This window comes from Pseudorhodobacter ferrugineus DSM 5888 (genome assembly GCF_000420745.1).
Lineage (GTDB): Bacteria > Pseudomonadota > Alphaproteobacteria > Rhodobacterales > Rhodobacteraceae > Pseudorhodobacter > Pseudorhodobacter ferrugineus.
The window spans coordinates 1-57,057 of record NZ_ATVN01000006.1 but is presented as its reverse complement, the minus strand read 5'-3'; the positions used below and the strand labels follow the sequence as shown (position 1 = coordinate 57,057).

Annotated in this window: 53 protein-coding genes and 2 pseudogenes (1 of these 55 only partly in view); 29 read left to right on the top strand and 26 right to left on the bottom strand. The window is 58.7% G+C overall.

Annotated elements, in window-relative coordinates; all coding sequences use genetic code 11:
- Window positions 1-684, top strand: the 3' portion of a protein-coding gene (locus G560_RS0107065; protein WP_022703615.1) for an MBL fold metallo-hydrolase. Its footprint begins 159 nt before the window's first position; only the last 684 of its 843 coding nucleotides appear in the window; its start codon lies off the left edge, out of view; it ends in the stop codon at window positions 682-684.
- Window positions 685-729: 45 nt separating this feature from the next.
- Entirely contained in the window at window positions 730-1,806 is a 1,077-nt protein-coding gene (gene zapE / locus G560_RS0107060; RefSeq protein WP_022703614.1) for a cell division protein ZapE, read from the top strand.
- A 60-nt stretch (window positions 1,807-1,866) separates the two neighbouring features.
- Here the strand turns inward: zapE and serB are convergent, their stop codons facing one another.
- Complete coding sequence (serB, locus tag G560_RS0107055; RefSeq protein ID WP_022703613.1) at window positions 1,867-2,739, bottom strand: phosphoserine phosphatase SerB; 873 nt, start codon at window positions 2,737-2,739, stop codon at window positions 1,867-1,869.
- A gap of 153 nt (window positions 2,740-2,892) precedes the next feature.
- Here serB and G560_RS0107050 point away from each other — a divergent pair, with 153 nt between their 5' ends.
- From G560_RS0107050 to G560_RS0107025, 6 genes are all read left to right on the top strand, one after another.
- Complete coding sequence (locus tag G560_RS0107050) at window positions 2,893-4,035, top strand: phosphoserine transaminase (protein WP_022703612.1); 1,143 nt, start codon at window positions 2,893-2,895, stop codon at window positions 4,033-4,035.
- Between the two features lie 85 nt (window positions 4,036-4,120).
- Window positions 4,121-5,716: a phosphoglycerate dehydrogenase gene (gene serA / locus G560_RS0107045; RefSeq protein ID WP_028913821.1), complete on the top strand. Its 1,596-nt coding sequence runs from the start codon at window positions 4,121-4,123 to the stop codon at window positions 5,714-5,716.
- Window positions 5,717-5,800: 84 nt separating this feature from the next.
- Window positions 5,801-6,556, top strand: a complete 756-nt coding sequence (locus tag G560_RS0107040; protein ID WP_022703610.1) for a metallophosphoesterase — start codon at window positions 5,801-5,803, stop codon at window positions 6,554-6,556.
- A gap of 93 nt (window positions 6,557-6,649) precedes the next feature.
- Window positions 6,650-8,026: an MATE family efflux transporter gene (locus G560_RS0107035; RefSeq protein ID WP_022703609.1), complete on the top strand. Its 1,377-nt coding sequence runs from the start codon at window positions 6,650-6,652 to the stop codon at window positions 8,024-8,026.
- A gap of 348 nt (window positions 8,027-8,374) precedes the next feature.
- Window positions 8,375-8,668, top strand: coding sequence for a Dabb family protein (locus G560_RS0107030; RefSeq protein ID WP_022703608.1), 294 nt, complete (start codon window positions 8,375-8,377; stop codon window positions 8,666-8,668).
- Window positions 8,669-8,670: 2 nt separating this feature from the next.
- Window positions 8,671-9,807 carry an aminodeoxychorismate synthase component I gene (locus tag G560_RS0107025; protein ID WP_022703607.1) on the top strand — a complete coding sequence of 379 codons (1,137 nt, stop codon included), beginning with the start codon at window positions 8,671-8,673 and terminating at the stop codon, window positions 9,805-9,807.
- On the opposite strand, the gene G560_RS0107020 is transcribed toward G560_RS0107025, so the two are convergent.
- The 4 genes from G560_RS0107020 to G560_RS0107005 form a co-directional block, all read right to left on the bottom strand.
- Complete coding sequence (locus G560_RS0107020; protein WP_022703606.1) at window positions 9,804-10,979, bottom strand: HlyD family type I secretion periplasmic adaptor subunit; 1,176 nt, start codon at window positions 10,977-10,979, stop codon at window positions 9,804-9,806. The two genes, G560_RS0107025 and G560_RS0107020, sit on opposite strands and share 4 nt — an antisense overlap.
- Window positions 10,979-13,078, bottom strand: a complete 2,100-nt coding sequence (locus G560_RS0107015) for an ATP-binding cassette domain-containing protein (protein WP_081647618.1) — start codon at window positions 13,076-13,078, stop codon at window positions 10,979-10,981. Before G560_RS0107015 ends, G560_RS0107020 begins: the two co-directional genes overlap by 1 nt.
- Window positions 13,079-13,194: 116 nt before the next feature.
- Window positions 13,195-14,571: a TolC family protein gene (locus G560_RS18755; protein ID WP_022703604.1), complete on the bottom strand. Its 1,377-nt coding sequence runs from the start codon at window positions 14,569-14,571 to the stop codon at window positions 13,195-13,197.
- Between the two features lie 14 nt (window positions 14,572-14,585).
- Window positions 14,586-17,789, bottom strand: coding sequence for an Ig-like domain repeat protein (locus G560_RS0107005; protein WP_022703603.1), 3,204 nt, complete (start codon window positions 17,787-17,789; stop codon window positions 14,586-14,588).
- 373 nt (window positions 17,790-18,162) lie between these two features.
- Between G560_RS0107005 and nagA the strand changes: the two genes are divergently transcribed.
- Window positions 18,163-19,284 carry an N-acetylglucosamine-6-phosphate deacetylase gene (gene nagA / locus G560_RS0107000; protein WP_022703602.1) on the top strand — a complete coding sequence of 374 codons (1,122 nt, stop codon included), beginning with the start codon at window positions 18,163-18,165 and terminating at the stop codon, window positions 19,282-19,284.
- A gap of 289 nt (window positions 19,285-19,573) precedes the next feature.
- Here the strand turns inward: nagA and G560_RS0106995 are convergent, their stop codons facing one another.
- The 5 genes from G560_RS0106995 to G560_RS0106975 all read right to left on the bottom strand — a co-directional run bounded on the left by G560_RS0106995 (window position 19,574) and on the right by G560_RS0106975 (window position 23,995).
- Complete coding sequence (locus tag G560_RS0106995; protein ID WP_022703601.1) at window positions 19,574-20,197, bottom strand: queuosine precursor transporter; 624 nt, start codon at window positions 20,195-20,197, stop codon at window positions 19,574-19,576.
- Between the two features lie 84 nt (window positions 20,198-20,281).
- Complete coding sequence (locus G560_RS0106990; RefSeq protein WP_028913820.1) at window positions 20,282-21,178, bottom strand: esterase-like activity of phytase family protein; 897 nt, start codon at window positions 21,176-21,178, stop codon at window positions 20,282-20,284.
- Entirely contained in the window at window positions 21,151-22,053 is a 903-nt protein-coding gene (gene mepA / locus G560_RS0106985; RefSeq protein ID WP_022703599.1) for a penicillin-insensitive murein endopeptidase, read from the bottom strand. Before mepA ends, G560_RS0106990 begins: the two co-directional genes overlap by 28 nt.
- Complete coding sequence (locus tag G560_RS0106980; RefSeq protein ID WP_022703598.1) at window positions 22,053-23,396, bottom strand: MFS transporter; 1,344 nt, start codon at window positions 23,394-23,396, stop codon at window positions 22,053-22,055. The genes mepA and G560_RS0106980 overlap by 1 nt, the downstream gene beginning before the upstream one ends.
- A gap of 65 nt (window positions 23,397-23,461) precedes the next feature.
- The gene (locus G560_RS0106975; RefSeq protein ID WP_022703597.1) at window positions 23,462-23,995 is read right to left on the bottom strand and encodes an acyl-CoA thioesterase; all 534 of its coding nucleotides are present in this window, start codon (window positions 23,993-23,995) and stop codon (window positions 23,462-23,464) included.
- A 128-nt stretch (window positions 23,996-24,123) separates the two neighbouring features.
- Here G560_RS0106975 and G560_RS0106970 point away from each other — a divergent pair, with 128 nt between their 5' ends.
- Genes G560_RS0106970 through yaaA form a run of 3 tightly spaced genes read left to right on the top strand, consistent with a single transcriptional unit; the run spans window position 24,124 to window position 27,256 of the window.
- Complete coding sequence (locus tag G560_RS0106970) at window positions 24,124-24,411, top strand: YggT family protein (protein WP_022703596.1); 288 nt, start codon at window positions 24,124-24,126, stop codon at window positions 24,409-24,411.
- A 6-nt stretch (window positions 24,412-24,417) separates the two neighbouring features.
- Entirely contained in the window at window positions 24,418-26,463 is a 2,046-nt protein-coding gene (recQ, locus tag G560_RS0106965) for a DNA helicase RecQ (protein ID WP_022703595.1), read from the top strand.
- 31 nt (window positions 26,464-26,494) lie between these two features.
- The gene (gene yaaA, locus G560_RS0106960) at window positions 26,495-27,256 is read left to right on the top strand and encodes a peroxide stress protein YaaA (protein ID WP_022703594.1); all 762 of its coding nucleotides are present in this window, start codon (window positions 26,495-26,497) and stop codon (window positions 27,254-27,256) included.
- 78 nt (window positions 27,257-27,334) lie between these two features.
- On the opposite strand, the gene G560_RS0106955 is transcribed toward yaaA, so the two are convergent.
- Complete coding sequence (locus G560_RS0106955) at window positions 27,335-28,177, bottom strand: SDR family oxidoreductase (protein ID WP_022703593.1); 843 nt, start codon at window positions 28,175-28,177, stop codon at window positions 27,335-27,337.
- Between the two features lie 163 nt (window positions 28,178-28,340).
- On the opposite strand from G560_RS0106955, the gene G560_RS0106950 reads away from it, so the two are divergent.
- The 4 genes and pseudogenes from G560_RS0106950 (at window position 28,341) to G560_RS21300 (ending at window position 31,784) form a co-directional block, all read left to right on the top strand.
- Entirely contained in the window at window positions 28,341-29,822 is a 1,482-nt protein-coding gene (locus G560_RS0106950) for an AMP nucleosidase (protein ID WP_022703592.1), read from the top strand.
- 167 nt (window positions 29,823-29,989) lie between these two features.
- Window positions 29,990-30,277, top strand: coding sequence for an HU family DNA-binding protein (locus tag G560_RS0106945; protein ID WP_028913818.1), 288 nt, complete (start codon window positions 29,990-29,992; stop codon window positions 30,275-30,277).
- Between the two features lie 100 nt (window positions 30,278-30,377).
- Window positions 30,378-30,866, top strand: a pseudogene (locus G560_RS21305) (DinB family protein); the annotation flags it as partial.
- Between the two features lie 45 nt (window positions 30,867-30,911).
- Window positions 30,912-31,784, top strand: coding sequence for a DMT family transporter (locus tag G560_RS21300; protein ID WP_028913817.1), 873 nt, complete (start codon window positions 30,912-30,914; stop codon window positions 31,782-31,784).
- 19 nt (window positions 31,785-31,803) lie between these two features.
- Here G560_RS21300 and G560_RS18750 read toward each other — a convergent pair whose 3' ends face one another.
- Window positions 31,804-32,397 (bottom strand): glutathione S-transferase family protein, encoded by a 594-nt coding sequence (locus tag G560_RS18750; protein WP_022703589.1) that lies wholly within the window; start codon window positions 32,395-32,397, stop codon window positions 31,804-31,806.
- Between the two features lie 70 nt (window positions 32,398-32,467).
- Between G560_RS18750 and G560_RS0106930 the strand changes: the two genes are divergently transcribed.
- The gene (locus tag G560_RS0106930; RefSeq protein ID WP_022703588.1) at window positions 32,468-33,190 is read left to right on the top strand and encodes a helix-turn-helix transcriptional regulator; all 723 of its coding nucleotides are present in this window, start codon (window positions 32,468-32,470) and stop codon (window positions 33,188-33,190) included.
- Here the strand turns inward: G560_RS0106930 and hspQ are convergent.
- Entirely contained in the window at window positions 33,187-33,513 is a 327-nt protein-coding gene (hspQ, locus tag G560_RS0106925; RefSeq protein ID WP_028913816.1) for a heat shock protein HspQ, read from the bottom strand. The two genes, G560_RS0106930 and hspQ, sit on opposite strands and share 4 nt — an antisense overlap.
- 83 nt (window positions 33,514-33,596) lie before the next feature.
- On the opposite strand from hspQ, the gene G560_RS0106920 reads away from it, so the two are divergent.
- Both G560_RS0106920 and G560_RS0106915 read left to right on the top strand, forming a co-directional pair.
- Entirely contained in the window at window positions 33,597-34,478 is an 882-nt protein-coding gene (locus G560_RS0106920; RefSeq protein ID WP_022703586.1) for an AEC family transporter, read from the top strand.
- Between the two features lie 75 nt (window positions 34,479-34,553).
- Window positions 34,554-35,135: a transglycosylase SLT domain-containing protein gene (locus G560_RS0106915; RefSeq protein ID WP_022703585.1), complete on the top strand. Its 582-nt coding sequence runs from the start codon at window positions 34,554-34,556 to the stop codon at window positions 35,133-35,135.
- A 72-nt stretch (window positions 35,136-35,207) separates the two neighbouring features.
- Here the strand turns inward: G560_RS0106915 and G560_RS0106910 are convergent, their stop codons facing one another.
- The 4 genes from G560_RS0106910 to G560_RS0106895 all read right to left on the bottom strand — a co-directional run bounded on the left by G560_RS0106910 (window position 35,208) and on the right by G560_RS0106895 (window position 41,839).
- Complete coding sequence (locus tag G560_RS0106910) at window positions 35,208-35,828, bottom strand: LolA family protein (RefSeq protein WP_022703584.1); 621 nt, start codon at window positions 35,826-35,828, stop codon at window positions 35,208-35,210.
- A gap of 218 nt (window positions 35,829-36,046) precedes the next feature.
- Window positions 36,047-39,160 (bottom strand): DNA translocase FtsK, encoded by a 3,114-nt coding sequence (locus tag G560_RS0106905; protein ID WP_022703583.1) that lies wholly within the window; start codon window positions 39,158-39,160, stop codon window positions 36,047-36,049.
- Between the two features lie 3 nt (window positions 39,161-39,163).
- A complete protein-coding gene (locus G560_RS0106900) occupies window positions 39,164-40,351 on the bottom strand; it encodes an aminotransferase class I/II-fold pyridoxal phosphate-dependent enzyme (RefSeq protein WP_022703582.1) in 1,188 nt (395 codons plus the stop codon).
- Between the two features lie 156 nt (window positions 40,352-40,507).
- Window positions 40,508-41,839, bottom strand: a complete 1,332-nt coding sequence (locus tag G560_RS0106895; protein ID WP_022703581.1) for an amidase — start codon at window positions 41,837-41,839, stop codon at window positions 40,508-40,510.
- Between the two features lie 112 nt (window positions 41,840-41,951).
- Here G560_RS0106895 and G560_RS0106890 point away from each other — a divergent pair, with 112 nt between their 5' ends.
- Window positions 41,952-43,178 (top strand): FAD-dependent monooxygenase, encoded by a 1,227-nt coding sequence (locus tag G560_RS0106890; RefSeq protein ID WP_028913814.1) that lies wholly within the window; start codon window positions 41,952-41,954, stop codon window positions 43,176-43,178.
- On the opposite strand, the gene G560_RS21295 is transcribed toward G560_RS0106890, so the two are convergent.
- From G560_RS21295 to G560_RS0106875, 3 genes are all read right to left on the bottom strand, one after another.
- The gene (locus tag G560_RS21295; protein WP_022703579.1) at window positions 43,175-43,351 is read right to left on the bottom strand and encodes a hypothetical protein; all 177 of its coding nucleotides are present in this window, start codon (window positions 43,349-43,351) and stop codon (window positions 43,175-43,177) included. The genes G560_RS0106890 and G560_RS21295 overlap by 4 nt on opposite strands.
- A gap of 109 nt (window positions 43,352-43,460) precedes the next feature.
- Window positions 43,461-44,075: an enoyl-CoA hydratase/isomerase family protein gene (locus G560_RS0106880; protein WP_022703578.1), complete on the bottom strand. Its 615-nt coding sequence runs from the start codon at window positions 44,073-44,075 to the stop codon at window positions 43,461-43,463.
- The gene (locus tag G560_RS0106875; RefSeq protein WP_022703577.1) at window positions 44,072-44,827 is read right to left on the bottom strand and encodes an SDR family oxidoreductase; all 756 of its coding nucleotides are present in this window, start codon (window positions 44,825-44,827) and stop codon (window positions 44,072-44,074) included. Before G560_RS0106875 ends, G560_RS0106880 begins: the two co-directional genes overlap by 4 nt.
- A 189-nt stretch (window positions 44,828-45,016) precedes the next feature.
- Here G560_RS0106875 and G560_RS0106870 point away from each other — a divergent pair, with 189 nt between their 5' ends.
- The 3 genes from G560_RS0106870 to G560_RS0106860 all read left to right on the top strand — a co-directional run bounded on the left by G560_RS0106870 (window position 45,017) and on the right by G560_RS0106860 (window position 48,771).
- Complete coding sequence (locus tag G560_RS0106870) at window positions 45,017-46,537, top strand: DUF2125 domain-containing protein (protein WP_022703576.1); 1,521 nt, start codon at window positions 45,017-45,019, stop codon at window positions 46,535-46,537.
- Window positions 46,538-46,658: 121 nt separating this feature from the next.
- Window positions 46,659-48,002, top strand: a complete 1,344-nt coding sequence (locus G560_RS0106865; RefSeq protein ID WP_022703575.1) for a TldD/PmbA family protein — start codon at window positions 46,659-46,661, stop codon at window positions 48,000-48,002.
- Complete coding sequence (locus tag G560_RS0106860) at window positions 47,995-48,771, top strand: 3'(2'),5'-bisphosphate nucleotidase CysQ (protein ID WP_022703574.1); 777 nt, start codon at window positions 47,995-47,997, stop codon at window positions 48,769-48,771. Before G560_RS0106865 ends, G560_RS0106860 begins: the two co-directional genes overlap by 8 nt.
- Window positions 48,772-48,811: 40 nt before the next feature.
- On the opposite strand, the gene G560_RS0106855 is transcribed toward G560_RS0106860, so the two are convergent.
- Window positions 48,812-49,447: a GDSL-type esterase/lipase family protein gene (locus G560_RS0106855; RefSeq protein ID WP_022703573.1), complete on the bottom strand. Its 636-nt coding sequence runs from the start codon at window positions 49,445-49,447 to the stop codon at window positions 48,812-48,814.
- 121 nt (window positions 49,448-49,568) lie between these two features.
- On the opposite strand from G560_RS0106855, the gene trxA reads away from it, so the two are divergent.
- The 4 genes from trxA (at window position 49,569) to G560_RS0106835 (ending at window position 51,919) form a co-directional block, all read left to right on the top strand.
- Window positions 49,569-50,486, top strand: coding sequence for a thioredoxin (trxA, locus tag G560_RS0106850; RefSeq protein WP_022703572.1), 918 nt, complete (start codon window positions 49,569-49,571; stop codon window positions 50,484-50,486).
- 26 nt (window positions 50,487-50,512) lie between these two features.
- Window positions 50,513-51,166, top strand: coding sequence for an LON peptidase substrate-binding domain-containing protein (locus G560_RS0106845; protein WP_022703571.1), 654 nt, complete (start codon window positions 50,513-50,515; stop codon window positions 51,164-51,166).
- Entirely contained in the window at window positions 51,163-51,375 is a 213-nt protein-coding gene (locus G560_RS18745) for a Trm112 family protein (protein WP_022703570.1), read from the top strand. The genes G560_RS0106845 and G560_RS18745 overlap by 4 nt, the downstream gene beginning before the upstream one ends.
- A 100-nt stretch (window positions 51,376-51,475) precedes the next feature.
- Window positions 51,476-51,919: a TspO/MBR family protein gene (locus G560_RS0106835; RefSeq protein ID WP_022703569.1), complete on the top strand. Its 444-nt coding sequence runs from the start codon at window positions 51,476-51,478 to the stop codon at window positions 51,917-51,919.
- Window positions 51,920-51,946: 27 nt separating this feature from the next.
- Here the strand turns inward: G560_RS0106835 and G560_RS0106830 are convergent, their stop codons facing one another.
- The 3 genes from G560_RS0106830 to G560_RS0106820 all read right to left on the bottom strand — a co-directional run bounded on the left by G560_RS0106830 (window position 51,947) and on the right by G560_RS0106820 (window position 53,525).
- Window positions 51,947-52,216 carry a hypothetical protein gene (locus G560_RS0106830; RefSeq protein WP_022703568.1) on the bottom strand — a complete coding sequence of 90 codons (270 nt, stop codon included), beginning with the start codon at window positions 52,214-52,216 and terminating at the stop codon, window positions 51,947-51,949.
- A 155-nt stretch (window positions 52,217-52,371) separates the two neighbouring features.
- Window positions 52,372-52,647, bottom strand: a complete 276-nt coding sequence (locus tag G560_RS0106825) for an NfeD family protein (protein WP_022703567.1) — start codon at window positions 52,645-52,647, stop codon at window positions 52,372-52,374.
- Window positions 52,644-53,525 carry an SPFH domain-containing protein gene (locus G560_RS0106820; protein ID WP_022703566.1) on the bottom strand — a complete coding sequence of 294 codons (882 nt, stop codon included), beginning with the start codon at window positions 53,523-53,525 and terminating at the stop codon, window positions 52,644-52,646. Before G560_RS0106820 ends, G560_RS0106825 begins: the two co-directional genes overlap by 4 nt.
- Before the next feature lie 69 nt (window positions 53,526-53,594).
- Between G560_RS0106820 and G560_RS18740 the strand changes: the two genes are divergently transcribed.
- Window positions 53,595-54,410, top strand: a complete 816-nt coding sequence (locus tag G560_RS18740) for a ParB/RepB/Spo0J family partition protein (protein ID WP_022703565.1) — start codon at window positions 53,595-53,597, stop codon at window positions 54,408-54,410.
- A 54-nt stretch (window positions 54,411-54,464) separates the two neighbouring features.
- Here the strand turns inward: G560_RS18740 and G560_RS18735 are convergent, their stop codons facing one another.
- Complete coding sequence (locus G560_RS18735) at window positions 54,465-55,556, bottom strand: RelA/SpoT domain-containing protein (protein WP_022703564.1); 1,092 nt, start codon at window positions 55,554-55,556, stop codon at window positions 54,465-54,467.
- Window positions 55,557-55,880: 324 nt separating this feature from the next.
- On the opposite strand from G560_RS18735, the pseudogene G560_RS18730 reads away from it, so the two are divergent.
- A pseudogene (locus G560_RS18730) lies at window positions 55,881-56,723 on the top strand (DNA polymerase IV); the annotation flags it as partial.
- Between the two features lie 72 nt (window positions 56,724-56,795).
- Here G560_RS18730 and G560_RS0106800 read toward each other — a convergent pair.
- A partial coding sequence (locus G560_RS0106800; protein ID WP_022703369.1) for an ATP-binding protein occupies window positions 56,796-57,057 on the bottom strand: 262 nt, incomplete at its 5' end.

Sequence of the window (57,057 nt, the reverse complement as noted above, 5' to 3'; positions counted from 1 at the left end):
AAGACCCTTGATCTGATTTTTATCACCCACTTGCATTCGGACCATATTTTGGAACTTGGCCCCTTGATCCACACCGCTTGGACCACGGGCCTGAAAACCCCCGTTACGGTCTATGGCCCGCCGGGGATAGAGGCGTATTGGGCGGGGTTTATGGCATCGGTTTCCTATGACATTTCCATCCGCGTCTATGATGAGGGGCGCACGCCCTTGGACGAAATCGTCACTGTACAGGCCTATGATGAGGGTTTGGTGATGGATGGGCCAATAAAGGTGCAGGCGTTGCGGGTGCCACATCCGCCGATCAAGGATTGTTTTGCCTTACGCTTTGACGGCAGCAAATCTGTTACCTTCAGTGGCGATACGGCCTATTTTCCACCGCTGGCCAGTTTTGCCCAAGGGTCCGACCTTTTGGTGCATGAGGCGCTGCTTCCTGCAGGCGTAGAGACGATTATTGCCAAAACTGGCCTTGGCGACAAGCTGCGCAATCACCTTTATGCGTCTCATACCAAGGCGGCGGATGTGGGCAGGATTGCCCATGCGGCAGGGGTGGGGCGGCTGGCATTGAACCACCTCGTGCCCGCCGATGACCCGACCATCGGCCCGCAGGATTGGTTGTCGCAGGTGGCCGAGGCGTGGGATGGTCCTGTGGATGTGGGCGTTGACGGGTTGGAGATTGTGCTGTGACGCGCACACTGGCATCGCGGGCAAGGGCGCGCTAAAACCCCCGCTATGCGCCAGACATTGACCCAAATCTATGATGCCAAAATTGCCGAGGGCAGCCTGCGGGCAGACCCCGCACAACATGCTATTTTGCCTGTGTTAGAGACGTTGCGTGTCTGGGCAGAGGCGCAAGGCCCGCGCAAAACCGGCCTGTTGTCTGGCCTGTTTCGCAAGGATGCACCCGCGCCCAAGGGGCTGTACTTGTGGGGCGGCGTGGGGCGCGGCAAGTCGATGGTGATGGACCTGTTCATCGCCGCCACTGACACGACAGCCAAACGGCGCGTGCATTTCCATGCCTTTATGCAAGAGATCCACAAAGGGATGCACGAGGCCCGCAAAAAGGGTGTTGATGACGCGCTGGAACCCGTGGCCGAGGCGATTATCCGCGAGGTTCGGCTGCTGGCCTTTGACGAGATGCAGATCACCGACATCACCGATGCGATGATCGTGGGGCGCCTGTTTGAAAAGCTGTTCGCAGCAGGGGTCGTGGTGGTGACGACCTCGAATCGTATCCCCGAGGATTTGTATAAAAACGGGTTGAACCGCGCGTTGTTTTTGCCTTTTATTGCGCTTTTGCGCGACCGAATGCAGGTTGTGGCGCTGGAAAGCCCGAATGATTACCGCCAGCACCGGCTGGAAGGGGCGCAGGTTTATTTCCACCCCGCTGGCAAGGCGCGCGCGGCGATTGATGCGATTTGGGATGATTTGTCGGGTGGTGGCAGTGAGGCGCTGCGCCTACCCGTGAATGGGCGAGAGGTGGAATTGCCGCGCTTTGCCAACGGTGTGGGCCGTGCCACGTTTTGGGAATTGTGCGGAAAACCCCTTGGCCCGGCGGATTTTCTGGCCATCGCTGGGGCGGTGCGGGTGCTGATACTGGAAGATATCCCCCAGCTTTCGGCCAGCAACTATAATGAGGCAAAGCGTTTTGTGACCCTGATTGACGCGCTGTATGAGGCGCGGGTGCGGCTGATCGCATCGGCGGCGGAAACGCCCGAACGGCTGTATATTGAAGGGTCCGGTAGTTTCGAATTTGAACGCACGGCAAGCCGTTTGCGTGAAATGCAGGCGCATGATTGGGGGCAATAGCGCAGGCGGCAGGTGACAATGCCTGCGGCGCGAGTATTTTTTCAAAGATGAAATCGGGAGTTAGGCGAAATCCGCCACAGCATAGCCCTGAATATACAGCAGTGCCGTCAGGTCGCCGTGGTTGATGCGGATATCACATTGCGCGGCAACACTTGGTTTGGCGTGCAGTGCCACACCTGCACCCGCCAGACCCAGCATCCCCAGATCATTCGCGCCATCCCCCACGGCCATCACATCAGCTGCTGTAATACCCATCCGCGCCGCAATTTCCTGTAACGCCTGCACCTTGGCCTCACGCCCCAAAATCGGGTCGGCCACGGTGCCCGCCAGTTTACCGTTTTCAATATGCAAAAGGTTCGCGCGGTTTTCGTCAAATCCCAGTTCCAGCGCCACACGCCGCGTAAATTCGGTGAATCCTCCAGAAACCAGCGCTGCCCCTGCGCCGTTTGCCTTCATCGTCGCCACCAAAGTTGCACCACCGGGCATAAAGGTGATGCGATTGGCATAGACCTGTTCAATCACCGCCTCGGGTAGCCCTTTCAGCAACGCCACGCGTTCGCGCAGCGCATCTTCAAAATCCAGCTCGCCGTTCATCGCCCGCGCGGTAATGCCCGCGACATGCGCACCCACGCCCGCCTCATCCGCCAATTCGTCGATACATTCCTGTTGGATCATCGTGCTGTCCATATCGGCCAGCAGCAGGCGTTTGCGGCGGTTCTCCGTGGACTGGACAATCAGATCAATCCCCAGCGCCTGCAACCCTTCCCACGCGTCCCAACGATTTGCGGGCATCGCGGGCATCGCAAATTCCGCGGCAATAGCGGGGTTTAGCCAGACTGCGTCGCCCCCGCCCCAAGCATTGCGCAAGGATTCAACGCTGGTGCGGTCCAGAACAGGCGTGGCGGGGTTGGTCAAAAGCGTGGCTGTGAACATGAAAGTTTCCGATAGTGGACAAGCGTGTCGTTTATTCTGGTTGATGCGGCGCTTTACGACAATTTTTCGGCTTGTGCCAGCCCAAGCCGCGGCGTAGATGCGGCAGTGGGACACCCTTCCCCAACGAAGGGCATTTATCTGTGAGGATACCACATGACTGGTACGACCCCGGCCCAACGGCCTGCGAATCCACGTTTTTCGTCCGGCCCCTGCGCCAAAATCCCCAATTATTCCCTCGACATGCTGGCTGACGCGCCTTTGGGCCGTTCGCACCGTGCTGCCGTTGGCAAATCCAAACTGGCCGAGGCGATTGACCTGACCACCGAAATTCTGGGCCTGCCCGAAGGCTACCGTGTGGGCATCGTCCCCGGTTCCGATACGGGCGCTGTTGAAATGGCGATGTGGTCACTGTTGGGCGCACGCGGCGTTGAAATGCTGGCGTGGGAAAGCTTTGGCGAAGGCTGGGTCACAGATGCGGTCAAGCAGTTGAAACTCGATGCCGTGGTGCGTGTGGCGCCCTATGGCGAGATCGTCGATCTGGCACAGGTCGATTTTGACAAAGACGTGGTGTTCACATGGAATGGCACGACCTCGGGCGTGCGCTTGCCCAATGGCGATGCGATTCCCGCAAACCGCGCGGGCCTGACGATTTGCGATGCAACCTCGGCTGCGTTCGCGATGGACTTGCCGTGGGACAAGCTGGATGTGGTCACGTTCTCTTGGCAAAAAGTTCTGGGTGGCGAGGGCGCGCATGGCGTGATCGTTCTGTCGCCCCGCGCCGTGGAACGCCTTGAAACCTATACTCCCGCTTGGCCCCTTCCGAAAATTTTCCGCATGACCTCCAAGGGCAAGCTGATCGAAGGCATCTTCAAGGGCGAAACCATTAATACCCCCTCGATGCTGGCGGTTGAAGATTATCTTGTGTCCTTGAAGTGGGCGCAAACGATCGGCGGGCTGAAAGGTCTGATCGCGCGGGCCGATGCCAACGCTAAGGCGGTGGCCGATTTTGTGGCGGCCCATGACTGGATCGAAAATCTTGCCGTTGATCCGGCAACCGCCTCGACCACCAGCGTTTGCCTGAAATTCGTCGATCCGCAGATTGTGGATGGCGAGGCGTTCGCCAAAGCCGTGGCAAAACGGTTGGAAAAAGCAGGCGTGGCGTTTGATATCGGGGCGTACCGTGATGCCCCTGCCGGTCTGCGGATCTGGTGCGGATCAACGGTGGAAACCTCGGATGTTGCCGCTCTCATGCCGTGGCTCGATTGGGCGTTCAACGCCGAAATCGCCGCCCTGTAAAATTCGCGTGCTGCCAAAATGGCATACGCAAAAAATACGCAAAACATACGTTTTGCAGACACCCATTTTTCAAGGAGCGCGCCAAATGGCCCCCAAAGTCCTCGTATCCGACGAACTGTCTGAAACCGCCGTCCAAATCTTTCGCGACCGTGGCATCGACGTCGATTTCATGCCCAACCTTGGCAAAGACAAGGAAAAACTGGCCGAGATTATCGGCAATTATGACGGCCTCGCCATCCGGTCCGCGACCAAGGTCACAGCCAAGCTTTTGGAAAACACCGACCGCCTGAAGGTCATCGCGCGCGCAGGCATCGGCGTCGATAACGTCGACATTCCGGCCGCGTCGAAAAAGGGCGTTATCGTGATGAACACGCCCTTCGGCAACTCGATCACCACCGCCGAACATGCGATTGCGATGATGTTCGCCGTGGCCCGCCAACTGCCGGAAGCAAACGCCTCAACCCATTCTGGCAAATGGGAAAAATCGCGCTTTATGGGCGTAGAATTGTTCAACAAAACTCTCGGCGTGATCGGTGCGGGCAACATCGGTGGCATCGTCTGCGACCGCGCGCTGGGCCTGCATATGAAGGTCGTGGCTTATGACCCCTTCCTGTCCGAAGAGCGCGCCAAGTCGATGGGCGTCACCAAGGTGGAACTGGACGAACTGCTGACCCGCGCCGATTTTATCACCCTGCATGTGCCCTTGACCGACAAAACCCGCAATATCCTCGACGCGACCAACCTTGCCAAAACCAAAAAAGGCGTGCGGATAATCAACTGCGCCCGCGGCGGTCTGGTAGATGAGGCAGCCTTGGCCGAGGCGCTGAAATCCGGTCATGTTGCAGGCGCCGCGTTCGACGTTTTCGCCGTGGAACCCGCCACCGACAGCCCGCTGTTCAACCTGCCCAACGTGGTTTGCACACCACATCTGGGCGCATCTACCTCCGAGGCACAAGAGAATGTGGCCCTGCAAGTGGCCGAACAAATGTCGGATTACCTGCTGACAGGGGCCGTGCAGAACGCTTTGAACATGCCTTCGGTCACAGCCGAAGAAGCTGCCGTGATGGGCCCATGGGTCAAACTCACCGAACATCTCGGCGCTTTTGTCGGCCAAATGACCGATGAACCGATCAAGGCGATTAACGTGCTTTATGACGGTCATGTCGCCGATATGAACCTCGCCGCCCTGAACTGTGCGACGATTGCAGGCATAATGAAGGCCACCAACCCCGATGTGAACATGGTGTCGGCCCCTGTCGTGGCCAAAGAGCGCGGTATCCAGATCGCCACCACCCGTCAGGAAAAATCCGGCGCTTTTGATGCGTTTATCAAGTTGACCGTGGTAACGGACAAACGCGAACGTTCTATCGCGGGCACCTGTTTTAGCGACGGAAAACCGCGATTTATTCAGATCAAAGGCATCAATATCGACGCCGAGGTGGGCCAGCACATGCTCTACACCACGAACGAAGACGTGCCGGGTATCATCGGCCTTTTGGGCATGACCATGGCCAAAAACGACGTCAACATCGCAAACTTTACCCTTGGCCGGTCCGGCGCGGGTCAGGATGCGATTGCGCTTTTGTACCTCGATCAACCGATCGACCCGAAAGTCGTTGACCTTCTCGAAGGAACCGGCATGTTCCAACAAGTCAAACCTTTGGAATTCAACGTGGCCTAATCACGCTAATTTCATCTTTGTAAAAATACTCCGGGGGGTCCGGGGGGCAGCGCCCTCCGGCCTTTCCACAAAGAAAGACCTGCAATGCGAAGCTATGCCATAGGCGATATTCACGGCCATCTTGACCTTTTGATCGCCGCCCATGCCCGCATAGCTGCCGACAAAACCAGATGTGGCGATACCGATGCTCCGATCATTCATATCGGTGACCTATGCGACCGCGGTCCCGACAGCCGTGGCGTGATCGACTACCTTGCGCAGGGCATTGCAGCAGGTGAAAACTGGATCGTCCTCAAGGGCAATCACGATCGCATGCTCACCCTTTTTTTGGATGACCCACACGCCCAAGACCCTGGCCTGCGCGTCGAATATTCCTACTTACACCCCCGTATCGGCGGCAGTACGACCCTGGCCTCATACGGTGTAGCCAACGCTGGTGATCGCCCCTTGGCCCCGGTTCATGCCGAGGCTGTCGCCGCCGTGCCCGCCGCGCATCGCGCCTTTCTGTCCAGCCGCCCGACCTGTTTCGCATACGGGGATGCGATGTTTGTACATGCCGGTGTTCGCCCCGGCATTGTGGTCACGGACCAAACCGAGGATGATCTGTGCTGGATCCGCGACGGTTTTTTGGACTATCGCGGCGCGTTTCCTTGGTTGGTTGTCCACGGCCATACGGCCCTTGATACGGCTGTGAACTATGGCAACCGCGTGAATATTGACAGTTCTGCCGCGTATGGTGGGCCGTTGACGGCTGTGGCAATTGAAGGGCGCGATGTTTCGGTATTGGGCGATGATGGTCGGGTTGCGCTGTTGCCAACTCCTGATGCGCGGATCCGGTAAATGTTACCGTTTTCATGGCGGGTTCGCTATTGCGCCACTTTGGGCTAGATACCGGGAAATTCGCGACGGAGCGGATTGGAAAGAGAGTCTGTTGTGGCCGATGGCGCAAAGCTTGATCGGGATCTGACGCAAGGGTCTATGGCTGGGCACTTTCGGGCTTTGGCATTGCCTGCGGCCGTAGGGATGTTGTTTTCCACGCTGTATAACGTGGTGGACGTGTATTTTGCTGGCCAGATCTCTACCCAGGCGCAGGCAGGTTTGGCCGTAGGATTTCAAGCATTCTTTATCAATATGGCCGTGGGTTTTGGCCTTGGCGCCGCGATGGGCGCGCTTGTTGGCAAGGCCAAAGGTGCCAAAGATGAAAATCAGGCCCGCAAATTGGCCGTTCAAGGTATGGGGCTGGGGGCGTTGTTGACGGTTATTTTGATGATCATCGCAGTTTGGCTGGGGCCGGCGCTTATTGCGCTGGTGTCGGAGCCGGGCGAGTACCGCGATGCAGGGACCAGCTATTTCATCTGGCTGATCTTGGCCTTGCCGGGGTTCTTGATGGCCTATGCAGGCAATGGGGTTTTGCAGGCACGGGGTGACACCAAATCGATGCAGCGTGCGCTTGTGGTCGCGTTTTTCGCCAATGTCGGACTGAACCCGTTGTTTATTTATGGCATGCCGGGGCTGGTGCAGGGCATGGGGTTCAACGGGATCGCCGCCTCGACCGTGGTCAGTCAGACCGGGGTGATGGTTTATATTCTGTATCGGTTGTTTGGTCGCAAAATCATGAAGGGCCTCTCAATGCCCGAATTTGCTCCGGATTGGGCCACCTATGCTACGATTTTACGGCAGATGCTGCCGACCAGCCTGTCCATAGCGGTGATGTTTTTGACCGGCTTTGTGATCCAGTTTTATCTAAAAGGATTTGGCGGTTCGGCTGTGGCTGCCTACGGGATCGCGTTGCGGGTGGAGCAGATTATGTTGCTGCCTGTATTGGGAATGACGGGGGCTTTGCTGCCGATTGCGGCGCAGAATTTCGGGGCGGGGGAACATGATCGGGTGCGTGCGGCGGTGTTCTTTTGCTGGAAACTGGGGTTCGCGATGATGGCCGTGGCTTGCCCGGTTTTATGGTTTGGTGGGGAATGGGCGATGGGGTTTTTTACCGATGATCCCGAGGTCATTCGGGTGGGGGTGAGTTACCTGCATGTCGATGGATTTGTGTTGCCGTTCTATATGATGCTGTTCTCAATCAACTCGTTTTTGCAGGCGCTGCAAAAGCCGATCTGGACGCTTTGGATCGGGATTTACCGGCAAGGGATCGCGGTGGCTTTGTTTGTCTGGATTTTCGTCCGGGTGCTTGATTTTGATATTTGGGGGGTTTGGTTCGGGGTGGCTTTGGCCGTGATTTCGGGCTGGGTTTTGGCGATGGTAGTGGCCCGAAAAGTAGGGCGTGAGGTGATTGGCGGGTTGTTTGCACGGTAAATGTTCGCGCGCGGACGTTTAGTTATGCATCTGAAATAAAACAATATTTCTATTTTTGTTAACCTAATTTTAACACAATCAGTGAGGGTTTGTACGGGGTCTGGATGACCCTCGACCCAGATGGAGAGGCGCCGGAGGGCCTGCGCGGAATTGTTTATGGTTTTGCCGCGCTTTTCATACCTGCTTTTGTACTGGTCCCGCAAAGGGCGTGCCCTATCTGGATTGCGCGGGGCAGTCGCGGCCAAATAGCGCGGCGTTTCGCGGTGCCTATACTTGTAATGCTGATATAAGGCAGTTACCCAGCTTGCTGCGAGCCCCTTGTTATATAGAGAAATCGGAGAGCTTTTAATGTCGTCCCGCCCCAACATCCGGCATGTCGTATTTTTCAGCGCAAAGAACAAAGATGATGTTTCGCGCATTATTGAGGGATTGTCATTGCTGGCCGAGATTCCGCATGCGGATGTGTTCGAGGTCCGCAACAACACCCGTGATGACGCGTTGTCGGGCGAAGTTGATGTTGTTGTTTATGCTGAGTTTGCAAATCAGGATGCGCTTTCGGCCTATAAATCCCACCCGTTGTATCAGCAATCTATTGATATCGTGCGACCCTTGCGGGATCTGCGGATTGCTGCGGATTTCTGATTATGCAGCCCGGTTCGGCCCAATATCAGGTTATATTTGATACCGGACCACTGGCGGGTGGCACAGCATTTTCGGCGCCGCGTTTCATAATTCGGGCGGATGCTCCTGCCGAGGTGCCTGCCGCGTTCGCCGCGATGGAACAGGCCAAGGCAGACGGGTTCTGGCTGGCAGGCTATGCTAGCTATGAGTTGGGGTATGTGTTTTCGCACAAATTGGCCGACCTTATTCCGGCCGACAGAACCATGCCGCTGCTGCATTTTGGGGTGTTTGACGGGCCAGTCGCATCGCACCCACAAGATCCGTCCGCGCCTGCCACCCTGACTGCGCCCGAGGCGGTTTGGGACCAAGCTGCCTATGATGCGGCCTTTGGCCCGTTGAAAGAGTATATTGCGGCGGGTGATATATATCAGGCCAACCTGACTTTTCCGCTGGTGGCGCGGTATTCGGGGGCGCCTTTGGCACTGTATCAAAAGCTGCGCGACAAGCAGCCGGTGCCGTATGGTGCGTTTGTCGATCTGGGCGGGCCGGTGTTGCTGTCACGGTCGCCCGAGCTGTTCTTTGAGGTGGATGGCACGGGCAAGATTGAGACAAAGCCGATGAAGGGCACCGTGGCGCGTGGCCAGACGGATGCCCAAGATGCCGCCAATATCGAATGGCTGAAGACATCGGAAAAAAATCAAGCGGAAAACCTGATGATTGTGGATTTGATGCGCAATGATATCAGCCGCTTGGCAGAGGTTGGCAGCGTGAAGGTGCCGGACCTGTTCACGATTGAAACCTATGCTACGCTGCACCAGATGACATCGCGGATCGTGGCACAACTGTTGCCAGCGGTGACGGTGCAGGGCATTTTCGCCGCGTTGTTTCCATGCGGGTCGATCACCGGCGCGCCGAAAATCCGTGCGATGCAAATTATCCGATCGCTAGAGTCGCAGGCCCGTGATGCCTATTGCGGATCTATCGGGTGGATCGCACCCGATGGCACAATGCAGTTTAACGTGGCGATCCGAACCTTGGCCTGTCAGGCCGATGGTACGGTGCGGTTGAACGTAGGCGGCGGGATTGTTCATGACAGTATGGCGCAAGACGAATATGCCGAGGCAATTATCAAAGCACGCTATGCCAACCTGACGGATTAACGCTCTCTCAGTGCCTCACGCGATTTATACAGCGGTTTGGTGAGGTAGGTCAGGATCGTTTTGCCGCCGGTTTGCAGTTCTACCTCGGCTTGCATACCGGGGCGTATTTCCATGCGTGCTTGGCGTTCGGTGAGGTGTTTCAGGTCAACGCGCAGGGTGACTTTGTAGTGGGGGTCGCCGTCGGGATTGCGCGAGCGGTCGTCTTTGAACGTGTCGGCAGACACCAGCACGACCTCGCCCTGCAAAGAGCCGTAGATGGTGTAATCATAGGCGGAAAGTTTAATCGTGGCTTCCTGCCCTTGGCGGACCGAGGCGATGTTGGCGGGTTTTACCTTGGCCTCGATGAACATTTCCTCATCCAGCGGTACGATTTGCATGATCTCCTCGCCGGATCGCACGACGCCGCCGATGGTGGTGATGGACAGTTTGTTGACCACGCCGCGCATGGGGGCGGTCAGGATGGTGCGGTTCAGCTGATCAGCCGCACCTTTCAGGTTTTGGCGCAGCGAGGTGAGTTCTTTCAGCGTGTCGGAATATTCCGATGCGCGTTCCAGTTCCATTTGGGTGGTGGTGTCGGAATAGCGGTTTTCGGCATCCCGAAAGCTGCGGCGCGCCTTTGTCACCTCGATCAAAGGGGCGATTTCCTGATTGTACATGTTTTCAAGTAGGTCGAGTTCCTTTTGCGCCTGTATCAGCACCTGTTTGGCACCGTCGCGGCGGGCGATAAAGTCACCCTGACGGGCGGCCAGCAAGGCGCGTTCGGACGACACGATATCGGGCAGGCGTTGGGCAAGATCGGCGGGGGGGTCAAATTCCAGCATGCCGGCCATTTCGGCCTCAAGCCGGCTGCGGCGGATTTCGTGGCCGGCGATTTGGTCGCGCAGATCATCGACCGCCGATTGGTATTGCGTGCCATACAGGCGGGCGAGGGTTTGGCCGGGTTCGACCACATCGCCTTCGGCCACGTTGAGTTCCGCCAGAATGCCGCCTTCGAGGTTTTGGATGATTTGCGGGCGCGAGGAGGAGACGACCTGACCGGGCGCGCGGACGATTTCATCGACCCATGCAAAGGCGGCCCAGACGATAAACACCACGACCACGCCAAAGATGATCCAGATCATGCGGCTGGGCTTTTCGGCCTTTTCGTCCAGCCCGTGATCGAAGGAGGTCATCATTTCGCGCCCCCTGCGTTGGCCTTGTTCAGGTGGGCCAAAACCGCCTCTCGGGGGCCATCAACGGCCAGTTTGCCGTTTTGCAGGATCAGGGTGCGGGTGGTCAGTTGCAGGATGGGCACGCGGTGGGTGGCGATGATCGCTGTGCGCCCTTCAAGCCATGTGGAGAGGCGGCTGACCAGCGTCGCCTCGAGCGTTTGGTCAAGGGCGGCGGTGGGTTCATCCAGCAGCACGATTTGCGGGTTTTGCAGCCACATGCGGGCCCAGCCGATGGATTGGCGCTGGCCTACGGACAGTCCTTCGCCCAGTTCGCGGATTACAAGGTCGAGGCCGCGGGGGTGGTTGCGGATGAACTGACCCATGCCCGCGAAATCAAGCGCGTCAAACAGACGCTCATCGTCGCGTTCCAATTGGCTGAGGTTGAGGTTGTCGCGGATGGTGCCGGAAAATAGCCGGACCTCTTGGCCCAGATAGCCGATGCCACGGCGCAGGTCGCGGGGGTGGATTTGGCTCATGTCGATATTGTCTAGCATGATGCGGCCAGCGGTGGGTTCATACAGGCCCGCCAACACGCGCAGGAAAGTGGATTTGCCGGACCCGTTCGTGCCAAGCACGGCAACGTGCTGGCCTGCGGGGATTTTGCAGGCGTTGATTTCGACCGTGGCAGAGGCGGTTTCGTCATATTTAAATTCAAGGCCGCGCAGTTCATAGGTGCCGGTCAGGCGGTCGCGGCGCAGGTATTTGCGACCCGTATCTTCGGCCTGTTCGGCGTTGGCGATGGCGTTAAGACCGGTAAGTGCGGCCTTGGTGTTGGACCAGCGCGCAAGGGTGGCAGAAAGCTGCGCCAAGGGGCCAAGGGTGCGGCCTGTCAGGATGCCGATGGCGATGATCGTACCCATCGTGAAATCGCCGGAAAACACGAGGTACGCGCCCCCGACGACGGCAAGGATATAGGTCGCTTGCTGCACGCCTTGGGCCCAATAGGTCAGGGCCGAGGACAGGTGGCGCTGTTCCGAGGATTTGACCGCCGAAAGGGTGACAAGTTCCTGCCACATCCGTTTCACACGGTCTTCGCCGCGCTGGGTGGCGACGGTTTCTTGTTCATACACCGCCTCGTACAACAGCCGAGAGGCGCGCATCGACGCACCTTGGGTCGATTGGGTCAGGGCAATCATCTTTTTCTGAAAAAAGAACCCCGGCGCGACCATCAAGATGCCGCCGACCACCAAAATCCAGACCAGATTGCCACCGATGGAGGCGACCAGCAACAGGAAGATCAGGATGAACGGAATATCCGCCATTGTGCCGATGGTGGAAGCGGTGAAAAATTCACGCACCGAGGAAAATTCGCGCATGGCGCTGAAGGTTTGGCTGGGATTGCGCATGCCGGGGGTTTGTTTCATGCCCAACAGCTTGTGCATTAACCGCGATTGCACGGTCAGTTCAATGCGGCGGCCCGTGACATCCATCAGGCCCGAGCGGGCCATTTTGAGGATGCCTTCGAGCAGCACAGCGATGACCGCGCCCAAGGCCAGCACCCACAGGGTTGGTTCGGATTTATGCGGGATCACGCGGTCATAGACCTGCAAGGAAAACAGCGCCACGGCAACGGCCAGCAGGTTCGCCACGGCAGAGCCTGCGGCCACTTCGAACAATTGGCGGCGGTAATGGGGAAATTCACCCCAGAACCAATGGGTCGCCGCCGCCTTGTCGGAATGGCGGGTTTCAAGATCGGCCATCGTGGTACGGGCGCGCAAAATCTTGCCGGTAAAGACTGAGGTAAAATCGGCCAGCGGCACTTCGGCGCGATTGTCGGGGCAGGTAGTGTCATACACCTCGACCGTGTCTTGGGATTGACCCAGCACCAGCACGACCTGATCTGATTTCATCAAGGCCAGCGCGGGCCAGGCGCCTTCGGTATTTTTCGGCGCTTTTTCGACCTTGGCAGTCAGGCCCATACCACGCAGGGCGGCGGCCATTTCATCAAGGCCAAGCTGGCCACTGCCTGCCGCGATCTGGATGTGTTCAAGCAGATCAGCGGCGGCGATGTCAGACCCAAGCAAGCCTGCGTAAACCGAGGCAAGCTGTGCGCGGGTCATGGCGCGGTTGGTGTGGCGTGGTTTATGGGGGCGTTGGGACGGTGTGGGCCGTGCAGACGGGCTGATAGAAGCGTTACTTCTATCGGCGTTTATGTCAAAGGCGACCACACGGTCGTTCACATTTTAACCCCGTCCACCAATACGCCACGAATTTTAGCAATTTGAAGATTTAATAGCGCAATGTCATATTTAAGCGCAACGTTTTCACGCTCCATCGCCGCAAAAGTTTCGAACATTCCGACCAATTCCATCAAAGGGCGGCGACCAAATTTGTATTGCTGCGTGAACATATCCAGATTGGCCTCGGTTTGGGCCAGAACGGTGGCGCCTTGGACTTCGCGTGCTTTCAGCGTGGCAATGTCGCGTTCAATTGCCACCAGCTTGCGCTGAGCATCGTCACGGGCGCTTTCGGTGCGCTGCGTGGCGGCCTGTGTGCTGGCCTTGATGGCCCGAAGGCTGGCACCCGTGCCAAAGCCGATGCCGTTTTCGGTATTGATGTTCAGCCCGCCGGTCATGCCGCCTTTGCCAAGGTTGCCGCTGGCGGACAGCGTGGGCAAAAACCCGGCGCGGGCCATTTTGGCCTCGGCCACCGACCGCCGCCCTTCGCCACTGGACCGTAGGACGGTCAGCGGTTCGGATGGGCCTGTATGCGGGTTCAAGCTGGACAGGCCGGATAGGCCGCTGATCGGAACCTGCATCATCGCATTCAGTTCGGCCATTGCGGTGGTTGCGGTTTCCATATCGGCGGTGCCAGCGGATTGCATTTCGGCAATTTTGGCCTGTATCACCCGTTCTTCGGACCGGTCGGACAGGCCGCCCGATACGCGCAGACCCATGATGCGGCCATAGTCTTGCATGCGGGTCAGGCCACGGGTGGCGACTGCGGCTTGTGCCTGTGCGCGCTGGGCGGTGATGTAATAGCTTAGCCCTTCATAAACACGGGTGTTCATTTCATCCGACAGGCCGACGGCAGCGATTTCAACATCGGCGGCGGCAAAGGCCCGTTCGGCCCCGCGTTTGCCGTTGTCGAACAGCACTTGTTCCACAAGAATGGATGCTGCCAGCGTCCCCAGCGACGTGAGGCTGATCGACGGGCCGATAGACGGGAGCCAGTTTTTCGATTTCGCCTCGGCCTTCAGCCTTGCCACGCGCAATTCGGCAGCGGCGGCGCCCTTGTTTGCGGACAAAACGCCGGTGGCGACCTGCGCATAGGGGCCATTGGCGGGGATAACCGAGCGGCGCGCGATAAGATCATCAATGATTGCAGACCGGTTTTCGCCGCGTTCCGCCTGATCGCTTGCCGCCAAGGACATTTCGTTTGTATCCGCCCCCATCGCGGCGGGGTCAGAGGGGTTGGTGCCGCCGAACATGGACACGCCAGGGCCGTTGTTATCCATGCAGCCTGACAGGAGCGCGATGACCGCACATGCGCCCGCTGCCGCAGCGGAGCGTTTCGCCCCGCCGCGTGCTGTCTTTCCCAAGATGAAGGGCATTTTTCTGCCCCCCCTTAGAAGTTTGGTTTGATGTCGTCGTCCAGATAGATCGAGGCGGCATTGTCGCCCAGATGGTAGAGGAGATATCCACTTGGGGACGACCCTTGATCTGCTGCCAGACTGCCGCCTTGCAGGGTGATCTGATCGTCTGCCCCGCCCTTGACCATCAGTGTGTTGTCCGGACCCGTCATGGCAATTAGCTTTTCTGCGCTGATGGTCATGTTGGTTGGGGCAAGAGTCAGATCCAGCGACGTGAAGTCGAAGTTCTTGAACGCTGCATTGTTCAGATCAACCGAAATGGAACCCGTGTTATTGGTGACCAGCAAGGTTGCCGAGTCGTTGCCCGCCGCATCATGGTGATTGATGACCAGATAGTCGCCTTCTGGCACCGTTGCGTTGTCAAACCGAGCGAAATCGGACCCGAGCGACCCTGTTTTCAGATTCAAAGGTGTATCGCTGCCATTTGCGCCGACACGGTGGAACGAGAAGTTGGTGTCAATCGTTTCATCGAGGAACACACCGCTGAGGCCTTTGGCGCCCGAGGTGGATTTCAGGATGTCGGTGACTTCGGGCGCGTCTGGGGCAACCGTATCAATCTTTACGGTTTCGTCGAAGCTGGTGAAGTTGCCGGCCTTGTCCGTCGCCTCAAAGGTGATTCTCATACTGACGTTATTGCCGCGTGGCAGTTGATTTGCCTCAAAGCGGACGCTCCATGTGCCGCTGTCGTCGATATGCACCTCTTGGAAGGCGCCGCTTGGCAACCTTACGACCATCGTGGACTTGGGTTCACCCGTTCCGGCAAGGTCAAGGCCGCTTGCAACTTCGACCGCGTTCAGGGTGCCATCGCCACCGATCAAGCCGCTGCCACCCCGTGTAAAGGGCGTGACGATACGGTCGATTTCGACGTTTTCGGTATGCGGAGGCGATATGTTGCCAAGTTTGTCTTTGGCAACCGCAGTCAGTTCGACAGTGGTTTCGCCTGCTGGAATGACACCTGCGGGGATTGTCACCCTCCAAGTTCCGGCAGTGGGGTTGACTGTGGCGGGATAGGTGCCAAAGGTGCCAAAGGTGACCATAACCGACTGCGCACCGACCTCGACGGTGCCGCTGACGGTCAGTCCGCTGCGGGCCTCGATGTTGTTCAGGACGCCATCATCGCCGGTGGACATCTCGGTCAGGTCAAAGTTGGTGACTTCGGTGTCGATGGCGATGGTGTGGGTCTTGGTGTCGGTGTTGCCCGCGAGATCCGTGGATTTTACGCTGACCTGAGTGTTCGGGCCGTTTGTAAAGGTGCCGCGGGTGATTTCGCTGCTTTCGAACTTGCTCGACCATACGCCTGCATCATTGGCATAAACCGTGTGAGCCGGTTTGCCCTGAAAGCTGACTTCAACCTTGGCCCCTGCTTCGGCACGGCCGGTAATGGTAACGCCCGCGTTGGCTTCCGTGCTCATGATGATGTTGTCACCACCGGCCTGATTGGCGTCGATGGAAACGGTGGTTTCGCGGTCAACCGTGATGGTGCGTTCGTTTCGGCCCGCGTTGCCATAGGCATCAACCGAGTTGACGATCGCGGTAGAGGTACCAGATGCGGGGATAGACGCGCTGGGGAATTTCACGGTCCAGTCGCCGTTGGCAGACACTTCGGCCGGTACTGTGGTGTTGTTCCATGTTACTGACACTGATTTGGTGCCAGCTTCGGATTTGCCGGTGATCAAGACGTCGGATTTGGCCTCGTCGCCGTTGATAATGCCATCGCCGGCCAGTTTTGGTGTCGTGTCAAAGCTGACATTGGTCGAGGTGTCGATCTTGAGCGTTTGTGTGGTCTCGCTGGGGTTGCCCGCAGCATCAACCGTTCTTGCGGTCAGGGTTACGTTGGTGCCATCGGCGGTAAAGGTGCCAGCGTCATATCTAACTTCCCATTTGCCATCGGTGCCGGTTTTCACTTCTTTCAGGGTGCCGCCCATGGTCACGCTGACCATTGCACCTGCGGTAGAGGAGCCGGTCACGACAACTTGGCCGCCCGATTCAACCAAGTTGATCGTGTCGTCGCCTGCGGTCGTGTTGAACGATAGCGGGTGGGGAATGGTATCAACCCGAATGGACTCTGTGATAACGGTTTTGTTGCCCATCGGGTCAGTTGCGGTGATGATGGCGGGGAAGGTGTTGTCGCCCGCAGGAATTTGCGACTGGGTAAAGGTGACTTCCCATTTGCCATCCCTGATGGTGGTGCTTTGGGTATGACCGTTGACCACAACCGAAACGGTCGCGCCGGATTCGCCTTCGCCTTTGATGGTCACGCCGTCGGCGTATTCTGCAAGGTTTTCAATATCGCCTGCGGCCACGGTGCCTTCGGTCGCCGTTACGACTGGCGGGGTCAGGTCGATAACAAATTCTGGACCGTCCAAGGTTTCAGTTTTGCCGTCTTTGTCTGTGACATTCACCTCGGCTTCAAACTTGCCGTCGCCGGGGAAGTTGCCGCCTTCGAACTTGGTTTCCCATGTGCCATCGTCTTTGATGGTCGTGGTTTGGGTTTTGTCGCCGACTTTGACTTCGACCTTTTCACCCGGTTCGCCCGTGCCTGTTACGGTCACGGCCTTGTCGGGGGTGTTGGTGCTAATATCTTTGCTGTCAAGCGCGTTGTCCACGGCTGGGGGGGTGCGGCTGCCACCACCACCACCGCCGCCGCCACCAATACCGCCGCCAATGACAGCCGCGCCGCCGGCAATTGCTGCAGCCGTACCAAGACCGCCGCCGCCCAAGCCCAACAGCGCAGGCGCGAACATGCCCATGCCCACTTCGTCATCTGCGTAACCTTCGGCCGCTAGCAAGGTGCCGTCATCGGTAAAACGAAGGTCATCGACGTTTGAATATTTGTTCCATGTATCAACGGGGCCGTAATTGGCATACATCGCGCCATCGCCGCCATCGGTCAAAAAGACCTCTGTCACTTCGCCGTTCGAGCTGAGGTATAGCTTGTTATCCTCGCCCGCAGCGGATTCAAAATAGCCGCTCAGGGTAATGCTGCGGTCGTCTGATAGTTTTAGGATAAGGTCCGTGCCCTGCCGTTCATAGGCCACTACACTGGATTGAGGCAGATTAAGGGATACGGATTCGCCGGACCCAATCTGAAGAAACTCGCTGCCGCCGTCACCAGACACCGCGCCGCGTACAACATTGCCCGCAGAAGTGCGGACAGCGAAATCAATCGCTCTAACCATGATACTACTCCGCCTCATTTCCGGGATTGTTTTAGCCCGGCTTTGTTATTGAGCATTTTTGCCCCATTAATGCCTTAATACCTAGTTTCGGACACAATTTCTAGGGGGTTTCCGCGCATTCAGACACAAATAGCTATCTTTCGATAAATGTAGCTCGCATTGGATATGCCGTAGGCGGGATTTTTTAAGGAAATGTGCAATCTAAAGGTGAAAAGGACTGCCTATTGCGCCAAACCGACTTAATTTTTGGGTGAAGATATAGCGTTTAGCGTACAGCGGGCCGTGTCGGCGCTTTGAGTTTAGAAAAACACTGGTGCATCTATGTGACAGTTATGGCTATGCTGTGCCAAGCCAACGGGACCCGAGAGTGTAAATGCCGCAAATTTTTTCAGGAGCGCAGGTTTTTGATGGCAAGCGATTGCTGGCAAATCAGGCGGTTATGGTTGAGAGTGGTATAATCACAAACATTGCGCCGGCTGGAGCGGCGGCCCCAATGTTTCAGGGTGGTATTTTGGCGCCGGCCTTTGTGGATTTGCAGGTAAATGGCGGCGGTGGTATTATGTTGGACGGCACCGCCGATGCCGGACGGATTGCGGCAATTTGTGCGACGCATATTCTGATGGGCTGTGCAGGCGTGTTGCCGACATTGATTACCGATACTGCTGATGCGACCCGTCGGGTGATTGACGCCGCGATAGAGGCGGCGCAAGCTAGTGTGCCCGGTTTTTTGGGGCTGCATCTGGAGGGCCCGCATTTGGACCCGCGGCGCAAGGGTGCCCATGATCCGGACCTTATTCGAATGATGTCTGCGTCTGATTTGACCTTATTGTTGGATGCGGCGCAAAAGCTGCCGGTACTAAAGGTAACGCTGGCCCCATGTTCGGCGTCTTTGGACCAAGTGCGCGCCTTGGTGCAGGCGGGTGTGTTGGTCAGCCTTGGGCATAGCGACTGCAGCTATGACGAGGCGATGGCCTATATCGCTGTGGGTGCGGGCTGTGCGACACATCTTTTCAATGCGATGGCACCTATGTCGGGGCGCAATATGGGGTTGGTGGGGGCGGTGCTGGACACAACCTTGCCCGCCGGTATTATTGCAGATGGGATACATGTGTCACCCGCCGCGCTGCGGATTGCGCTTGCCGCACGGCCCGAGGGTTTGTTTTTGATATCGGATTGCATGGCTTTTGCTGGCACCGATTTGACCGAGATGGTTTTGGGCGGGCGTCGTATTCGGCGCGAGGGCGGGCGGTTGACGCTGGATGATGGCACTTTGGCAGGGGCCGATTTGCGGCTGGACCGCGCGCTTGGTGTGTTGGTGGGACAAATCGGGGTAAACCCTGAGGCAGCGCTGGCGATGGTAACATCTACGCCTGCGGCGTTGATCGGGATGGGCGATACTTTGGGGCATCTGGCCGTCGGGCGGCGCGCCGATATGGTGTATCTTGCTCCCGATTGGCGCGTTGAAAAAAACTGGTGGGGTGGGGTGGCGCTGTAGCGCGGCACTTGCTGCAGGTTTGATTGTGCCCGACTTGGAGAATAACGGTGCCCGAAATAGAGAAAGGGTTGCCTGTTAAGGCAACCCTTTCCGAGTTTTAAGGAGACGGGCCAGTTAGGACGACACGTCCAGCCAGAGGTGTGCTTTACTGGGGGCTGCCCCTAGCAAACACCCCCGCTGATTGTCCCGACACGTTTCTCCACCATCACTCTCGACACTGGACCACCTCCTTTCAAATGGGTTTCTGATAATGTGAAGGTGGCACATATTTTCCGTTTGTCAAAAGTTTTTACACAACATTTGTATGAAACTTTTTCACGATGATGCGAAACGGGATCAGGGCCAGCAAGGCAAGCGCCAGTTTCACGCCCCAATCAGCCAGCGCGAGTGACACCCACAAAGGCGCATTTGGCCCGATACCAAGGACCGGCAGGGTTTCATTCGCCCAAGCAATATCATTGCCGGGTTCAAGCCAAATAAGCCCCGCCGAAAAGGCGATCGTGAAAAAGATCGCCGTATCGGCGCTGGCCCCGACAAGGGTGGATGCCAAAGGCGCGCGCCACCAGCTGCCATGGCGCAGTTTGTCGAAAATAGCTACGTCAAGCAGTTGGGCGGTCAGGAAAGCGGCACCCGACCCAATGGCAATGCGCAAGGTGACCAGTGGGCCGAATTCGCCCATAATTTGCGTGCCGACAAAGGAACAGACCAACCCGACGGCAAAGCCCACCAGCACAACGCGGCGGGCGGCGGCGGCACCGTAAAAGCGGTTCATCAGGTCCGTGACCAAAAACGCCAGCGGATAGGTGAATGCACCCCATGTCAGCCACTGGCCGAACAGATGTTGCACAAGGATGTTAGAGGCCACAACGATGGCCGCCATGGCGATAACGCCGGGGAGGAGGTGTTTGGTCATGTGATTTTTCCGTTTTATCAAGGTAGCGGATACTTGGCCCCCGACATGGGGACGGCGCGCTTTACGCCTGCGCGGGCGGGGTTGTCAACGGATTACGCGGTATTCCACCACTTCGGTGCGCTGTGCCCAAAAGAAGTTATCATCGGCGATCATGGTCATGCGAATGTCGCCCGCCGCATCGCGCCAAACGGAAATGCTTTCAAGGTTGTCATGGGTGGCGGGGGCGGTTTGCAGTTCGACCCGCTGATCTGCAAAGCCTTTGGCCGTTAGGGCAAAGCTGCGCACACGGCTGGAAAAGCCAAAAATGCCGTGAAAGCCGCGTTCCAGCAGGTAAAACCGCCCATCGGGGCCGAAATCGGCACCTACCGCGTCAAAGTCTTTGCTGCGGGGCAAGGTTAGGGTTTGATCCCATTTACCTTTGGCATAGCGGAAAACCGGATAGGGGCCGCTGCCACGCGGGCTTTCTGGCAGGGTGTAAAGGGTGCCTTTGGCGTCAATCGCCAGCGCCTCTAGGGCCCCATTCTTGCGCAAAGTGGCGAATTCGGGTGGGCGGGGCAAATCCTTACCTGGTTTCGATAAGGTGCTAAATGTCATGATGCGGGCCGTGCCAATGCCTTCAAAGCTGACAAAGGCCTGACCGTTCGGGGCAATCGCAAGCCCTTCGGAATCGGCCCGGTTCGCGGGCAAAGGGCGGCCATCGCTATCCTTCAGATCCGCGACGGGGGCGGCGGTGATCTTGGTGATATGGCCCCGACCGTCACGGGTGATTTGCCCGATGGTCCAGCCTGCGCGATCACCGATCACAGTGAAACGACTGCCATCCGCAGACAGTTCCAGCCCTGAAAAGCCGCCGTGATTGGGATCACGGCTGCGCCAGATATAGGATCCGATGAAATTGGACGCGTGCAAAGTGGCGGCGCTGCTGTCAAGCGCCAGAACCGCCAGCATCGCGACTAGCGCGAGGCGAGGACGTTTTTGCATGCGTTTGGCAGATCCGCCATTGTGTATTGCCGCGGGCCGCGTTTGGGCGCGGACGGTTTTTTCGGCTTTTTGGCAGTGGATTTTGGCGGGTTCAGATAGTCTGTGACCCACCAGTTCAGCGTATCATCACAGCCATTGCCACCGTTCGACAGGCTGGACACGGTTGGTTTTTGCGTTTCGCACGCACTTGCCCCCGCAGGGCATTTCAGGCGCACGTGAAAATGGGTGTCATGGCCTGCCACGGGGCGGATTTTTTGCAACCACGCCTTATCCGACGACCGCGCGGTTTTGCACATTTCCAGCTTTACCGCGGCGGCGACGAAAATACGGTCTACGCGGGCATCGGATGCTGCGGCCTTTAGCAAGGCATGGTGGCGCGGTGTCCAGTTTTTCGTGACAGACCGCTGGTCGCCGGACCGCACGGGAATAGAGCTGATGCTTTCGCGTTCGGACCGCGACAGGTTCAAGCGGCTGGGCGGCAACATCCAGATATCGGCGTCCAGCCCGATTTGGTGGCTGGCATGGCCCGAGGTCATCGGCCCGCCGCGCGGTTGCGAAATGTCCCCGATATACAGGCCTTTCCAGCCCACAGATACGGCGGCGCGGCTAAGGTCTTCTAGGTAGTTTATCATCACGGGTTGGCCCCAATTGCGGCCACGCGACAGGCGCATCGCCTGCCATGTGGGGCCGGTTTCGGGCAGTTGCACATGGCCCGCGCCGCAGCCTTTGGCATAGCTGCCAACGGGCATGGCGGCTTGGTCTGACGCGTCTTTTTTGGCGCCGAACAACTGGTTTGCAAGGGATTGGGCAAGGCCCGCATTGGGGGCTGCGAGGGCCGTGATCAGCGGAATCGCAAAGAAAAACGGTTTCAACATCACAGATACCCCACGTTTCGGTCACCTTGCGGTTTTACCCACCATAGCAGAATTAGGCCAATGAGAAACAGCACGATAAGCGGGGATATGCCAAGTTGCTGGCTGCCCGTGATGTCTGTGACCAGCCCTATGGACAAGGGGGCGATAAAGGATGTGGCCTTGCCCGCCAGTGCATAAAGGCCAAAGGATTCGGTAATACGGGCCGGGTCGGTTTGGCGGACCAGCATGGTGCGGCTGGCCGATTGCAGCGCGCCCCCCGCCGCGCCGATCATTGCGCCAAGGATATAAAAGGCGATATCGGGCAGTTTGCTTGTCGCTTCAACCGGAATGCCGAACACCGATGTGCGCGACACCATGACCACGCCGATGGCGACCAAGGTAAGGACGATGACGGACAGGGTTATCACGGGTTTGGGGCCAAAGCGGCTGTCGGCCTTGCCGCCCAGCCATGCAAACAACGCCCCTGTGACGGATGCAAGGATGCCGAACACGCCGACCTGCGTGACCTGCCATTCCAACACGCCTGCCGCATAGATGCCGCCGAACACATACATGCCGTTCAGCGCATCACGGTAGAACATCGATGATCCCAGATAGGCGAACAGGCTGCGCTGTTTGGGCAAGGCGCGCAGGCTGAGTTTCAGCTCGGGGATGGCTGTGCGCGCGGCGGCCATGATGCCCATCGTGGCCTTGCTGGCCGGTTCTTTGACCCACAGGAAAAACGGGATCATGAACACGACATACCAGATCGCCGTCAGTGGGCCGACCGAACGAGTGCCTTCACGGGCCTCGGCATCAAGGCCGAACAGCGGCGAAATGCCGATCAGGGTTTTGCCGGTTTTGCCCTCGGCCAGCAGCAAAAGCATGGTGATCAGGGCGATCAGCCCACCGATATAGCCGAATGCCCAGCCCGAGCCGGAGATTTTGCCAATCTCGGCTTCGGTCCCTAGATCGGGCAGCATGGCATTGGTAAAAATGGTCGCAAATTCCATGCCGACCAAGCCGATGGCAAAGGAAAACATGACCAGATAGAGGTTGAAATTGTCGGGGGCGGCGTACCACAGCCCGCATGCGCCCACGACATACATCACCGAAAACAACCAAATAAATCGCATCCGCCCGCCTGCTTTGTCGGCGACAACCCCCAACAAAGGGGCGAGCAGCGCGATGACCAGACCGGCAAGCCCGATGCCATAGCCCCAAGCGGCCTGTGCGCGGCTGCCATCGCCCAGCAGATCCTTGATATAGGGCGCAAAGATAAAGGTGATCAGCAAGGTGTTATAGGGTTGGCTGGCCCAGTCGAAAAAGTACCAGCCCCAGATGCGTTTCTTTGCCGATGTCATATCCGCCCCCCGCGTTTGCCCCGATCAAGCCCGAAACGGGGTGCTGACGCAAGCACGCAAACGGGTCAGCCTTTCAGCGGTGGCCAGGGGCGCATGGCGTCGGCGTCAATCCAGTCGGCCACCCAATCGGGCAGGGTCGGGGCTTGGGTGTCCTCGCCAAGTGCCTGGAGCACCTCAATCGGTGCGACGATGCCGGATTTGGATGTGATGGCCGAGCGGATCAGCACATGGCTGGTGCAATCGCCGCCCTTCCACATGCTTTGTTCGATATAGAGAAAACGCGCGTCCCAACCGATGCAGCGGCTGCGCATTTCCACACGGTCAAACAGGCGCACGCGTTTGCGGTAGCGGGTGCTGGCGCCGGCCACGGTCAGGCCCCATTGGTTGCGTTTCAGCACCTTATGCAGCCCCACGCGCTGACCCAGCGGGATGCGGCCCAAATCATAGAGCGTCAGGGTGCGGCCGTTGTTCAACTCGCGCCACGGGTCGATGTCTTGCGGCCAGCAGCGGTGGTGGCTGATATGGGTGCCAAGAATGGGCAAGGCAGGGGCATTGCGGAATTTCCACAATTCTTTGAACATGCGCAGATATGGGTACATTACTGGCTCCTTTGCGCGGGGGATGCCGCAGTGCGGCGCTACGGTCAAGCGAAACGCTGCGGAAACGGTTGCCCTTTGGGGGCGGGCGCAGTACCTATCTGCTATCCCTAGTGGTAGGAGCCCCCAGAATGCAGTCTTTGTTCCAGATTTTGATGATGATCCTGCAAGTCGCGCAGTTCATCATCTTTGCCCATATTATCATGAGCTGGCTAATAAATTTTCAGGTGTTGAACCTGCGGCAGCCTTTGGTGGCCCAAATCTGGGACGGTTTGAATCGCACTTTAGAACCTGTTTACAGCCGTGTGCGGGCGTTTTTGCCGGGTGGTTTGGGGCTGGACCTTGCGCCGCTGGTGGTGTTGCTGGTGATCTTTGGTTTGCGGATCATTCTGACCAATAACGTCGAATTTTTCTACTAATCCTTGATGGCCGCGCCCACGGACCTTCTTGCCTCTGTTTTCGGGTTTTCCGAATATCGGCCCGGTCAGGCCGAGATTGTGGATGCCGTTTTGGCTGGTGAAAACTGTTTGGCGATTATGCCAACGGGGGGCGGGAAATCGCTGTGTTTCCAATTGCCCGCGCTGTGCCGTGACGGTGTGACAGTTGTGGTGTCGCCGCTGATTGCATTGATGCGCGATCAGGTCCGCGCGCTTAAGGCGGCGGGGGTAGAGGCGGGGGCGCTGACATCGGGCAATACCGATGACGAGACGGAAGAGGTTTTTGCGGCGCTGGATGAGGGGCGGTTGAAACTGCTGTACCTCGCGCCCGAGCGGCTGGCATCCATGGCCACGGTGCAGATGTTGCGCCGCGTGGGTGTGTCCGCGATTGCGGTGGATGAGGCGCATTGCGTGTCGCAATGGGGCCATGATTTTCGCCCCGATTACCTGCGCATTGGTGAATTGCGCCGCGCCTTGAACGTGCCCTTGGCCGCGTTCACCGCCACGGCGGATGAAGAAACCCGCGCCGAGATTGTGACGCGGTTGTTTGATGGGGTGGCCCCATCGACATTTTTGCGCGGGTTTGACCGGCCCAATATTCATTTGGCGTTTCAAGTAAAGGACAATCCGCGCAAGCAGATTTTGGCCTTTGCAGCGGCGCGCAAGGGGCAGTCGGGCATTGTCTATTGCGGCACGCGCGCGAAAACCGAAACGCTGGCGCAGGCGCTGCGTGAGGCGGGGCATCCGGCCACCGCCTATCATGGCGGGATGGATGCCGAAGACCGCCGCGCAACCGAGGCACGGTTTCAGCGTGAGGATGGGTTGATCGTGGTCGCCACGGTGGCGTTCGGGATGGGCATTGATAAACCCGATATCCGCTGGGTCGCCCATGCCGATTTGCCCAAAAGCATCGAGGGGTATTATCAGGAAATCGGTCGCTCGGGGCGCGATTCTGCCCCTGCCGAAACCCTTACGCTGTACGGCCCTGACGATATTCGCCTGCGCCGTTCCCAGATTGACGAAGGCTTGGCCCCCAATGACCGCAAAGATGCCGACCATGCCCGCCTGAACGCGCTACTGGGCTTGGCCGAGGCTGTGGGCTGTCGGCGTGAGGTGCTGCTGCGGTATTTCGGTGAAGAGTCCAAACCCTGCGGCAACTGCGATATTTGTGACCGCCCCGCGTTGTTGTTTGATGCGACCGATGCGGTGCGCAAGGCGCTGTCGGCCATTTTGCGCACAGGGGAGTCGTTCGGGGCGGGGCATTTGATTGACATCCTGACCGGCAATGCCACGGCCAAGGTGGTGCAGCGCGGGCATGACCAATTGCCGACCTTTGCGGTGGGCAAGGACCTGTCCAAACCCGCGTGGGGCGCGGTGTTTCGCCAGATGATGGGGCGTGATTTGGTGCGGCCCGATACCGAACGATATGGTGCGTTGCGCATGACCGATGCCGCCCGCCCCATTTTGCGCGGCGAGGAAAGCATCACTTTGCGCAAGGATACGATCCAATCGGCCAGCTCTGGCCCCGTGGTCAAAGCGCTTGTGTCGGATGAGGATGCACCGCTGATGTCGGCGCTAAAGGCCAAGCGGCGCGCGCTGGCCGAGGCGGCGCGGGTGCCTGCCTATGTGATTTTCCCCGACCGCACGTTGATTGAAATGGCCGAAAAACGCCCCCGTGATTTGGACGGGATGGCGCGGATCACAGGGATTGGTGCGAAAAAGCTGGAAAGCTATGGCGCGGCGTTTTTGGCGGTGATTACCGGCGAAGGGGCGCAGGCCCTGCACCCCCAGCGCATGCGCCTTGCGGGGCGTGATGCGGGCGCGGTGTTTGACCGATTGGCACAGGTGCATCTGGAGTTGCAGCGCGGGCCGGACGGGATAGACAAGCCCGTGTCTTGTACCCAAACCACCTTGCGCCATATTGCCGAAAAGCGCCCCGCATCGCTGGCCGATCTGGACCGTATTCCCGGCATGGGCGGCCCGCGCACCGATCGTTTCGGGGCCGCGTTTCTGGCCGTGATTGCGGGTGATTGACCTTTTGCCCTTGGACCTTAGATAGATTAGCATGTTGACAGTAATTTCCCCCGCCAAACGGCTTGACGATAAAGCAACTCTGCCCGCAGGGTTTAGCGCAACTGCGCCTATTTTTAGGGCAGATGCCGAGGTGTTGGCCGGTGTGGCGCGCGAGTTGACAGCGAGCAAGCTGCGCAAATTGATGGATATATCCGAACCGTTGGCGCAGTTGAATGTGGAACGGTTTGCGGGTTTTGATGTGGCCGAAACCCGGCCCGCCGCGTTGTTTTTCGCAGGCGATACCTATGCGGGGCTAGAGGCCAAGACGCTGGACGCAGATGCGCTGCGCTGGGCGCAAGACCATTTGCGCATTTTGTCGGGGCTTTACGGTGTTTTGCGCCCATTGGATGCGATCAAGGCCTATCGGTTGGAAATGGGCAGCAAGCTAGAAAACCCGCGTGGGGCGGATTTGTATGCCTATTGGCGGGGACAGGTGGCGGCTGCGTTGAATGAGGCCGTGGCGGCGACAGGAGCGCGCGCGTTGATCAATTGCGCGTCGATCGAATATTTCGGCGCGGTGAATACCAAGGCGCTGACGGTGCCGGTGATTACGCCGGTGTTTTTGGAAGACAAGAATGGTGAGGCCAAGATTGTCAGTTTTTATGCCAAAAAGGCGCGGGGTGCTATGGCGCGGTTTATTGCGGAAAATCGTTTGACGGACCCTGAGGCTTTGCAAGGGTTTGATACGGGCGGCTATGTGTTTGATGCCGCGCGGTCGGCGCTGGATGCGCCTGTGTTTGTGCGGGCTGGTTGAGGGCTGCGCGCAAGCCAAGACAAATCTGCCCAGACACGTTAGGGCAGATGGATATTCGGATCGGAAAGAAAGCGGATTTTACGGATCTTGGTCCAGCAGGGATTTCAACCCTGCGCGGTAGTCAGGGTGCATCAAGTCGACGCCCAATTCGCTTTTGATCCGGTCATTTCGAACGCGTTTGCTTTCGGCATAAAAGCTGCGTGCCATTGGGGTCATGTCGGCATCCGCCCAGTTTTCCGAAGGCGGAATGGGCAGGCCCAGCAGGTGGGCGGCATGTTCGATCACGTCTTCGGGTGGGGCGGGGTCATTGTCGCAGACATTGTAGATTTGGCCGGGGTTGGGGCGCGCGATGCTGGATGCCACGGTTTGCGCGATGTCATCGACATGGATGCGCGAAAACACTTGATTGGGTTTCAGGATGCGGCGGGCGGTGCCTTCGCGCACCTTGGCAAAGGGGCCGCGACCGGGGCCATAGATGCCGGCAAGGCGAAAGATGTGAAGCGGCAGGCCAAGGGCTTGCCAGTGCTGTTCCGCCAGAACGCGCTGCTGACCGCGTTTGGTGCTGGGAGTTAATGGGGTGTCCTCATCTACCCAGCCGCCGCCGTGGTCGCCGTAAACGCCTGTGGTGGAGAGGTAGCCCACCCAGTCCAGTTTCGCCGCCGCGATTTCGGCGGCATGTGCGGCCAGCACCGGATCGCCATTCCCATCGGGCGCGATCGAGGTGAGCAGATGGGTGGCGCGGGCCAGCGCAGGAGCAAGGGGCGTACCGGGCCAAACCAGCGGTTCAACCCCCGTTGCCGCCAGTGCTGCGGCGCTGTCTGCCGTGCGGGTGGTGCCGATGATGTGCCAGCCCAGCGGGACCAGCCGTTTGGCAAGTGCTTGGGCCGAATAGCCGTGACCGAGGGAGAGGAGTGTTGTCATATCCCAGTTATCGGCCGTGCCGTGGGGCGGTGCAACTTGATTTTATGGCTGGCTGTGTCACGGGTTTGTCATGTGCTGTTGCGATGCTTTACTATGAAACAGGGCTTGCGCATTCGCACGGTGTTGCGCTTAATACTGGATCATTTTTGAAAAGAAAAAGCAAATGAACGACGACACGAAACTTCCCGTATTGACCCCGCAGCATCCGGTCAGCGACAGCTTTAACTCGGCCGAGAAAGCGGTGGACAGGTTGCAGGAACTCTATGCCGAGGCGACCGAGTTTTTGGCCCAGCATTTCAGCGCTGCCGTTAGGGGGGGGAAGCCCGCCACGCGGATACGGGCGCATTATCCCGAAATCCGTCTGACAACGACCAGCTTTACCAAAAGCGACAGTCGGTTAAGCTTTGGCCATGTGGCCCAGCCCGGCACCTATTCGACCACGATCACGCGGCCAGATCTTTTTCGCAAATACCTGATCCAGCAGATTGATCTGTTGATGAAAAACCACGGGGTGACGGTGCAAATTGGCCCGTCCGATACGCCCATTCCGGTGCATTTTGCGGTGGCAGGCAACCCTGATGTGTCTATTCCGCAAGAAGGAGTTTTGAATTTCAGCCTGCGCGATGTGTTTGACGTGCCGGATTTGGCGACGACCAACGACGATATCGTCAACGGCACCCGTACCGCCTATGCTGACGGGTCGTTCCCGCTGGCGCCGTTTACTGCGCAGCGGGTGGACTACAGCCTTGCGCGCCTGACCCATTATACCGCGACCGACCCCGATCATTTCCAGAACCATGTGCTGTTCACCAACTATCAGTTCTATGTCGAGGAATTTGAGGGGTTCGCCCGCGAAATGCTGGCCGACCCGGACAGCGGCTATACCGCCTTTGTTGGCACGGGGAATACGATTTTGATCTCGGCAGATGGGGCGATGCCTGTGCCGCTGAAGCTGCCGCAAATGCCGACTTATCATTTGAAACGCGCCGATGGGCAGGGGATTACCTTGGTCAATATCGGGGTGGGGCCAAGCAATGCCAAAACCGCGACCGATCATATTGCCGTGCTGCGCCCGCATGCGTGGATGATGGTGGGGCATTGCGCGGGTCTGCGCAACAGCCAGTCGCTGGGTGACTTTGTGTTGGCCCATGCGTACCTGCGCGAAGACCACGTGTTGGACGATGATTTGCCCGTTTGGGTGCCCATTCCGGCGCTGGCCGAGATTCAGATCGCGCTGGAAAACGCGGTGGCCGAAGTGACGCAATTGCAGGGGTTTGACCTGAAGCGGATCATGCGGACAGGCACGGTTGCCACGATTGACAACCGCAACTGGGAATTGCGCGACCAATCTGGCCCTGTGAAACGCCTGTCTCAGTCGCGGGCAATTGCGCTGGACATGGAAAGTGCGACGATTGCCGCCAACGGATTCCGGTTTCGGGTGCCGTATGGCACCTTGCTGTGCGTATCAGACAAGCCCTTGCACGGCGAGTTGAAGCTGCCTGGCATGGCGTCGGATTTCTATAAAACCCAAGTCGCGCGGCACCTGAAAATCGGTATTCGCGCGATGGAGCGGTTGCGCGAGATGCCGCTGGAGCGGATTCACAGCCGTAAGTTGCGCAGCTTTGAAGAAACTGCATTTTTGTAGTTGGGCCCGCAAACTGCCCGCGACATAGGGAAAACCCACCAATGGGTGCTGATTTACTGGAATTTGCACTTGATTTAGGTGGCAAAAACCTGTGTAGCGGGGTATCCGCCCCAAAGGGCTGCAAAGGCCCTGCATAATGACAGGGCAAGTACATGGAGACAGGACTTATGAACAAGCCAATGACCAAGACGCAGTTGATTGCAGCGCTGGCTGAAGAAATGGGCGCAGACAAGAAAACCGCTGGTGCAGCGCTTGACGCCGTTGCCGCGATTGTGACCCGTGAAGTTGCAAGCGGTGGCGCGATCACGCTGCCAGGCCTCGGCAAAATGGCGTGCCGCGCCCGCCCAGAGCGTCAGGTGCGTAACCCAGCAACGGGCGAAACCATGACCAAAGCAGCCGACAAGCAGGTGAAATTCACTATTGCCAAGGCGCTGAAGGATTCGGTCAACGACTGATCCTAGGATCGGCTTGCCGACCTTTACGGGCTGCCCCAGAAAATGGGGTGGCCTTTTTCTTTGCGCTGGGCTTACCTGATTCAAACATAGCCGAGGGAGCATGACTGTGCCGAACAAAGATTACGCTGTGGCGATGGCCCGCTATAACCTGTGGCAGAACGAAAGCCTTATGGCTGCCGCCAGCGGGTTGGACGCTGCCGCGCGGCAGTTGGATCGGGGGGCGTTCTTTGGGTCCATTGAAAAGACTTTTGCGCATATCCTTTGGGGTGACCGGATTTGGCTGGACCGATTTGCGGGAACCGGCGCGCCTACGGGTGGCATCACGCAATCTGCGGTTATGGAGCAAAGCTGGGATGCGTTTTGCATCGCTCGGGCCGCATTTGATGCGCAAATATTGGCATGGGCACATGGGGTTGATGCCGCGTGGTTTGACGCGGATTTAAGCTGGTATTCTGGCGCAGTTGGGCGCGAGGTGACAAAGCCCAAGCAGGTTTTGGTTTTGCAGCTGTTCAACCATCAAACCCACCACCGCGGGCAAATCCATGCAATGCTGACGGCGGCGGGCGCGCGGCCGGGCGATACGGATATTCCGTTCATGCCCGAACGGTTCGACGCGCTGCAAATGGATACCCGCATGGACATACGCGCGATTTTCATGGGGCTGGCCTTTGCCCTGATGTGGTCATCGGCCTTTACGTCGGCCCGCATGATCGTGGCGGATGCGCCGCCGATGACAGCCCTTGCGCTGCGGTTTTTGGTGTCGGGGCTGATCGGGGTTGGGATTGCCTATGCTTTGGGCCAAACCGCGCGGCTGACCCGTAACCAATGGCGCGCCACGATCCTTTTCGGCATTTGCCAAAACGCGCTGTACCTTGGGTTTAACTTTGTCGCGATGCAGTGGGTCGAGGCGTCGCTGGCCGCCATTGTCGCATCAACCATGCCGTTGGTCGTGGCGCTGGCGGGGTGGTTGATATTCCGCGAACGCCTGCCAGCCTTGGGCTATGCGGGGCTTGTGGCCGGAATGATTGGTGTGGGCATCATCATGGGCCACCGGATTTCGGACGGGGTGGACCTGATGGGCCTTGGGTTCCTTGGTATCGGCGTGCTGGCGCTGGCCTTTGCCACGCTGTCGGTGCGCGGGGCCATGGCGGGGGGCAACCTGCTGATGGTGGTCGGGTTGCAGATGCTGGTGGGGTCGGCGCTGCTGTCTGTGGCGGCGATAAGTTTGGAAAGCTGGGATATAAACTGGACCCCGCGTTTGGGGTGGGCGTTTGCCTATACGACTTTGGTGCCGGGGCTGCTTGCCACTTGGGTTTGGTTCAAGCTGGTTGAACGCATCGGGGCGGTGCGGGCGGCCGCGTTCCATTTCCTGAACCCGTTTTTTGGCGTGGTCGTTGCGTCTGTGTTGCTGGGCGAAAGCCTGACGTTGTGGGATGTGGCGGGTGTTGTCATCATCGCGGGCGGTATTCTGGCGGTGCAACTGGCCCGCGTGCAGCGGGCCAGTTGATTGGGGGCCAGTTAGGGGTTTAGCCAGCGTCCAGCGCCTTGGTGCGCAGGTTGGCGGGGCGGGCCATGCAACGCGCAACCCAATCTTTGATCAGCGGGTCATCTGGCAACATTTCGGCAAACCACGCATAGGGTGAATGCACCAGCAGATCGGCGGCGGTATAGGTATCGCCCATCAGCCATGGCCCCTTTTCCAACGCTGCACGAATACGCGCCACTGCCGCTGCATGATCGCGAAATGTCGAGGCAAGGCCAGGATGGTTCATCTCTAATGCGGCAAACACGATAACGGGTTCCATCACCGACCCGTACCAATACATCCACGTCAGGAATTCGCCACGCTTCGGGTCGCCGGGTTTGGGCGCAAGGCTGTTGGGGAACAGTTCCAGCAAATAGAGCATGATCGCGCCGGTTTCAGAAATCAGGGTGCCATCATGGTCCAGCAGCGGCACCTTGCCCTCGGGGTGCGGGTTTGACGGGTCGCGCGCGCCGGTCCCATCACGGCGGGGGATGTTGACGTGCTTGACGGTGATCTTGTCACCAATCCCCATCTCGTCGATCAAGGTGATGACCCGCGACGAACGGGAGGGGGCGGCGTGGTACAGGGTAAGCATGGGATATCCTTTGCGGTTTGTTATGAGGATGGTATAGCAAAACCATCCTGTCAAAAACTGTCAGTATGCTATGGCCCGTTCCGATCGCTTGTTCCGCTTGCTTGATGCCCTGCGCCGTTTGCCGCAGCCGGTAACAGCCGCGCGTTTGGCCATGGAAACCGAGGTGTCGGAACGCACGCTCTACCGCGACATTGAAACCTTGCGGGCGGGGGGTGCGTTGATAGATGGTGCGGCGGGCTATGGTTACACCCTGACCGAAGACCCCGCTTTGCCGCCGCAAATGTTCACGCGGCTAGAGGTAGAGGCGCTGGTGCTGGGCCTGTCCGAGGTGCGGATGGCGGGCGATCCTGAATTGGCGCAGGCCGCCGAGGCGGCGTTGGCCAAGATCACCGCGACCCTGCCCGAACGGGTACAACGCCAAGCCGTGCATGCGGTGCAGCAAACCTACCGCTTTGAACGCCGCCCGCCTGCGCCTGCCGCATTGGCGCTGATCCGGCAAGCCTGTTGGGATGAGGTGGCGGTTGATATTTCCTATACCGACAAGGCAGGCGCGCAGTCGGTGCGGCGGATCTGGCCTTTGTCGGTGGTGTTCTTGGACCGGACGTTGATGGTGCTGGCGTGGTGTTGCCTGCGCCAAGGGTTCCGCAAGTTTCAGCTGCACCAGATTGCAGATGCCACCCTTACCGACACATCGTTCCGCCCGCGTCGGGTGCCATTGCTAAGGGAGTTTTTGCAAGAGATGCGCCGCGAGGGGCAAGCACGGCGCGGTGCATTGGGCGCGCCTGACCCTTAGTTCAGCTGAAATTGCAACGGGTAGCGCCCGTCTTCAAAGTCGCCAAACAGGTCGGACAGATCGGGATGGTCCACGGGTTCGCCCGTTTCATCCGGCATCAGGTTTTGTTCCGACACATAGGCGACGTAATAGCTTTGGTCGTTTTCGGCCAGCAAGTGATAAAAGGGCTGGTCCTTCTTCGGGCGGCTGTCTTCGGGGATGTTTTCATACCATTCGTCGGTATTGGAGAACATCGCATCAACATCAAACACCACACCCCGAAAGGGATGTTTGCGGTGGCGCAGCACTTGGCCCAAATGATATTTCGCGCGTGTTTTAAGCATTTCACCCATCCTCTGACTGTGGTTACTAATCCCGATGCGGGGGTCTTGTCTACCGGCCAGTCAGAAAATTAAGGAAACAGTCTGTGAACCTTGTCCTTACAGTTCTACAAATCGTTGCGCCCGTTGGCATTTTGGCGGGTATAGGCTTTGCGTGGGTCAAGGCTGGGTTTGAATACCGGATGGAATTTGTGACCCGTTTGGCGATGACGCTGGCGACTCCGTGCCTGATATTTACCGCGCTGATGAAAACGGAGTTGGACCGCTCGGCGCTGGCCGACACATTGTTCGCCGCGATCACCGCCTACGGCCTGCTGACGGCGGTGTTTTGGGGCACCACAAAGGTGTTGGGGCTGGAGCGGCGGACGTATTTGTCGCCGTTGATCTTTGGCAATACCGGTAACCTTGGCCTGCCGCTTGCACTGTTTGCGTTCGGGCAGGCGGGCTTGGGCTATGCAGTGGTGATCTTTGCCGTTGCGGGGGTGTGGGGGTTCACCTTTGGCGTGTGGCTGGTCAGCCAGGGCGGGTCGCCCCTGCGGGTGTTCAAGGAACCCTTGGTCGCGGGTACGCTGTTGGGCGCGTTGTTTTTGTGGCAAGGCTGGCACACGCCCCTTTGGCTGACCAACAGTCTGGACCTGATCGGGCAAATGGCGATCCCGCTGATGCTGATCACGTTGGGCGTGGCGGTCGCGCGGTTGCAGCCGGGCAAGTTGGGGCAGGCGGTTTGGCTGTCGCTGCTGCGGGTGGTGATTTGCGTGTGTATTGGCGTGGCCGTTGGGCAGGTCTTTGCGCTGGAACCTGTGGCCTTGGCGGTGCTGATTTTGCAGGTCAGCACGCCGGTTGCGGTGACAACCTATATGCTGGCCAGCAAATACGGGGCCGATGGCGATGCGGTCGCGGGGATGGTGATTGTGTCCACGCTCCTGTCAGTTGTGACATTGCCGCTTACTCTCGCTTTTCTGATCTGACGTTATGCGCTGCCCCATTTCCCTTTTGCGCGTTTTGCCCTATGTTACTCCAAAATAATAATGTGCGAGGGGCATATGAGCAGGTTTCTCCGCGCGTCGATGGTAATGCTGTTGCTAGGGTCTTGCGGCGGCGGTAATTTTTCGGCGCCCCGTGATTTGGACAGCGCGTGCAGCATCGTACGCGAACGTCCGCAATATTATAATGCGATGAAGGCGACCGAGCGGAAATGGGGCATTCCCGTTCACGTGCAGATGGCGACCATCTATCAGGAATCAAAATTCATTGGTGATGCGAAAACCCCGCATAACTATATGCTGGGGATTATTCCTGTGGGCCGCCAAAGCTCGGCTTATGGGTATAGCCAAGCGCTGGATGGCACATGGGAAGAATACCAGCGCGAAGAGCGCCGCGGGTCGGCCCGCCGTGACCGTATCGCCGATGCGACCGACTTTATGGGCTGGTATATGGATCAGACTGAAAAGGGGTTGGGCATTTCCAAATGGGATGCACGCGGCCACTATCTGGCCTATCACGAAGGGCGCACGGGCTATGCGCGCGGCAGTTATAATGACAAGCCGTGGCTGCTGGTCGTGTCGCAAAAAGTGGCGGACCGCGCCGAAATGTATCGTGGGCAGCTTGAAGGGTGTCGTCGGTAAAGCGGCGTTACTTTGACAAACGAACGGGGGCCAATGGCCCCCGTTTTGACATCCAGCATTGGCTGGGCGCAGTTACTTGCGCTGTTCGATTGTAATGCCGATGTTAAACAAGGCCGCTTTCAATCGGCCACCCTTTTGCATTTCACCCAAAATCACCGTTGTCTCGCCGCCGCTGTCATCGCGGATCACCCATTGGCGGAGTTCGGTTGGGCCACTGGTAAAGACCATTTCGATCGACCCGTATTCCGGATGTTCGGGGTCTTGGGCGCGCACTCGCGTGGTGTTGCCATCAACGCTGTGGCCGACAACCATTTTGGCCCGCCCCAAATCGACGTTATTGGCCAGAATAATCGACAAAGGCGTGCGCGACAGGGGGTATTGTTCGGGCGGTTGATTGGATTTTGCGTCAAAAATCGCGACCGTGCCGCTGCTTGCCAGCACAAGGTTTTTATCTGGCGGGTTATATTCAAACCGTGCGCGGCCGGGGCGCTGAATATACAGCGTGCCGGTGGAAATTGACCCGTCTGCGTTGATTTGGGTAAATTCTGCCTGTGCCGTGGTCAGTCCGTTCAAATAGCGAGAGATCTCTTTCAGCGAGATTTTCTCGGCGGCGGCAGGGATTGCCAGTGCCGTCAGCAACGCCATCGCCGCAAATGGCAGGCCAAGCGACCGGATAAAGGATCTGCGATTCATTTTGGTGGTTCCCACTCATTAAGCCTGATACCTTTCATATAAGGGCGGTGGCGGTGGGGTGCACCCCCTTTGCAACATGCGACACAAGGATGTGAGCGGTTCCCTGCCAAGAACAGACATGGCGATCACGGGGCAGGGGAGGGAGTGGCGGTGGGTTGTCACCCACCCTACCCCCGATGTGTAGGGTGGGTGCTAACCCACCACTACCCTTAGGCCACTTAATGTTCCGGCAGCAAAATCTCACGTTTTCCAACATGGTTAGCCGATGTGATGACGTGGTTTTCTTCCATCTGCTCAACCAGTTTCGCGGCTTTGTTATAGCCGATCCCCAGTTTGCGCTGGATGTAGGACGTGGAACATTTGCGGTCTTTCGCCACCACGGCGACCGCTTGGTCATACAGTTCGTTCTCGCTGCTGTCGCCCGACCCAAGGCCCAGAACAAGGTCGATATCGCTTTCCTTGTCCTCGTCCACGCCTTCGACCACGCCTGACATATAGGCGGGCGGGCCAAAGGATTTCAGGTGGTTGACCACTTCCTCAACCTCTTCATCCGACACGAACGGCCCGTGAATACGGGTGATTTTGGCGCCTCCAGCCATATACAGCATGTCACCCATGCCCAGCAGTTGTTCCGCCCCCATTTCACCCAAAATGGTGCGACTGTCGATTTTCGACGTCACTTGGAACGAAATCCGCGTGGGGAAGTTCGCCTTGATCGTGCCCGTGATTACGTCCACAGACGGGCGCTGTGTGGCCATGATCAGGTGAATACCCGAGGCACGTGCCATTTGGGCAAGTCGCTGAATACAGGCTTCTATCTCTTTGCCCGCCACCATCATCAGGTCGGCCATCTCGTCGACCACCACCACGATATAGGGCAGCGATACGGGCGTATCCATTTCAGTTTCAAACACCGGCTCGCCGGTGTCTTCGTCAAATCCGGTCTGGATGGTGCGCTTGAACATCTCGCCTTTGGCCAAGGCTTCGCGCACCTTGCCGTTATAGCCTTCGATATTACGCACGCCCATCTTGGACATTTTGCGATAGCGCTCTTCCATCTCGCCCACGGTCCATTTCAACGCGATCACGGCCTTTTTGGGGTCGGTCACAACGGGCGAGAGCAGGTGCGGAATGCCGTCATAAACCGACAGTTCCAGCATCTTGGGGTCAATCATAATCAGGCGACATTCTTCGGGCGACAGTTTATAAAGCAGCGACAAGATCATCGTGTTGATCGCCACCGATTTGCCCGAACCTGTGGTCCCCGCGATCAAAAGGTGGGGCATTTTGGCAAGGTTGGCCACGATGGGTTCGCCGGCGATATCCTTGCCCAGCGCCAGCGGCAGGCGCATCGAGCTGTCGCCAAAATCGCGCGCCGCCAGAATTTCGCGCAGCACAACCTTTTCACGCCATGAATTCGGCAGTTCGATACCAATCACCGATCGGCCCGGCACGGTGGAAACCCGTGCCGACAGCGCCGACATCGACCGCGCGATATCATCGGCTAAACCGATCACACGGCTGGCCTTCAGCCCCGGTGCAGGTTCCAGTTCGTATTGTGTGACCACAGGGCCGGGGCGCACGGCGACAATCTCGCCCTTAACGCCGTAATCATCCAGCACCGCCTCCAGCATCCGCGCGTTTTCTTCCAGCGCTTCCTCGGCCAACGTGTGGCGCTGCACGGTATCGGCACTGGCAAGCAGGTTCAGCGGCGGAAGTTCATAGGCGGCATGCTGGTCTTCGAATTTCAGGCGTGGCTGCGCCTCGGCAATGGCTTGCCGCGACGGGGTAACAGGTTTTTTCATTGCAGGCTGGACGATGCGACGCTGTTCAGGGGCAATCGAACGCGTCATCGGGGCCGATACGCGGATGATTTCCGGCTCGGGCGCATAATCGTCATAATCGGCCTCGGCGAATTGGCTCAGACCCGCTTCGTCGTCGGCCAAATCGTTGTCCCATTCCATCACGGGTGGGGCAGGCGGCAGGCTGGGGCGGCTGGCGGACGTGACCGACAAGCGTGACATATTGGGGCCAAATGCCGCTGGCTGCGCTGCCATAACTGGCGGCTCGGGCGGCAGGCCCATCGACTGGCGGTTGCGCGGTGTCGCGATCAGCGGCACAGGGCCGCGGCGGCCCATAACGGGTGGTTCACGGCGCGCAAGGGCGGCTTGGACAGCGGTTTGCACTGTCGGTTGTGCCGTCGCAGGGGTATGGCGCACCCGCGACCGGATCACATCATTGATCCGCGCCTTGATACGGTCTTCAGACGGTTGATTCATTTCAACGGCGGGCCGGTCGGCCTCGGGGTGATGGCCCGTTGCCGCGCGGCGGATCATTTGTGGCACGCGTGCCAAAAGGCCGGTCTTTTCCGGCGCTTTTTCATGCGCGCGTTCGGGGTGACGTTCGGCCACCAGTTGTGGCGCTGCAAAACCTGTTTGTGCAGCAATGGCTGCGGGGCCCGCATAGATTTCAGGTTCGGCGCGGGCAGTGGTCCGCCCATTTGGACGCAAAGACGCAGGGCGGCCAAAGCCGTTGGCACCCGTCACGCCCGTTGATCGGTCGGCCCGCAGGGGTGCGGGCTGCACGGGTTCGTCATAAACCACGTCATCATATTGTGCCCGACTTGCCGCCACTTCACGGCGCGCACGGTTTTTATCGGCCAGCAGTTGCGCTGCACGGGCCGTACCTGCCGCAGATTGCCCTGCCAAGGACAGGACCGTCGCATAGGTCGACACAACACACAGGGTCACAAAACGGCGGATTGACTGCAATTCGCGCATGTCAAAGCCCATTACAAACAGGCCCATCACAACCAAAAACGCACCAAAGATCAGCGACAGCAGCTGCAACCCAACCCCGCTTAGTGGCAAGATCGACAAGATCATGCCCATCACGGTGTCACCAAACAAACCGCCCAAACCGATTGCGCCGCTTTGGCCTTGGCCTGGAATGGCCGCAAACACCGATGCCAAGGCAATTGCGATCACGGCAAACACCACACGCCCCATCGCACGCTCTTCGCCGCGATGTGTAACATAGCGCAGACCCCATGCGCCAAGGATCAGCGGAATACCCCAAGACCCCAGCCCACCAATGATGAACAAAGTTGAAGATACCGATGCGCCGAACCGCCCCAGCACGTTGTTCACCGGATCATCCGTGGCCACCAACCAGCCGGGATCATTCGGCGAATGGCTGCCCAACATTGCCACGAAAATCAGGGCCAGCACGATAAGGCCTGTTCCCAGCAACTCTCGACCGCGCCGTTCCAGCATTGCTGCGGTGTTTTGATCCACCAATGGGTCGCGCTGTCTGACCTGATAAGATGCCATGTTTTACCGTCCTTGCCCGTAAATACAGTCGCGAAGCAGGGTCAGCCCGCGCTGTGTTTCTTCTTTTGGGGCGACCAAAGCCACCCGAATATAACCTGCGCCGGGGTTGTCCCCGCCGACATCGCGCGACAGATACGCGCCGGGCAAAACCCGAACGCCTGTCTCGCGCCACAGCTTTACCGTGGCCTCTTCGCCATCTTGCACCGGAAGCCACAGGAAAAACCCGGCTTGCGGTGGCATATACCCTTGCATCCCGTCAAAAATGCGGTCGGCAAGGGCGAATTTTTCAACATACAGCGCGCGCGAAGCGGTCACATGCGCCTCGTCGTTCCACGCCGCCTCGGACACCTTTTGGATCGGCAACGGCAGCGGCGCACCTGCAAAGGCCCGCAATTGGCGGATGCGGGTGATCGACTGCACCCCCCCCGCCACAAAGCCAGACCGCAGGCCGGGCAAGTTTGACCGTTTCGACAGCGAATGAAACGTCAGCGCGCGTTCAGGGTCCGCGCCTATGGTCTTGGCCACGGCCAACACACCGGGGGGCGGTGTGTCGCGGTAAATCTCGGCATAGCATTCATCGGCCAGCACTTGGAAATCATGCTTTTCAGCCAGTGCCAACAAATCGGCCCAATAATCGGTGCTGGCCACCGCGCCTTGGGGGTTGGCGGGCGAACATAAGTAAGCAAGCGCCGTGCGGTCAAGAATGTCGCGTGGCAGGCTGGCATAATCGGGCAAATGCCCCGTGGCCGCCGTTGCAGGCACATAAACCGGTTCGGCGCCCATCGCCAACGCGGCCACGGCATAGACTTGATAAAACGGGTTCGGCATCAAAATGACAGGCCGCTTGCCGCCCTTTGTTTCCGGGCACAGGGCAACGGCCGCATTGAACAACCCTTCGCGTGTGCCGTTCAACGCCATAATCTGATTGGGGTTCAAGGTCACATCGTACCGCCGCTGCACCCATCCCGCAATCGCTACCAGCAGTTCTGGTGTGCCGTCATTGGGTGGATAAATCGCAAAGCCGTCCAAATTCGCGGCCAACACAGGCCCCACGAAATCGGGCATAGGGTGACGCGGCTCGCCAATGGTCATGGCGATGGGCGTCCCACCTGCAGGGATTGGATCCAGAAGCGCCCGCAAGCGCGGAAACGCGTATTCTGGCAGGTTAGAAAACCGCTCAGGAAATGCCATTGCTGCCTCATCTCGTCGGGGTCATGTCGCCCCGTTTGGATGTAGGATAGCGAGGGATTGCGGCGCGGTCCAGAAAAACGCTTTGATATTGTGCAGTTGGGGGTGGGGATTGTGTCTTTTTCGTCCCTCCCCCACTATCCATAAGCGCGGTTTGGCCTAACCCAGCGCCCGTTCTGCCGCCGAACACAGCCGCAACAGCCGTTCTTCCTGCCAAGGGGCCGCCAAAAAGCTAATCCCGCAAGATGGTTGCCCAGTGGGCAAGGTCACGCCGCACAGGCCAAACATATTGCCGATCCGCGTATTGCGCAGCGCCAGCAGGTTCTCGGTGACGTAATAATCGTGATCCTCCATCAACCGCTGCGCATGGGGTGGCAAAATCGGCGCTGTGGGCAGGATCACCGCATCATAAGCGGCGGTTTTTTTCGCCCAAATCAGGCGCAGCTCCTCCAGCCGCCGCCACGCCGCCACATAATCGGCCCCCGAAAACGCCGCCCCCGACCGGAACCGTTCCAGAATGCGCGGGAACATCTTTTCAGGCGCGCTCTCAATCAGCTTGCCCCAAATGCCATAGGCTTCGGCGGTAAAGGTGATCGCGGCAAGGCTCATCGCCTCCACTACCTCGGGAATTTTCCCGATCTCAATCTTGGCTCCGGCACGGGCCAAACGATCCACCGCCCCGTCAAACCCGCGTTCCGGCGCCTCGCGCAGATCATCCAGCGCTACGGTGTCCAACACCAACAACCGCGCGCCTTTCAGGCTGGCCCCATTCAGATCGGCAGGTTTGCTGCCCTCCATCGCCGCCAAAAGCAGCGCGCAATCCTCGACACTGCGGGCCAGCGGCCCCACGGTATCATAGCGTTCACACAGCGGCACAACCCCGCGCAATGACAACCGCCCCGGCGTGGTTTTCAGCCCCACAAGGTCATTCCACGCCGCAGGTATCCGCACCGACCCGCCCGTATCTGACCCAATCGCCGCCGGTGCCAGCCCAAAGGCAACCGACGCCGCACAGCCCGACGATGACCCCCCCGGCACCGCCTCTGGGTCATTCACATTCGGCGGGGTGGCGGTAATCGGGTTCAGCCCCAGCCCCGAAAACGCCAGTTCCGACATATGGGTTTTACCCAAACAGACCAGCCCTTGCGCGGTGGCGGTGGTCAACACCTCGGCGTCCACCTCTGGCACCCGACCCTTCAACAGCGCCGATCCTGCCTCACACGGGGCTCCCGACGCATCGAACAGGTCTTTCCACGAAATCGGCACACCGTCCAACAGCCCAATCCGGTGCCCCGCCTTGGCACGGTCAGCCGCCGCCATCGACATGGTCCGCGCGCGGCGTGGCGTGGTGCGCGAATAAATGCGTTTGGCCTCGGGGTGCTGCTCAATCGAGTCCAAAAACGCCTCGGTCAGCTCCATCGGATTGATCTTGCCCGCCTCGATCCCGCGCCCCAAATCCGCCGCTGTCATCCAAAGCCAATTGCCCGCCATAACCCACCTTTTCCCGTTGTTGCGCAAAGGCTAACGCCCCTGCGTCAATCGGACAATCGCAATATCGGCGGGGCGCATGGACAAAGCACCCGATTGCCCCATAATTACCCGCATGAAACAGGATGCAGATATTCTAATCGTGGGTGGCGGGCTGAATGGCCCCGCTTTGGCGCTGGCTTTGGCTGGTGGTGGTTTGCGGGTCACGGTGGTTGATGCTCGCCCCGCCCCCGCACGGGCCGAGGCCGGCTTTGATGGCCGCGCCTATTCGCTGGCCCATGCCTCCAAACGCCTGCTGTCGGTCATCGGCGTCTGGCCGCATATCGCCGACCTTGTGCAGCCGATCCTCGAGATCAAGGCCAGTGATGGCCATGCAGGCACAGGGGCTGCCCCCTTTTTCCTCCATTTTGACCATGCCGAGATTGAAGAAGGCCCGATGGGTTTCATGGTCGAGGATCGCCACCTCTACGCCGCCTTTCTGGCCGCAATGCAGGCAGCACCAAACATCACCCTGCTGTCGGGCGAAACCGTCACCGCGCAAAGCACGGATCAAACCGGCGTTACCGTTACCCTCGCCTCGGGCCGCCAGCTTTCCGCCCGCCTGCTTGTGGGTTGCGATGGTCGCGCCAGCGGCACGGCGCAGCGCGCAGGGATTTCGCGCTCGGGTTGGGCCTATGGCCAAACCGCCCTTGTCACCGCCGTCGAACATGACCGCCCCCACAATGGCATCGCACACCAATTTTTCATGCCGCAAGGCCCACTTGCCATTCTACCCCTGCCCGGCAACCGCTCGTCAATTGTGTGGAGCGAGGAGACAACCCGCGCCACCCAGATCCAAGCGTTGAATGATTCAGATTACCTGAACGCGCTCCGCCCCCGTTTCGGCGACTTTCTGGGCAATATCAAACTGGCAGGCACCCGTTTCACCTACCCACTCAACCTCACACTGGCCAACAGCTTTATCGCCCCGCGTCTGGCGCTTGTCGGTGATGCGGCGCACGGTGTCCACCCCATTGCAGGACAAGGCCTGAACCTTGGCTTGCGTGATGTCGGCGCGCTGGCACAGGTGCTAATCGAGGCGCAGCGCCGAGGCGAAGATTTCGGCGCAGTCGATGTGCTGGAACGCTATCAACAATGGCGCAGGTTTGACACAACCGCCCTTGCGCTGGGCATGGACAGCGTCAATCGCTTGTTCTCAAACGATAACCCGCTATTGCGCATGGCGCGTGATCTGGGGATGGGCGCGGTAAATGCTATGCCAGCCCTGCGCCGCCGCTTCATCCGCACCGCCGCAGGGTTAGACGGCGATCTGCCGCGCCTGTTGCAGGGGCAGCAGATTTAGTCTTTCTTAGCAGCGGCCTTTTTGGCCTCGGCTGCCGCTTTCATGCGGGCCACCAATTCGGCCTTTGTGGGCTGCGCGCCATAAGGGTTTTTCTCTGTCCCTTTGGCGTTATGTTCGGCATAGCGTGGCGCGTTCTTACCCATTTTGGCAGCTCCCGATGCGTTATAATCCATGATCCACTCCTGATGCGGCTTTGCGCGCTTGTGCCCTAAACCCCGCCGCCCCGCAATCCCGCAACAAATCTTGCCATTTCATCTTTGTAAAAATACTCAAAATCCCGCCCTATCCCCAAACCATGCGCTTGATCGACCTCGCATGCTCCGGTGCCGCAGAAACAGAATCCACCACCAAACCCCGCGCCACATCCAGCAAATTGGCGTCCACCACACGGTCAATCAACCCCCAAGCCATCGCTTCGGTCACGTCAACCTTCTGCCCCGCCATCAAAATCATCGACGCCCGCGCAGGCCCGACCAAGCGCACAAGCCGTGGCACATCTGACGGCTGCGGCAAAAACCCTAACCGCATGACGGGATAAAACACCTTTGCCCCCGCAACAGAAATCCGCAAATCACAGGCCAGTGCCATGCCCATCGCCCCGCCCGCAATGGTGCCGTTCAGTGCGGCAATGGTCAGGCAAGGCAAGGCTGCAATCGCGCCGGAAAGCCGCTCCCACACAGGGCTAACGGCCAGTCCCGCATGCGCTTCGTCCAAATCCGCCCCAGCCGAAAACACGCGGCCAGCACCTGTGATAATCAACGCCCGCGCGCCCTCGGGCCCCGCCCGCTCGGCAATATCTGCCAAATCGGCCAGCATCGCGCCCGTCAGGGAATTGGCCTTGTCGGGGCGGTTGATTGTGGCGGTCCAAACCCCGCCATCAATGGCCAGCTCAATCATGCCACCAACCCCACAGCGCGGCGTACAGCCTCATCGCGCAAAGATACCTCTTGCCCTAACCAGTCATCGCCGCCTTTGCCGCACATCCACAGCATCAACCGTGCGGGCCAATCGGCGGGAATATGGACCGACGGGTCCAGCTGGCTGACAGGGTTGATCCCGCTCGCCTTGATCCGCACCTGCATATCCGTGGCCACCGTGCCGGGTGACATGCCCATAATCCGCAACCCGCTGCTGCCTTCCTCCAGATGCGCCGCCCGCGTCAACATCGCCGCCCCCGCCTTGGACGCGCAATAGGCGCTCCACCCTTCCAACGGGTTATGTGCTGCACCGGATGATACCGTGATAATCGTGCCGCCCCGCCCCCGCATCAAAGGGATAGCCGCCCGCATCCCGTAAAAAACGCCCTTCAGGTTAATATCAACGGCGCGCGACCAATCTTCCGGCGCCACGTCACAGATCCGGCCAATCGGGTCAATCACGCCCGCATTGCCGATCAGCACATTCAGCCCGCCGCAGGTGTCCACAATCTGCGCCATCGCGACCGACACAGAAGCCTCATCCCCCACATCGCATTCAATCGCCAGCGCCCCGCGCCCGATATCCCGTGCCAGTGCTGCAATCTCATCCCCGGACCGCGCCAGCAACACCACCCGCGCACCCGCATCCGCAAACACCCGCGCGCTGGCGGCCCCTATCCCGCGGCTTGCGCCCGTGATTGCCACAACCTTGCCATCCATCGAAACCTGCATCCTGCACCTCGCTTATACGCTTTGCCAAAGGCTAACGCAGCACAGCGGCCAGTTCCAGCCACCTCTCGGCCCAAATACATCCCCAGCTTGCACACGGTTTCGTGCCCGATTGCTATCTGCCACCTCTTGACCCCGCGCTGCCCCGCGCCGATGCTGCAAAAAACCGATTTCAAACGGAGAGCCTATCCCATGACAAAGCATTTTTTCCAAACCGTATCCTTTGCCGCAGTGTCGGCCTGTTTTGCTGCCCCCGTCTTTGCCGATGTAACCGCCGATGAGGTTTGGCAAAACTGGAAAGAGGTCGGCGCGAGCTATGGCCAAACCTACACCGCAGGGTCCGAGTCTCGGGCAGGCGATACGCTGACCATTTCTGACCTTGCGATTGATATGTCCAGCGGCAGGCAACAGGTCAAAGGCACCATTCCACAGGTCGCGTTCCGTGAAACCGGCGATGGCCGCGTCGAAGTTACCATGTCTGACACGTATCAGGTGAATATGGCCAGCAAGGACGGGCCTGGCAAAGACACGGCCAGCACTCTTGTCATCACGCAAAATGCACTGGTGGTCACGGCCAGCGGAACGCCTGATGCGATTGGTTACGATGTTGTCGCCAATACTGTCGGCATCAAAGTGCTGGATTTCATGGTCGATGGCAAACCCAGCGATGTGAATTTTGACATGACGCTGTCCAAAATACTGGCGAATTATCAGGTAACGCCAGGCGACGTGACAGGGGTTAACTCTACCTTCGCGGCTGGGGAAATTGCCTTCAACGCCCGTGGCGAAAACCCTGAAAAGGGTGAAAAGTTTGATGTGGTCGGTAAAATGACGGGCATTGCGGGGGCATCCTCGGGGGCAGTGCCAAAGGCGCTGGCTGCGGGCGACATGGGGGCAATGTTGGCACAAGGGTTCACGACAGACGGGTCGTTTACCTATGATGCCGGTGGGTTCACCCTTGCCATCACGGACAAGGAGGGCAGCATCACCAATATCGAAAGCGCGTCCAAAGGCGGCAATCTGAACGTGTCGATGGATAAGGATCGCATCGCTTATGGCGTCATCGGCAAAGGTGTCGCGCTGAAAGCGTCCGGCTCTGCCATTCCGTTTCCGGAACTTTCAGCCGCCTATGACAATGCCGAATTCAGCCTTTTGATGCCAATCGCCAAGTCTGACGACCCCAAGGATTTTGCGCTGCACGTCAACCTTTCGGGTCTGACCGTGTCGGATATGCTGTGGAACATGATCGACCCCGGCGCCACCTTGCCACGTGATCCGGCCACGCTCGACATTGCACTTAGGGGCAAAGCCAAGCCTTTGGTTGACATGCTGTCCACAGATGAAATGGCAATGATGGGCGAAAAATCCCCGCTAGAGGTTTCGGCGCTGGATATTGACGCGTTGCAACTGACCGTCGCAGGCGCAGAATTTACCGGCAATGGCGCCTTGGCCTTTGACAACACCAAATCACCGCTGTTGGGCGGTGTTGCGCCGATGCCAACGGGCAAGGTGAACCTGTCCCTAACAGGCGCAAACACCCTGCTGGGTAAGCTGCAAGTGCTGGGGCTGGTCGATCCGCAGATCACCATGACCTTTGGCATGATGGCGGGTATGTTGGCCAAACCTGGCCCGACCCCAGACAGCTTTATCGCCGAGGTCGAAATTAAAGAGGATGGCACCATCCTGTCCAACGGCAATCCGCTACCGTTCTAAGCCGCGCTGGGCCAGCATTATGATACCGGGGCGGCCTTGGGGGCCGCCCTTTTCATGTCAGCGCCTTGCCATAGGGCGCGTGTCGGATTACCTGCGAGATAACATACCAAAGGATACTGCCATGACCCGTTCGCTTGAACAGCTGACCTCGGCACTGCTGGCCGCTGCCAAACGCGCAGGCGCCGATGCCGCCGATGCGATTGCCGTCGAAGGGATCGCCACCGCGATTGATATTCGCGCAGGCGCGCTGGAACAGGCCGAACGGTCCGAAGGCGTGGAATTGGGCCTGCGGGTGCTGATCGGGCAGCGACAGGCCTGTGTGTCGGTGTCTGATACATCCGATGCCACCATCCGCGCCGTGGCCGAACGCGCGGTCGCAATGGCACGCGAGGCACCGACCGACCCCTATGCAGGGCTTGCCGATCCGTCGCAACTGGCCCGTGACTGGGATATGGCTGCATTGGACCTGTGCGATTTGACGCCCGAGGTCAGCGCCGCCGTGCTCGAATCCGATGCCCGCCGCGCCGAGGCCGCCGCGATGGCTGTGGCAGGCATAACCCAAGTCGAGGCAAGCGCCAGCCAGTCGCGCCGCCAAATCCATCTGGCTGCCAGCAACGGCTTTTCGGGTGGCTATGCACGCTCGTCGCGTTCGGTCTCGGCCGTGGCATTCACAGGGTCGGGCACCGGGATGGAACGGGACTGGGCCGCCGAGGGTCGTATCCACGCCGTCGATCTGCCAAGCGGCGAAGAGATTGGCGCGCTTGCCGCCGCCCGCGCCTTGGAACGGGTGGGTGCGCGCAAACCGAAAACAGGGGCGTACCCCGTACTTTATGATGAACGCATATCATCGGGTCTGATCGGGCATGTGTTGGGCGCGATCAACGGCACGACCATTGCGCGCGGTTCTGGCTGGTTGCGCGATGCGCTGGGCACGCAGATTTTGCCCGCAGGCTTGTCGATAATCGAAGATCCCTTGCGCGCCCGCGTGGCCGGCAGCCGCGCCTTTGATGGCGAAGGCTTGCCCACCGCGCGGCGCGCAATTGTGGAAAATGGCGTGTTGATGGGTTGGGTGCTTGACCTTGCCACTGGCCGCAAACTGGGCATGCCCAGCACCGCGAATGCCGCGCGCGGGGCCTCTTCGCCGCCATCGCCGGGCACGTCGAATATTGATTTGACGCAGGGGACCAAAAGCCGCGCTGACCTGATTGCCGATATGGGCACGGGGTTGCTTGTCACCTCGTTGATCGGGTCGTCGATCAACCCCACCACGGGCGATTATTCGCGCGGGGCTTCGGGGTTCTGGGTCGAAAATGGCGAAATCACCTATGCGGTGAATGAAATCACCATCGCGGGCAACCTGCGCGATATGCTGCTGCGCATGACGCCAGCCAATGACGCACGGATGCATATGTCGACCCGCGTGCCGTCCTTGTTGGTTGAGGGGCTGACGCTTGCGGGTGCCTGATCTTGATGCCGATTTGGCGTTGCTGGTCACCGCCGCGCGCGAGGCGGGCGTGATTGCCATGCGCCACTTCAAACGCGACCCGCAGGTCTGGGACAAAGGCGATGGCGCAGGCCCCGTGACCGAGGCGGATTTGGCCGTGAACACCATGCTGGCGGACCGCCTGCGCACCGCCCGCCCCGATTATGGCTGGCTGTCCGAAGAAAGCCCCGATGGTACCGACCGCCTGTCCAAGCAGCGGTGTTTTATTATCGACCCCATAGATGGCACCCGCGCGTTTATTGATGGCCAAGACAGCTTTGCCCATTCGCTGGCAATTGCCGAAGGCGACCGGATCATCGCCGGTGCCGTGTTTTTGCCCGCCAAAGACCGCATGTACAGCGCCCATGCGGCATCAGACGCGCAGCTGAACAGCCAAACCATCCGTGCCACTGCGCAAACGGGGGTAGCAGGGGCCAGCGTTCTGACCTCAAAACCCAATATGGCCGCACAGCATTGGCCGGGTGGCGTGCCGGACCTGCACCGCGCGTTCCGCCCATCGCTTGCCTACCGCCTGTGCCTTGTGGCCCAAGGGCGGTTTGATGCGATGCTGGCATTCCGCAGAACGTGGGAATGGGACATTGCGGCAGGCGCTCTGATCGCCACACGGGCAGGGGCGGTGGTTAGTGACGGGGCAGGCGCCACGCTGCGGTTCAACGCAGCCGATCCGCGTACGGATGGCGTGCTGGTTGCGGCAGCGGGTTTGCATGCCGAATTGATTGCGCTTCGGTAAATGGTTTTTTTGAGTATTTTTGCAAAGATGAAATGCTGGGTTAAAGTGATTTGAGCGCTTTTGCAGCGGCTATAGCCAAGGCGGCGTGGCCCTCGGGCGCGTAGTGAACGCCATCAATAGGGCTGGTTTGCAGCACTGTGCCTGCATCCAGAAACCCCAGCCCCCGCGCCGCCGCATAGGCCCCCAGCACACCCGCCAAAGCCGCCCCTTTGGCCGCCCCGCCAATAAATTCGCCCGTCAGCGGCCCCAATTCCTGCACCGGCGGCGGCGCGATCAGCAATATCCGCAAGCCAGGGTGCCGCGCGGCCATATCGGGGGCCAGCGCCATATCCACCAGCCCTGCAATCCCCGCCACAATCCGTTCCGCAGACGCACCAAACCGCGTTTTCACGTCATTGGTGCCCAGCATGATCGTCATATACTCCAGCGGCCCGTGCGAATTCAGCGCGATCCGCATGCCGATCACCGCATTCATATGATCGCCCATCATCGGATCATCAAAACAACTGGTACGCCCCGGTAACCCCTCTTCGACCAAATCCCAATCGGGCCCCAGCAACGCCGCCGCCCGCGTGGGCCAGCGCGTCGCCGCGTCATAGCGCGCATAAACCCCGCGCTGCACAATCGGCGGGGTGCCATGGGTGTTGCTGTCACCAAAACACATCAAAATCGGCATCGCGCGGCTCCTTTGGGGTTAAACCACAAGTTACCGCGCCACTGCATCCTTGCAAAGCCCCTTGGCCTTTTGCCCGCCAATGCGCATATAGAGGCAACAGATATGACCAAAGAGGTATCCGATGTTGACGTTTGGCGACCAATCGGGCGCGGCACAACCCGCCCAAGCTGCAGATTTGATCAAGGACGGGTCCGAAGCCACGTTCATGGCAGACGTGATCGAAGGCAGCGCCGATGTTCCTGTGATCGTGGATTTCTGGGCCCCGTGGTGTGGCCCCTGCAAACAGCTTGGCCCAGCGCTTGAGGCGGCGGTGACAGCGGCCAAAGGTAAGGTCCGCATGGTCAAGATCAATGTGGACGAAAGCCCCAATATTTCGGCGCAACTGCGCATCCAGTCCATCCCCACCGTCTATGCGTTTTTCCAAGGCAAACCTGTCGACGGCTTCCAAGGCGCTTTGCCCGCGTCCGAGCTGAAAGCCTTTGTCGAAAAGGTTGGCGCACTTGGCGGTGATGGCGGCCTTGCCGACGCGATTGAGGCGGCTGAAACCATGCTGACCGAAGGCGACGCCGCCGATGCGCTGGAAACCTTTGCTGCGATTTTGGAAGAAGAGCCGGAAAACGTGCTGGCCTTTGCGGGCCTCGTGCGCGCCCACATCGCCTTGGATCAGGTGCCGCAGGCCGAGGCAGCCCTTGCCGCTGTGCCCGCCAAAATCGCCACTGCCAAGGAAATTGAGGCCGTGCGCGCCCAGATCGCCCTGATCCACCAAGCCGCCAACGCTGGCCCCGAAACCGAATTGCGCGCCGCTGTGGATGCCGACCCCGACAACCTGCAAGCGCGGTTTGACCTTGCCACAGCCCTGCACGCCAGCGGCAAGATCGAAGAGGCCGTGGAGATGCTGCTTGACCTTTTCCGCCGCGACCGAGAGTGGAATGACGCCGCCGCCAAGACACAATTGTTCACGATTTTTGATGCCTTGCCGCCCAAAGATCCGATCGTCCTGAAAGGGCGCCGCAAACTTTCATCAATGATATTTGTCTAAATGAAAATGCGGCCTAGCTGCTGATTATGAAACATATATCAGACCTCCCCGATACGATCCCGATCTTTCCGCTGCCCGGTGCGCTGCTGTTGCCCCGCGCTCGCCTGCCGCTCCATATATTCGAGCCGCGGTATTTGCAGATGCTGGAAGATTGCATGAAAACGCCCGCGCGCCTGATCGGTATGATCCAGACGCGTGAAGTGCCCGCCAGCGCGGGTGGCGGTGAGGCCAAGCTGCAATCCATCGGTTGCGCTGGCCGTTTGACCGGCTTTTCCGAAACCGAGGATGGCCGCTATATGGTCACGCTTTCGGGCGTGTCGCGATTCCGCTTGCGCGAAGAGGTCAAGGGCTTTTCCCCGTATCGCCGTGCAAAGGTTGACTGGCAGGGATTTGAACGCGACCAAGGCGGGGTTGAGGAAGACCCGGCCTTTGATCGGCCCGCGTTCATGGACCTTTTAAATCGATTTTTTGAATCGATGGAACTTTCTACCGATTGGGAGAGTTTAAGCGAGGCAGATGAGGAGTTGTTGATCAATTCGCTCTCTATGCTCTGCCCGTTCTCGCCCGAGGACAAACAGGCGTTGCTCGAGGCGCCAACCTTGGTCACGCGCCGCGAAACGATGGTAACATTGATCGAATTCGCCCTGCGTGGCGGAAGCGGCGAGGAGATAATGCAATGAGCGATAAAATCGGCCCCGATGGTACACCGCAAAACGCGCCGGTCATCGACCGCCGGATGCTTGAAGCGCTGATCTGTCCGATGACGCAGACCACGCTGTCCTATGACGCCGAGGCGCAAGAGTTGGTGTCAAAGGTCGCAAAAATGGCCTTCCCCATTCGCAACGGTATCCCGATCATGCTGGTGTCCGAAGCGCGGGCCCTGGATTAAACGGGTCGATCGAATTCAACGCGTCACGGAACGGGTTGGGTTTTCAATTCCGATGGCTTTCGGTCGGTAAGATTTAATCAAACTGAAAAAGGGGCGTGCTATGCGCAACATCTGGATCTATGCCGCATTCATTATCGCGGTTCCGGTGATCGGCGGGCTGATCGGTGTCAGCACCTTGCCGGGCGAATGGTATGCGGGTCTGGCAAAGCCGTGGTTCTCTCCGCCCAACTGGCTGTTCGGCCCGATGTGGACAACGCTTTACGTGCTGATCGGCTGGGTCGGTGCGCGCAAATGGCTCTACGGTGGGGCGGCGGGCCTGTGGTGGGGGCAAATGGCGCTCAATTTCCTATGGTCGCCAGTGTTCTTTGGCCTAAAGCAACCCTTGGCAGCGCTTGTGGTGATCGCTGCGATGTGGGTGCTGATTGCCCTGTTCATTCGGCGCGAATGGGCCAGTGACCGGTTGTCCGCCGCGCTGTTCCTGCCGTATATCGCTTGGGTCAGCCTGGCGACGGCCCTGAACACGGCGATTGTGGTTTTGAACTGACTGCGGGCGCATTCGGGCCGAACCGCCCTATAATGCGGCGCCGCCAATGCTTTTTTTGCACTGCTGCGGCCCGTTTGGATTGCCGCTATAGGCCGTCACTTTGCAGGTCTCACAGGTAAATTCGCGCAAACCACCGTCATGGGCGCGGCCTGAAACCCATTTGCATTGCTTGGGCTTGCGCATCCGGTCCCAAATCGGGTCAAGGGTGCGGTTCAATTCAGACCGTGCTTTGGCGCGCCCCCAGTGGGACCAGACAAAAAAGCCGATGCACAGCAAGGCCAAAACAAAAATGGGCATGGTTGGACCCTTTCTCTACGTTCAACAGCGGCCGTTTCGGGCCAATGCGGCCCTATAGCGTTTCGACTTTAACGTGACCTAACATACATCACATAACGCGTTGAAATCTTTGATTTCAGGCAGTGTTATGTGAGCAAGGTTTAAGTCGAAACGCTTTAGTTGTCGTTGATGTCGCGATCCCACATCTTGGCCTTACCCGCATGCGGGCCCAACAGCCGTCGCGTTACAAACCACGCGGCCAAAGACGCCAGTGCAAACACCAGTAAGGTGGCAGGCAGCGCATGGCCCAAAACCCCAACGCCGACCAAAACACCCGTCGCCACCGCGCCAATCGCAAACCCAAGAAAGATATATCCGGGCGCCAACACCTCTAGCACCCCCAGGGAAAACCCCAGTACGATCCAAACCCACCACATGCCAAACCAGCTCATTTGCGCCCCTGCAACATCTTGAACGCATCCCCAAACGCCTCCAGCGCCTGCGCGGGCACAATGATCGTCTGCTTGCCCGTCCCTTGCCCCACGGCGGTTAACGCCTCAACCTGCTTCAACGCCACCTGATACTGCGCCGCCTCAATCCCGTTCATCTTGATCGCCTCGGCAATCACCCCTGTGGCATAGGCCTCGGCATCCGCCAACACGCGCCGCTGTTCGGCCTCCCGCTGCGCCGCATAAAGCTCGGCATCCGCGTTCAACTCCACCGCCCGCTTCTTACCCTCGGCCTCCGTCACCAGCGCCCGCCGCGCCCGTTCCGCATTCAACTGCTGCAACATCGCCGTGCGCGTCGCATCATCCAAGTTGACATCCAAAATTTCGGCCCGCGTCACCTCGATGCCCCAGTCATCGACCAGCAACCGCACCTGCTCACGAATATTCGCCGCCACTTCGGCGCGGTTCGATTGCACCTGATCCAGCTCCATCTTGCCGATCTCGCTTCGCACAATCCCCGCAACCGTCGTTGCAATCGCGCCGTCCACATCGCGGATCCGGTACACCGTCTTCTCCGGCTCGGTAATCCGGTAAAACACGCTCGTCTCCACCGCCACCAACACGTTATCCGTCGTAATCGCGTCCTGCCGCGCCGTCGGCAACTGCCGCTCCAGGATCGAAATCTTATGCGCAATCTTATCCAAAAACGGCACGACAAAGTTGATACCAGGCCCCAGCACCGAATGCAGCCGCCCGAACCGCTCCACCACATGCTTTTCCGATTGCGGCACAATCCGCACCCCCAGAAAAATACACACAATGATGAACACGGCGACCGCAAGGTACACCGCATTGCCACCAATCAATTGCTCAATATCCATCGCACCAACCCTTTGAAATCCGTTCCGTTAAACATGGCGGCAATCCGCCCCCCACGCAAGAGGCCCGCAATGCTCCAAATCCCCATCGCCGAGATTGACGCCCACGCCTTGCCCCGCGACCGCACGGGCCTCGACCCGGACGCACTGGCTGAACTCCAATCCTCCATCGCATCAGGCGGCCTGCGCATGCCGATCGAGGTGTTCAAAACCGAAACCGGCTACGCCCTTATCTCCGGCCTGCGCCGCCTGACGGCCGTCACCAACCTCTGCGCCCTGCGCGGCACCACGCCCGAAATCGCAGCCTTCATCCGCACCCCCGAAACCCTGACCGCAGCATTGGCGGCGATGGTTGAGGAAAACGACATCCGCCATAACCCCAGCGCGTGGGAACGCGCCCGCATCATCGTCACCCTGCGCAATTCCGGCGATTTTGACACGCTCGACGCCGCCACCAAGGCGCTCTACCCCCACGCGCCGCGCCCCAAAGCCCATCGTCTGCGCAATGTGGCCTCGGTGGTTGATGTGCTGGATGGCGTGCTGACCGCCCCCGAACATTTGTCCGAGCGTCAACTCCTCCGCCTTTCCGCCGCCTTACGCGCCGATTTCACCGACCTGATCGTGACCGCGCTGCATGAAACCTCGGCCAATACGCCCGAGGGCCAATGGCAAACCCTCCTCCCCATCCTCCAAGAAGCCGAGCAGTCCTTTGACGACCCCACCCCCCACCGCCCCGGCCACCCCCGCAGGCTGCTGCGGCCAACGCGCGGCGTGGTGGTGCGCAGGGAAATGACCCGCGACGGCTGGGTGCTGCGCTTTACGGGGCCAGAGGCCACGGGAATGCTGATGGAGCTGGTGATGGACGAGGTGGAGCGGGTGTTTGGGTGAGGGGATAGTTCACCTGACCTTGAAATTTTCTTGGCACACACTTGAAAAGTTAAATTATTTCGACCTAGCGGGAGCGGCGGCATTCCACAGGTCAATTGTATTTCGACCGCGTATTTTTCTTAATGCATCATCTAGAAGTGCTACAAAATCAGAAGTGTCTTCAAAATAGTTACGGAAGGCTTCTCGAATATGGTAGGGGGTTTTTGCTCCGACAAGAACCGCATTTAGCGTTTCAGGGCGTGCTTCAATGGCAGAAATAGCTCTTAGTGCCTGAGGAAAGCTTGAAAACGGATATACGAACAATTGTCCATCATGAGTTCGTTGCAATATGCTGTTCTTTTCTAAGGGCCGGTAATTCACGGCAACTTGAAGCCCATGTATCATGGTCACAGTGCGTGTTTCTTCTTCCAACTCTGTGAAGCGATTAGCTAATTCAGTGTCAGTTCTATCCGCCAAGCACCCAACAGATTGTTCGTGTACTCTAGCAAAAATTTCGCTTGCTATCATGAATTGTTCGTATGCCGGATTGGCAGATTTTTGAAATTTAAACCTAGCGCTTTGAGTGTCGTCAAAAATTTCAACTGCAGTAGCCCACGCATGTTGCACAGCCGTTCGTAATTGTACCTCGAATTTTAACCCATTCCAAGCTGCCCCGCTTTTGGAATCGACGTGTCTTTCCATTACCTCATGTATGCCCCGATAACCTGTGTTTTTGGGGTTGGTTAAATAGTCAAATTTGTCCGTTTCATGTATGAGAATGTGCTGCGCTTTGGACAATCGCATTTGGGCACGAAATTCATGTATTTCTTTTACAGACCGGAAAATTGCCCTCACTCCTGCGATATCGTGCATCGTCGAAAGATCTTTTGATCGGCCAGTCGCAAGCTTATCAACTATGGTGTTGTATCGTTTTAATCGTTGTCCAACGATCGGTCGCTGAAGTTTATCCAGTCGGCGAAGCCACGCTTGAGCGGTGTTTAATACAGCGCCATGTGAAGTACGCCAGTTCTCCACGACGTCAAATTCCTCGCGGTCGATGTTAATATTCCAAAGCAGGAGCCCATTGTGGTTGTGGAATGTCTTGGCAATTCTCTTTCCCGCTGTGCGGACTCTATTTTTCGAATATTGAGGCGTCGGCCAAGCCATTATTGATCTCCAACGTAAGGCATCAACTCATACGTGTATGTTTCTTGATGGCTTGGAGCAACCCATAGGGTGCGCAGTCATTGTGTGCCACCTCATCCATTTCAACCCAACCGATGCAGGCAGTCCCAACCACCAACCCCCCACTCCACAAAACACCCAAACGGTTGGCTAGGCCCCACCCTACCCCCTACCCCCCCGTGTGTACGCATTAAAATCCGGTTAACAAAAATACCAAAACCCATACATATCAACACCTTATAAAAATGTCCGCGCGCGAACATCTGGGCCGTTTTCGGCCTGCCCGCGCCCTGCTATACTCCCCCCATGTTCAGCCTCTGCCGCGTCTGCCTTTCCTTTTTTGAAACCGGCGCGGCTCCGGCCCCGAAAAGATGCCCGGCCTGCCGCTCGCCTCGAATCCTGACCCATCCCGAACTCAAAACCCTTTCCATCGCCCATATGGATTGCGATGCTTTTTATGCCAGCGTTGAAAAACGCGACCACCCCGAATATCGCGACCTCCCCCTGATCGTAGGGGGCGGCACGAGGGGGGTCGTTTCCACCTGCTGTTATATTGCCCGCATCAAAGGCGTCCGCTCGGCCATGCCGATGTTTCAGGCCCTAAAACTCTGCCCCGAGGCCGTGGTCGTGAAGCCCAGAATGGCCGAATATGTCGCCGTTTCCCGCGAAATCCGCGCCATGATGGAGGCGCTGACCCCGTCAATCGAACCGCTTTCCTTGGATGAGGCATTGCTAGACCTCACCGGAACAGCGCGCCTTCATGGTGCCCCTCCGGCGGTTTTGTTGGCCGGATTGGTGCGGGATATGGAGGCAAAGCTGGGGATCACTGGCTCGATTGGTCTGTCCCACAACAAGTTCCTCGCCAAGATCGCATCCGACCTTGATAAACCGCGCGGATTTTCGGTGATCGGGGTGGCCGAGACCGAGGCGTTTTTGCTGCCGAAATCGGTGTCGATTATCTGGGGTGTCGGGGCGGCCACGCGGGCCCAGTTGGAAAAGGCGGGAATCCGGACAATCGCGGACCTGCGGCGATGGGATCGGGTGGACCTTTCCGTCCGGTTCGGCAGCATGGGGGACCGTTTGTGGCACCTTTCGCGCGGCCTTGATACGCGGCGGGTCAGTCGGGACGAGCCGGTGAAATCCATTTCTGTTGATTGTCACTGAGAACTGACCCGGCATTGTCACCGCGATTTGACCCACCCATTAGTTATGTTCTCTATGTCATGATGGCGTCAATGCTGTTGCCTCCTTTCGCTTTTTCTTCGCTGTTTCGGAGCTGGCCTTGAAGCGGTAGCTGTCATTGCCAGTCTCGAGGATGTGGCAGCGATGGGTAAGACGATCGAGCAGTGCGGTGGTCATCTTGGCATCGCCGAACACGCTGGCCCATTCGCTGAAGCTCAGGTTGGTGGTGATGATGACGCTGGTGCGTTCATACAGCTTGCTCAGAAGGTGGAAGAGCAATGCACCGCCAGAGGCACTGAAC

Coding starts and splice junctions, on each gene's coding strand:
- G560_RS0106890 (WP_028913814.1), top strand. CDS start 41,952: ATGAAACAGGATGCAGATATTCTAATCGTGGGTGGCGGGCTGAATGGC.
- G560_RS0106970 (WP_022703596.1), top strand. CDS start 24,124: ATGCAGTCTTTGTTCCAGATTTTGATGATGATCCTGCAAGTCGCGCAG.
- G560_RS18750 (WP_022703589.1), bottom strand. CDS start 32,397: ATGCTTACCCTGTACCACGCCGCCCCCTCCCGTTCGTCGCGGGTCATC.
- G560_RS18740 (WP_022703565.1), top strand. CDS start 53,595: ATGCTCCAAATCCCCATCGCCGAGATTGACGCCCACGCCTTGCCCCGC.
- G560_RS0106905 (WP_022703583.1), bottom strand. CDS start 39,160: ATGGCATCTTATCAGGTCAGACAGCGCGACCCATTGGTGGATCAAAAC.
- G560_RS0106820 (WP_022703566.1), bottom strand. CDS start 53,525: ATGGATATTGAGCAATTGATTGGTGGCAATGCGGTGTACCTTGCGGTC.
- G560_RS0106875 (WP_022703577.1), bottom strand. CDS start 44,827: ATGCAGGTTTCGATGGATGGCAAGGTTGTGGCAATCACGGGCGCAAGC.
- G560_RS0106930 (WP_022703588.1), top strand. CDS start 32,468: ATGGCCCGTTCCGATCGCTTGTTCCGCTTGCTTGATGCCCTGCGCCGT.
- G560_RS18745 (WP_022703570.1), top strand. CDS start 51,163: ATGAGCGATAAAATCGGCCCCGATGGTACACCGCAAAACGCGCCGGTC.
- G560_RS0106915 (WP_022703585.1), top strand. CDS start 34,554: ATGAGCAGGTTTCTCCGCGCGTCGATGGTAATGCTGTTGCTAGGGTCT.
- G560_RS0106955 (WP_022703593.1), bottom strand. CDS start 28,177: ATGACAACACTCCTCTCCCTCGGTCACGGCTATTCGGCCCAAGCACTT.
- trxA (WP_022703572.1), top strand. CDS start 49,569: ATGTTGACGTTTGGCGACCAATCGGGCGCGGCACAACCCGCCCAAGCT.
- hspQ (WP_028913816.1), bottom strand. CDS start 33,513: ATGCTTAAAACACGCGCGAAATATCATTTGGGCCAAGTGCTGCGCCAC.
- G560_RS0106990 (WP_028913820.1), bottom strand. CDS start 21,178: ATGCAAAAACGTCCTCGCCTCGCGCTAGTCGCGATGCTGGCGGTTCTG.
- G560_RS0106870 (WP_022703576.1), top strand. CDS start 45,017: ATGACAAAGCATTTTTTCCAAACCGTATCCTTTGCCGCAGTGTCGGCC.
- G560_RS0106835 (WP_022703569.1), top strand. CDS start 51,476: ATGCGCAACATCTGGATCTATGCCGCATTCATTATCGCGGTTCCGGTG.
- G560_RS0106975 (WP_022703597.1), bottom strand. CDS start 23,995: ATGTACCCATATCTGCGCATGTTCAAAGAATTGTGGAAATTCCGCAAT.
- G560_RS0106895 (WP_022703581.1), bottom strand. CDS start 41,839: ATGGCGGGCAATTGGCTTTGGATGACAGCGGCGGATTTGGGGCGCGGG.
- G560_RS0107005 (WP_022703603.1), bottom strand. CDS start 17,789: ATGGTTAGAGCGATTGATTTCGCTGTCCGCACTTCTGCGGGCAATGTT.
- zapE (WP_022703614.1), top strand. CDS start 730: ATGCGCCAGACATTGACCCAAATCTATGATGCCAAAATTGCCGAGGGC.
- G560_RS0107025 (WP_022703607.1), top strand. CDS start 8,671: ATGCAGCCCGGTTCGGCCCAATATCAGGTTATATTTGATACCGGACCA.
- G560_RS21295 (WP_022703579.1), bottom strand. CDS start 43,351: ATGGATTATAACGCATCGGGAGCTGCCAAAATGGGTAAGAACGCGCCA.
- serB (WP_022703613.1), bottom strand. CDS start 2,739: ATGTTCACAGCCACGCTTTTGACCAACCCCGCCACGCCTGTTCTGGAC.
- G560_RS0106945 (WP_028913818.1), top strand. CDS start 29,990: ATGAACAAGCCAATGACCAAGACGCAGTTGATTGCAGCGCTGGCTGAA.
- G560_RS0107050 (WP_022703612.1), top strand. CDS start 2,893: ATGACTGGTACGACCCCGGCCCAACGGCCTGCGAATCCACGTTTTTCG.
- G560_RS0106910 (WP_022703584.1), bottom strand. CDS start 35,828: ATGAATCGCAGATCCTTTATCCGGTCGCTTGGCCTGCCATTTGCGGCG.
- recQ (WP_022703595.1), top strand. CDS start 24,418: ATGGCCGCGCCCACGGACCTTCTTGCCTCTGTTTTCGGGTTTTCCGAA.
- G560_RS0107040 (WP_022703610.1), top strand. CDS start 5,801: ATGCGAAGCTATGCCATAGGCGATATTCACGGCCATCTTGACCTTTTG.
- G560_RS0106980 (WP_022703598.1), bottom strand. CDS start 23,396: ATGACATCGGCAAAGAAACGCATCTGGGGCTGGTACTTTTTCGACTGG.
- G560_RS18735 (WP_022703564.1), bottom strand. CDS start 55,556: ATGGCTTGGCCGACGCCTCAATATTCGAAAAATAGAGTCCGCACAGCG.
- G560_RS0107015 (WP_081647618.1), bottom strand. CDS start 13,078: ATGACCCGCGCACAGCTTGCCTCGGTTTACGCAGGCTTGCTTGGGTCT.
- G560_RS0107030 (WP_022703608.1), top strand. CDS start 8,375: ATGTCGTCCCGCCCCAACATCCGGCATGTCGTATTTTTCAGCGCAAAG.
- G560_RS0106950 (WP_022703592.1), top strand. CDS start 28,341: ATGAACGACGACACGAAACTTCCCGTATTGACCCCGCAGCATCCGGTC.
- G560_RS18755 (WP_022703604.1), bottom strand. CDS start 14,571: ATGCCCTTCATCTTGGGAAAGACAGCACGCGGCGGGGCGAAACGCTCC.
- serA (WP_028913821.1), top strand. CDS start 4,121: ATGGCCCCCAAAGTCCTCGTATCCGACGAACTGTCTGAAACCGCCGTC.
- yaaA (WP_022703594.1), top strand. CDS start 26,495: ATGTTGACAGTAATTTCCCCCGCCAAACGGCTTGACGATAAAGCAACT.
- G560_RS0106995 (WP_022703601.1), bottom strand. CDS start 20,197: ATGACCAAACACCTCCTCCCCGGCGTTATCGCCATGGCGGCCATCGTT.
- G560_RS0106845 (WP_022703571.1), top strand. CDS start 50,513: ATGAAACATATATCAGACCTCCCCGATACGATCCCGATCTTTCCGCTG.
- G560_RS0106865 (WP_022703575.1), top strand. CDS start 46,659: ATGACCCGTTCGCTTGAACAGCTGACCTCGGCACTGCTGGCCGCTGCC.
- G560_RS21300 (WP_028913817.1), top strand. CDS start 30,912: ATGGACATACGCGCGATTTTCATGGGGCTGGCCTTTGCCCTGATGTGG.
- G560_RS0106900 (WP_022703582.1), bottom strand. CDS start 40,351: ATGGCATTTCCTGAGCGGTTTTCTAACCTGCCAGAATACGCGTTTCCG.
- G560_RS0106880 (WP_022703578.1), bottom strand. CDS start 44,075: ATGATTGAGCTGGCCATTGATGGCGGGGTTTGGACCGCCACAATCAAC.
- nagA (WP_022703602.1), top strand. CDS start 18,163: ATGCCGCAAATTTTTTCAGGAGCGCAGGTTTTTGATGGCAAGCGATTG.
- G560_RS0106825 (WP_022703567.1), bottom strand. CDS start 52,647: ATGAGCTGGTTTGGCATGTGGTGGGTTTGGATCGTACTGGGGTTTTCC.
- G560_RS0106855 (WP_022703573.1), bottom strand. CDS start 49,447: ATGCCGATTTTGATGTGTTTTGGTGACAGCAACACCCATGGCACCCCG.
- G560_RS0107020 (WP_022703606.1), bottom strand. CDS start 10,979: ATGACCTCCTTCGATCACGGGCTGGACGAAAAGGCCGAAAAGCCCAGC.
- G560_RS0106830 (WP_022703568.1), bottom strand. CDS start 52,216: ATGCCCATTTTTGTTTTGGCCTTGCTGTGCATCGGCTTTTTTGTCTGG.
- mepA (WP_022703599.1), bottom strand. CDS start 22,053: ATGTTGAAACCGTTTTTCTTTGCGATTCCGCTGATCACGGCCCTCGCA.